At 67.7% G+C, this 57,257-nt stretch carries 50 protein-coding genes and 1 pseudogene (1 of these 51 running past the window's edge); 29 read left to right on the top strand and 22 right to left on the bottom strand.

The window, feature by feature from the left end:
- From J7U37_RS01700 to J7U37_RS01685, 4 genes are all read right to left on the bottom strand, one after another.
- Positions 1-282, bottom strand: the 5' end (the start) of a protein-coding gene (locus J7U37_RS01700; protein ID WP_247634624.1) for a DUF2252 domain-containing protein. 1,095 nt of this gene lie to the left of the window's left edge; the window shows 282 of its 1,377 coding nt (coding positions 1-282); it begins with the start codon at positions 280-282; its stop codon lies beyond the left edge, outside the window.
- Between the two features lie 69 nt (positions 283-351).
- Positions 352-1,950, bottom strand: coding sequence for a bifunctional phosphoribosylaminoimidazolecarboxamide formyltransferase/IMP cyclohydrolase (gene purH / locus J7U37_RS01695; protein WP_247634623.1), 1,599 nt, complete (start codon positions 1,948-1,950; stop codon positions 352-354).
- 79 nt (positions 1,951-2,029) lie between these two features.
- On the bottom strand, positions 2,030-3,811 hold the full coding sequence (locus J7U37_RS01690) for a heparinase II/III family protein (RefSeq protein ID WP_247634622.1): 1,782 nt from the start codon (positions 3,809-3,811) through the stop codon (positions 2,030-2,032).
- Between the two features lie 213 nt (positions 3,812-4,024).
- On the bottom strand, positions 4,025-4,879 hold the full coding sequence (locus J7U37_RS01685) for a tetratricopeptide repeat protein (RefSeq protein WP_247634621.1): 855 nt from the start codon (positions 4,877-4,879) through the stop codon (positions 4,025-4,027).
- A 137-nt stretch (positions 4,880-5,016) separates the two neighbouring features.
- On the opposite strand from J7U37_RS01685, the gene J7U37_RS01680 reads away from it, so the two are divergent.
- Entirely contained in the window at positions 5,017-6,474 is a 1,458-nt protein-coding gene (locus J7U37_RS01680; RefSeq protein WP_247634620.1) for a leucyl aminopeptidase family protein, read from the top strand.
- 7 nt (positions 6,475-6,481) lie between these two features.
- On the opposite strand, the gene J7U37_RS01675 is transcribed toward J7U37_RS01680, so the two are convergent.
- Complete coding sequence (locus J7U37_RS01675) at positions 6,482-7,450, bottom strand: EcsC family protein (protein ID WP_244476796.1); 969 nt, start codon at positions 7,448-7,450, stop codon at positions 6,482-6,484.
- A 19-nt stretch (positions 7,451-7,469) separates the two neighbouring features.
- Positions 7,470-8,918: an AmpG family muropeptide MFS transporter gene (locus J7U37_RS01670; protein WP_056185971.1), complete on the bottom strand. Its 1,449-nt coding sequence runs from the start codon at positions 8,916-8,918 to the stop codon at positions 7,470-7,472.
- Between the two features lie 316 nt (positions 8,919-9,234).
- Between J7U37_RS01670 and J7U37_RS01665 the strand changes: the two genes are divergently transcribed.
- Entirely contained in the window at positions 9,235-10,386 is a 1,152-nt protein-coding gene (locus J7U37_RS01665) for a PAS domain-containing protein (protein WP_056479721.1), read from the top strand.
- Positions 10,383-10,835 carry a response regulator gene (locus J7U37_RS01660; RefSeq protein ID WP_247634619.1) on the top strand — a complete coding sequence of 151 codons (453 nt, stop codon included), beginning with the start codon at positions 10,383-10,385 and terminating at the stop codon, positions 10,833-10,835. Before J7U37_RS01665 ends, J7U37_RS01660 begins: the two co-directional genes overlap by 4 nt.
- 8 nt (positions 10,836-10,843) lie before the next feature.
- On the opposite strand, the gene J7U37_RS01655 is transcribed toward J7U37_RS01660, so the two are convergent.
- Positions 10,844-11,356, bottom strand: coding sequence for a pilus assembly protein N-terminal domain-containing protein (locus tag J7U37_RS01655; RefSeq protein WP_056185979.1), 513 nt, complete (start codon positions 11,354-11,356; stop codon positions 10,844-10,846).
- Between the two features lie 409 nt (positions 11,357-11,765).
- Here J7U37_RS01655 and J7U37_RS01650 point away from each other — a divergent pair, with 409 nt between their 5' ends.
- The 10 genes from J7U37_RS01650 to J7U37_RS01605 all read left to right on the top strand — a co-directional run bounded on the left by J7U37_RS01650 (position 11,766) and on the right by J7U37_RS01605 (position 21,746).
- Entirely contained in the window at positions 11,766-11,936 is a 171-nt protein-coding gene (locus tag J7U37_RS01650) for a Flp family type IVb pilin (RefSeq protein ID WP_082503638.1), read from the top strand.
- A 236-nt stretch (positions 11,937-12,172) separates the two neighbouring features.
- Positions 12,173-12,679 (top strand): prepilin peptidase, encoded by a 507-nt coding sequence (locus tag J7U37_RS01645; protein ID WP_247634731.1) that lies wholly within the window; start codon positions 12,173-12,175, stop codon positions 12,677-12,679.
- Between the two features lie 122 nt (positions 12,680-12,801).
- Entirely contained in the window at positions 12,802-13,599 is a 798-nt protein-coding gene (gene cpaB, locus J7U37_RS01640) for a Flp pilus assembly protein CpaB (protein ID WP_247634618.1), read from the top strand.
- Between the two features lie 34 nt (positions 13,600-13,633).
- A complete protein-coding gene (locus J7U37_RS01635; RefSeq protein ID WP_056186589.1) occupies positions 13,634-15,124 on the top strand; it encodes a type II and III secretion system protein family protein in 1,491 nt (496 codons plus the stop codon).
- A gap of 104 nt (positions 15,125-15,228) precedes the next feature.
- Positions 15,229-15,963 carry a CpaD family pilus assembly protein gene (locus J7U37_RS01630; RefSeq protein ID WP_056185985.1) on the top strand — a complete coding sequence of 245 codons (735 nt, stop codon included), beginning with the start codon at positions 15,229-15,231 and terminating at the stop codon, positions 15,961-15,963.
- Between the two features lie 111 nt (positions 15,964-16,074).
- The gene (locus tag J7U37_RS01625; protein ID WP_247634617.1) at positions 16,075-17,319 is read left to right on the top strand and encodes an AAA family ATPase; all 1,245 of its coding nucleotides are present in this window, start codon (positions 16,075-16,077) and stop codon (positions 17,317-17,319) included.
- Positions 17,320-17,379: 60 nt separating this feature from the next.
- Complete coding sequence (locus J7U37_RS01620; RefSeq protein WP_056479708.1) at positions 17,380-18,834, top strand: CpaF family protein; 1,455 nt, start codon at positions 17,380-17,382, stop codon at positions 18,832-18,834.
- Positions 18,831-19,799, top strand: a complete 969-nt coding sequence (locus J7U37_RS01615) for a type II secretion system F family protein (RefSeq protein ID WP_056479705.1) — start codon at positions 18,831-18,833, stop codon at positions 19,797-19,799. Before J7U37_RS01620 ends, J7U37_RS01615 begins: the two co-directional genes overlap by 4 nt.
- 97 nt (positions 19,800-19,896) lie before the next feature.
- Positions 19,897-20,859, top strand: coding sequence for a type II secretion system F family protein (locus tag J7U37_RS01610; RefSeq protein ID WP_056479702.1), 963 nt, complete (start codon positions 19,897-19,899; stop codon positions 20,857-20,859).
- Between the two features lie 209 nt (positions 20,860-21,068).
- Positions 21,069-21,746 (top strand): metallophosphoesterase family protein, encoded by a 678-nt coding sequence (locus tag J7U37_RS01605; protein ID WP_056186000.1) that lies wholly within the window; start codon positions 21,069-21,071, stop codon positions 21,744-21,746.
- Between the two features lie 110 nt (positions 21,747-21,856).
- Here J7U37_RS01605 and J7U37_RS01600 read toward each other — a convergent pair whose 3' ends face one another.
- Entirely contained in the window at positions 21,857-23,146 is a 1,290-nt protein-coding gene (locus J7U37_RS01600) for a calcium-binding protein (protein ID WP_056186003.1), read from the bottom strand.
- Positions 23,147-23,708: 562 nt separating this feature from the next.
- Between J7U37_RS01600 and lexA the strand changes: the two genes are divergently transcribed.
- On the top strand, positions 23,709-24,461 hold the full coding sequence (lexA, locus tag J7U37_RS01595; RefSeq protein WP_056186006.1) for a transcriptional repressor LexA: 753 nt from the start codon (positions 23,709-23,711) through the stop codon (positions 24,459-24,461).
- On the opposite strand, the pseudogene J7U37_RS01590 reads toward lexA, so the two are convergent.
- Positions 24,455-25,882: pseudogene (locus J7U37_RS01590) on the bottom strand (ComEC/Rec2 family competence protein); the annotation flags it as partial. The gene lexA and the pseudogene J7U37_RS01590 overlap by 7 nt on opposite strands.
- A gap of 62 nt (positions 25,883-25,944) precedes the next feature.
- On the opposite strand from J7U37_RS01590, the gene J7U37_RS01585 reads away from it, so the two are divergent.
- From J7U37_RS01585 to J7U37_RS01575, 3 genes are all read left to right on the top strand, one after another.
- Positions 25,945-27,780 carry a recombinase family protein gene (locus J7U37_RS01585; protein WP_243911143.1) on the top strand — a complete coding sequence of 612 codons (1,836 nt, stop codon included), beginning with the start codon at positions 25,945-25,947 and terminating at the stop codon, positions 27,778-27,780.
- A 105-nt stretch (positions 27,781-27,885) separates the two neighbouring features.
- The gene (locus tag J7U37_RS01580) at positions 27,886-28,971 is read left to right on the top strand and encodes a hypothetical protein (protein WP_247634616.1); all 1,086 of its coding nucleotides are present in this window, start codon (positions 27,886-27,888) and stop codon (positions 28,969-28,971) included.
- A 78-nt stretch (positions 28,972-29,049) separates the two neighbouring features.
- On the top strand, positions 29,050-30,495 hold the full coding sequence (locus tag J7U37_RS01575) for an AAA family ATPase (RefSeq protein ID WP_247634615.1): 1,446 nt from the start codon (positions 29,050-29,052) through the stop codon (positions 30,493-30,495).
- A gap of 72 nt (positions 30,496-30,567) precedes the next feature.
- Here J7U37_RS01575 and J7U37_RS01570 read toward each other — a convergent pair whose 3' ends face one another.
- On the bottom strand, positions 30,568-31,308 hold the full coding sequence (locus J7U37_RS01570) for a DNA-binding protein (protein ID WP_243911141.1): 741 nt from the start codon (positions 31,306-31,308) through the stop codon (positions 30,568-30,570).
- 376 nt (positions 31,309-31,684) lie between these two features.
- Here J7U37_RS01570 and J7U37_RS01565 point away from each other — a divergent pair, with 376 nt between their 5' ends.
- From J7U37_RS01565 to J7U37_RS01545, 5 genes are all read left to right on the top strand, one after another.
- A complete protein-coding gene (locus J7U37_RS01565) occupies positions 31,685-32,509 on the top strand; it encodes a metallophosphoesterase (RefSeq protein WP_247634614.1) in 825 nt (274 codons plus the stop codon).
- A 204-nt stretch (positions 32,510-32,713) separates the two neighbouring features.
- Positions 32,714-34,651 carry an AAA family ATPase gene (locus tag J7U37_RS01560; protein WP_247634613.1) on the top strand — a complete coding sequence of 646 codons (1,938 nt, stop codon included), beginning with the start codon at positions 32,714-32,716 and terminating at the stop codon, positions 34,649-34,651.
- Positions 34,648-34,971: a hypothetical protein gene (locus J7U37_RS01555; protein WP_247634612.1), complete on the top strand. Its 324-nt coding sequence runs from the start codon at positions 34,648-34,650 to the stop codon at positions 34,969-34,971. The genes J7U37_RS01560 and J7U37_RS01555 overlap by 4 nt, the downstream gene beginning before the upstream one ends.
- 502 nt (positions 34,972-35,473) lie before the next feature.
- Complete coding sequence (locus J7U37_RS01550; protein ID WP_243911137.1) at positions 35,474-35,647, top strand: hypothetical protein; 174 nt, start codon at positions 35,474-35,476, stop codon at positions 35,645-35,647.
- A 158-nt stretch (positions 35,648-35,805) separates the two neighbouring features.
- Positions 35,806-37,353 carry a hypothetical protein gene (locus J7U37_RS01545; protein WP_247634611.1) on the top strand — a complete coding sequence of 516 codons (1,548 nt, stop codon included), beginning with the start codon at positions 35,806-35,808 and terminating at the stop codon, positions 37,351-37,353.
- A gap of 160 nt (positions 37,354-37,513) precedes the next feature.
- On the opposite strand, the gene J7U37_RS01540 is transcribed toward J7U37_RS01545, so the two are convergent.
- The 4 genes from J7U37_RS01540 to J7U37_RS01525 form a co-directional block, all read right to left on the bottom strand.
- Positions 37,514-38,926 (bottom strand): hypothetical protein, encoded by a 1,413-nt coding sequence (locus J7U37_RS01540; RefSeq protein WP_247634610.1) that lies wholly within the window; start codon positions 38,924-38,926, stop codon positions 37,514-37,516.
- Positions 38,923-39,909: a nucleoid-associated protein gene (locus tag J7U37_RS01535; RefSeq protein WP_243911134.1), complete on the bottom strand. Its 987-nt coding sequence runs from the start codon at positions 39,907-39,909 to the stop codon at positions 38,923-38,925. Before J7U37_RS01535 ends, J7U37_RS01540 begins: the two co-directional genes overlap by 4 nt.
- A 356-nt stretch (positions 39,910-40,265) precedes the next feature.
- A complete protein-coding gene (locus J7U37_RS01530) occupies positions 40,266-41,702 on the bottom strand; it encodes a YncE family protein (RefSeq protein ID WP_056217678.1) in 1,437 nt (478 codons plus the stop codon).
- Positions 41,699-42,154, bottom strand: a complete 456-nt coding sequence (locus tag J7U37_RS01525; protein ID WP_056160290.1) for a DUF305 domain-containing protein — start codon at positions 42,152-42,154, stop codon at positions 41,699-41,701. Before J7U37_RS01525 ends, J7U37_RS01530 begins: the two co-directional genes overlap by 4 nt.
- A gap of 182 nt (positions 42,155-42,336) precedes the next feature.
- Between J7U37_RS01525 and J7U37_RS01520 the strand changes: the two genes are divergently transcribed.
- The 5 genes from J7U37_RS01520 to J7U37_RS01500 are packed head-to-tail and all read left to right on the top strand — an operon-like array spanning position 42,337 to position 45,304.
- A complete protein-coding gene (locus tag J7U37_RS01520; RefSeq protein WP_056160287.1) occupies positions 42,337-42,720 on the top strand; it encodes a hypothetical protein in 384 nt (127 codons plus the stop codon).
- A gap of 13 nt (positions 42,721-42,733) precedes the next feature.
- Positions 42,734-43,243, top strand: a complete 510-nt coding sequence (locus J7U37_RS01515; RefSeq protein ID WP_056217681.1) for an RNA polymerase sigma factor — start codon at positions 42,734-42,736, stop codon at positions 43,241-43,243.
- Complete coding sequence (locus J7U37_RS01510; protein WP_056160280.1) at positions 43,240-44,049, top strand: anti-sigma factor; 810 nt, start codon at positions 43,240-43,242, stop codon at positions 44,047-44,049. Before J7U37_RS01515 ends, J7U37_RS01510 begins: the two co-directional genes overlap by 4 nt.
- On the top strand, positions 44,046-44,936 hold the full coding sequence (locus tag J7U37_RS01505) for a LysR family transcriptional regulator (RefSeq protein WP_056217684.1): 891 nt from the start codon (positions 44,046-44,048) through the stop codon (positions 44,934-44,936). Before J7U37_RS01510 ends, J7U37_RS01505 begins: the two co-directional genes overlap by 4 nt.
- Positions 44,933-45,304, top strand: a complete 372-nt coding sequence (locus J7U37_RS01500; RefSeq protein ID WP_056160273.1) for a DUF202 domain-containing protein — start codon at positions 44,933-44,935, stop codon at positions 45,302-45,304. The genes J7U37_RS01505 and J7U37_RS01500 overlap by 4 nt, the downstream gene beginning before the upstream one ends.
- 3 nt (positions 45,305-45,307) lie before the next feature.
- Here the strand turns inward: J7U37_RS01500 and J7U37_RS01495 are convergent, their stop codons facing one another.
- From J7U37_RS01495 to J7U37_RS01465, 7 genes are all read right to left on the bottom strand, one after another.
- On the bottom strand, positions 45,308-46,393 hold the full coding sequence (locus tag J7U37_RS01495) for a sulfite oxidase (protein WP_056160270.1): 1,086 nt from the start codon (positions 46,391-46,393) through the stop codon (positions 45,308-45,310).
- A 78-nt stretch (positions 46,394-46,471) separates the two neighbouring features.
- Positions 46,472-47,455 (bottom strand): beta-propeller fold lactonase family protein, encoded by a 984-nt coding sequence (locus tag J7U37_RS01490; protein WP_056160267.1) that lies wholly within the window; start codon positions 47,453-47,455, stop codon positions 46,472-46,474.
- A gap of 184 nt (positions 47,456-47,639) precedes the next feature.
- Positions 47,640-47,978: a cytochrome c gene (locus tag J7U37_RS01485; protein ID WP_056160265.1), complete on the bottom strand. Its 339-nt coding sequence runs from the start codon at positions 47,976-47,978 to the stop codon at positions 47,640-47,642.
- Between the two features lie 11 nt (positions 47,979-47,989).
- The gene (locus tag J7U37_RS01480) at positions 47,990-49,213 is read right to left on the bottom strand and encodes a molybdopterin-dependent oxidoreductase (RefSeq protein WP_056217685.1); all 1,224 of its coding nucleotides are present in this window, start codon (positions 49,211-49,213) and stop codon (positions 47,990-47,992) included.
- Between the two features lie 196 nt (positions 49,214-49,409).
- Positions 49,410-50,549, bottom strand: coding sequence for an adenylate/guanylate cyclase domain-containing protein (locus tag J7U37_RS01475; protein ID WP_056217688.1), 1,140 nt, complete (start codon positions 50,547-50,549; stop codon positions 49,410-49,412).
- 101 nt (positions 50,550-50,650) lie between these two features.
- The gene (locus J7U37_RS01470) at positions 50,651-51,748 is read right to left on the bottom strand and encodes a putative sulfate exporter family transporter (protein ID WP_200913232.1); all 1,098 of its coding nucleotides are present in this window, start codon (positions 51,746-51,748) and stop codon (positions 50,651-50,653) included.
- A 147-nt stretch (positions 51,749-51,895) separates the two neighbouring features.
- Positions 51,896-52,534, bottom strand: a complete 639-nt coding sequence (locus tag J7U37_RS01465) for a 2,3-bisphosphoglycerate-dependent phosphoglycerate mutase (protein WP_056278302.1) — start codon at positions 52,532-52,534, stop codon at positions 51,896-51,898.
- An 832-nt stretch (positions 52,535-53,366) separates the two neighbouring features.
- Between J7U37_RS01465 and J7U37_RS01460 the strand changes: the two genes are divergently transcribed.
- Entirely contained in the window at positions 53,367-54,293 is a 927-nt protein-coding gene (locus J7U37_RS01460) for a DUF6602 domain-containing protein (protein WP_243911132.1), read from the top strand.
- A 175-nt stretch (positions 54,294-54,468) separates the two neighbouring features.
- Here J7U37_RS01460 and J7U37_RS01455 read toward each other — a convergent pair whose 3' ends face one another.
- Positions 54,469-56,364: an AAA domain-containing protein gene (locus J7U37_RS01455; protein WP_247634609.1), complete on the bottom strand. Its 1,896-nt coding sequence runs from the start codon at positions 56,362-56,364 to the stop codon at positions 54,469-54,471.
- Positions 56,365-56,745: 381 nt separating this feature from the next.
- On the opposite strand from J7U37_RS01455, the gene J7U37_RS01450 reads away from it, so the two are divergent.
- The coding region (locus J7U37_RS01450; RefSeq protein ID WP_247634608.1) for a hypothetical protein at positions 56,746-57,257 on the top strand (512 nt) is incomplete at its 3' end.

Here is a 57,257-nt window from a genome sequence, read left to right as displayed (position 1 = left end):
GGCCTGGACCGGAATACCCGGGACCGGCACGCCCTCGAGATCGGCCGCCATCACGGCGGCCGCTCCCCGCAGGTACGCGAAGGCATTGTCCCGCATCCGTTCGTAGCGCAGGGGAATCAGGCTCGGCAGCCGACCGGCGTCGCCCGCCCGCAGCACCGCCAGCGGATCACGCTGCGGCGTCGGCTGCCACTGGCCGTGGGATTCCCGGGACACGTGCTCGCGCAGGCGCTTGCCGGCCGCGCGGCGCTCCTCGCGGCTGGACAGGATGGGCATGTGGGTCATGGGAGGCCTCGTCGATGCGGCGGGCGTGGGCGCCCGGCCGTGTTCCGGTGGCAGGTGCGCTGCCGATCGTCAGTGCCGGAAATGGCGGTGACCCGTGAAGACCATGGCGAGGCCGGCCTCGTCGGCGGCCTTGATCACGTCGGCGTCGCGCATCGAGCCGCCGGGCTGGATGATGGCCGTGGCGCCGGCCTCGGCCGCCGCGATCAGCCCGTCCGCGAAGGGAAAGAACGCGTCGGAGGCCACCACCGAACCCTTGGCTAGGCTCTCGGCGGCGCCGATGCGACTGGCGCCCTCGGCGGCCTTCCAGGCGGCGATGCGAGAGGAATCGACCCGCGACATCTGTCCGGCGCCGATGCCGACGGTGGCGCCGTCGCGCACGTACACGATGGCGTTCGACTTCACGTGCTTGGCGACCCGGTAGGCGAAGCGCAGGTCGGCATATTCCCGGTCGGTGGGTGCGCGCTTCGTGACCACCTGGAGCGGCATATCGTCGACCACGGCGGAATCACGCGCCTGGACGAGCAGCCCGCCCGAGACCGTCTTCACGGTCTCGCCGCCGCCGCGCGGGTCGGGCAGCCCATCGGCCAGCAGCAGGCGCAGGTTCTTCTTGGCGGCCACGATCGCGACCGCCTCCTCGGTCGCGTCCGGGGCGATGATCACCTCGGTGAAGATCTCGACGATCCTGCGGGCCGCGTCGGCGTCGAGCGTCCGGTTCAGGGCGACGATGCCGCCGAAGGCCGAGGTCGGATCGCAGGCGAGCGCGCGCTCGTAGGCTTCCAGGAGGCTGGCCCCCTCGGCCACGCCGCACGGATTGGCATGCTTGATGATCGCCACCGCCGCCGACCGCGCCGGTTCGAACTCGGCCACGCATTCGTAGGCCGCATCGGTGTCGTTGAGGTTGTTGTAGGACAGTTCCTTGCCCTGAAGCTGGCGGGCGGTGGCGACGCCGGGCCGGGCCGGGCCGGGCATGCGGTAGAAGGCGGCGCTCTGGTGCGGGTTCTCGCCGTAGCGCAGCGACTGGGCCAGGGTCCCGCCGAAGGCGCGGAAAACCGGCGTCGTCTCCGTCTCGATCTGGCTGCCGAGCCAATTGGCGATGGCGGCGTCGTAGGCGGCGGTCCGCGCATAGGCCTTCTGAGCGAGGCGGCGGCGGGTGCGCGCGCTCAAGGCGCCGCAATGCGCCGCGAGTTCGCCGAGAAGGTCGCCGTAATCGGCGACGTCGACCACGACCGCGACGTCGGCATGGTTCTTCGAGGCGGCGCGAATCATCGCCGGGCCGCCGATGTCGATGTTCTCGACGCAGGCGTCGTAGTCGGCGCCCTGCGCCACGGTGGCCTCGAAGGGGTAGAGATTGACCACCAGCAGGTCGATGGCGCGGATGCCGTGGGCGGCGAGCGCGGCCTGGTGTTCCGGGTTGTCGCGCACCGCCAGCAGTCCGCCATGGACGCCGGGATGAAGCGTCTTCACCCGCCCGTCCATCATCTCGGGAAAGCCGGTCAGTTCGGCGACTTCCGTGACGGGGAGTCCGGCCGCCCGCAGGGCCTTGTGGGTGCCGCCGGTCGAGACGAGTTCGATCCCGAGTCGGTCGAGGGCCGTGGCGAACGCGACGAGGCCGTCCTTGTCCGAGACGGAGAGAAGCGCGCGGGTAACCCGCACCTGATCGTGCGACATGGCATTTCGTCCGAGGCAATCGACGGTGGAACCTGCGCCGCGCCTACCACGGATTTGTGCGCTGCGGCCAGACGCCTCGTCAGCCTTCGCGGGCGGGCGCCCTGGCGAAGCCCCACCGGACCCGGGTGTCCTCCGTCACCGAGACATAGAGCACGATCTGGTCGGTGCGCCGTGCCCCGGTGAGACCGGCGAAGTAGACGCTCTCTTCCAGGGCGACCTGCGCGCCCTCGGCTCCGAAGTGCCAGATTTCGCCGATCGGCGAGGTGAGTTCGAGCCGGCCGTCGTCGAGGCCGCGGGCCGCGATGGCCGGGTGGAGATGGAAGCGCACCGCCACCTCCTGCGGCCGGTGCCGGGCCTTGCCTGACCGGGCCTTGCCTGACTGGGCCTTGCCAGACCGGGTTTTGCCGCGCCGGGTCGGCTGGGGCCGCACGAAGGCGTCCTCCCCGTCGAGCAGGTGGCCGTTGCTGGTCAGGCGCCAGCGCCGCTCGTGAATGATGCCGTGGTCGCCGGCATAGCCGTCGTGGCGGGCCGCCAGGATCGTGGCGCCGGGCTCGGTCGTCCGCTCCGCCTTCACGTCGCGGGGGCCGCGCAGGATCACCGGGCCGATGCGCCGCGAGAGCCAGGTCACGGCCCAGCGCTCGTACCAGGCCCCGCCCCCGACCAGAAAGCGGCAGGAGGAGGTGTCGGCCACCGTGGCGGTGGAATGGGCGGCGGTGCTGCGGGCGAGGCGGCGCAGTTCCGGGCCGCTCGCCGGCAGGCCGCAATTGACCACGATGCGCTGCGGGCCGCTCGACATCTCGAACGACAGGCAGCCGGCCCCGGCATTGATCGAATCGGGCAGCGGAGGCGGCGCGCCGACATCGGTCACGACCAGCACCCGCCCGCCTTCGAGGCGCTCGTAGCCGGAATTCGGCGCGTGCATCATCGGCTGGGCCAGGGCGCCGTCATAGACCAGGAGCGTGGCGAGGTGGTCGGCCGCCGTCGCGCCCATGCCGTTGAAGTGGCTGAGCGAGGCATCCGGGTGGCGCAGCAGGCGCAGCAGCGGCAGCATCCGGTCGATGGCGTGCAGCAGCGCCACCGGCGGGTCGACGCTGCGGGAGAGGAAGCTCTGGCGCAGGGGGAGCAGGTCCAGCAGCAGTTCCATCGCGAAGCGCGGGTCGCGGCTGCGATGGCCGCCGTCGCGCAGGATCTGCCGGTCGAGTTCGCGCACCAGGATGCGCGTGGCCCGGCGCAGGATCGGCTGGATGCCCTCGCAGCACAGGCCCGCGTAGCAGAGGGCGACGGCGGCCAGAAGCCGGGATTGCGGAGAGATGCCGCGGCGCAGATCGCCCTCGAGGTCGCGGGCGGCCTTGCCGAGGCTCTTGAGAAAAGCCTGGTAGAAGGCGTGGTCCGCACCCTCCAGGACGAGGGGCGACTGACACAGGAACGAGATCAGCCGCCGGGCCGCGACCGGGGTCTGACGGGCGAACGTCGCATCGCCGCGTCCGGCGATGAAATCGGCCACGAAGGCGCGGGCATTGGCCCGGGCCAAAGCGGTGTCGGCGGCCCTGAGGTGGCGCAGCCATCCGAAGCCGTAGAGGATGTCGGCCCATTCCGGCGAGGGCGGTGCGTAGTCGAAGGGCGAGCGGCCGCTGACCGAAAGCGAGCGACCGGCGAAGACGAAGAGGCCGGCATAGATGTCGTCGGCGAAGGTGGCGTCGCTGGTGCGCAGATCGTGCGGGGCGATGACCAATCCGGTCACGCGGGCGCGGCTGAGGATATCGGGTCGGCCGGTAAGGCGTGCATAGGTGTTGCGCACCGAGCCCGCGATTTCGCGTCCGATCAGCCGATAGAACCGCCAGCGATCAGCCCCCCAACGCACGCAGTCTCCTCTTTCAACGTAACGCCTACGAACCGGCGCCGCGCCGAGTCTTGTTCAGGTCGAGTCCGATCCAGGTCGGATCTTGCCGAGCCGGATCTTGTCGGTTCGGATCTTGCCGGCTTCTCTTCCGATCGAGTCCCGTCCGGTCCTGGCTAGGCCGTGGGCCTTAACCTTCGGTTAACCTCAAGTCACTGGCCCCGTCCATGCGAAGGCTCAATCGGTTGGGGTTTCCGCCAGCCGGCGGACGGGCTTCGCCGCGCGGGCATCGGCCGTCTTCAGGGCCTTCCAGCTGTTGGGCTGGGCCACGAAGGTGCGCAGGGCGGCGGTGTTGGCGGCGGCCTCGTCGGGCGAGAGGTCCTGGCGCGCCACGGCTTCCGCATCGGCGAACTTGCCTTGAAGGCCGAGCACCAAGGCGAGGTTCTGGCGAACCCGCACGTCGGCGCGCGGCTGGGCGGCGGCCCGCCGCAGGGTCGCTTCCGCCTGGGGCAGCTGACGGCCGAGCGCGTAGGAGAGCCCGAGATTGGACAGGATGACCGGGTCGTCCGGCTGGATCTTCAGGGCCGCCTCGTAGAAGGCCTGAGCGCGGGCGTTGTCGCCGAGCTGGTCGGCCACGGCGCCCTGCGCCGAGAGCACCCGCCAATCGGGCCGGGCGGGCGTATGGGCGTTCTGCAGGACGTCCGATGCCTCTTGGAAGCGGCCGACTTCCGAGAGGCTCTTGCCGTAGGCCGCCAGCACCGCGGTGTTCTTGGGGTTGCGCAGGGCCGCCTGCTGCAGCACCGCGACGGCCTGGGGCTTCTGGTCGGTGGCCCGCAGGGCCTGCGCGTAGCGCAGCGCGAGGCGCAGATCGTTCTGGTCTCCGGCGTATTTCTCGCCCAGGCTCTCGACCTCGCGGCGGCTGATCACCGCTGGGTTCTGCGCCCGGCCGAAGCCCGGCAGCGAGAGGCCCCCGATGGAGCCGGTGGTCTCGGGCGAGCGGGACTGGCATCCCGCCGCGAGGGCGGCCACCAGGACCGCCACGGCCAGCCGGGCCGGCCGGATGCGAGAGGACTTCAACAGCGGCGTGACCATGGCGCGCTCCGCGACGACCCCTCGGGTCTGGACGTGACCGGCGGAACGCTTCGCGCCGCCGTAGAGCCGGTGATAGAGCGTTAACCCTAACCCGCCGTTAATCCCCCGGCGGTCCGTTTCCTGCCTGTGCGAGAGCCATGAGCCAGACCCTGTCCCGCCTCGTCCGCGAGGCCGCCGATGCCGTGCCGATCACCTGCGTCACCCGGGAATCCTGGCCCGGGATCGAGGCGGCGCTCCCCGCCCCGCAGGCGGCCTATGCGCGCGCGACCGATTTCAGCCCGAAGGCCGGGTGCCTCGCCCTCCTCCCCGATGCGGAGGGTCGAGTGGCCGCGGTTCTCTTCGGCCTCGGTGACGATGCGGACCCACTTCTCGCAGGCAAGCTCCCCGGCCTCCTGCCCCCCGGCACCTACCGGTTCAGCCCGACGCAGAACTCCGTCGTGCAGGGCTCCGAGCTGCGTGGCTCCGACGTGCAGAACTCCGACGGGCAGGGCTCCGAGCTGCGTGGCTTCGACGTGCAGGGTGCGACCCTGGCCTGGCTGCTCGGGAGCTACCGCTTCGGACGCTACCGGGCTGCGGGTACCGAGCGCCCTGCCCTCGCGGTGTCCGAGAGCGTCGACGCCGAGGCGGTGACCCGCATCGCCGAGGCCGTGGCCCGTGGCCGCGACCTCGTGAACACTCCGGCCAACGACCTCGGCCCGGCCGAGATCGAGGCCGCGATCCGCGCCGTCGCGGACCGGCACGGCGCCGCCGTCACGGTGGTGACGGGAGAGGATCTGGCGCGGGACTTCCCCCTCGTGCACGTCGTCGGCGCCTCGTCGCCGCGCGCGCCGCGCCTGATCGACCTGACCTGGGGGCCGGTCGATGCGCCTCGGGTCACCCTGGTGGGCAAGGGCGTCGCCTTCGACACCGGCGGCCTCGACATCAAGCCGTCGAGCGCCATGCTGCTGATGAAGAAGGACATGGGCGGCAGTGCCGCCGCGCTCGCGGCCGCCGAGATGGTGATGGGGTCCGGGCTGAATCTGCGCCTTCGCCTGATCATCCCGGCCGTCGAGAATGCCGTGTCGGGAACCGCGTTTCGACCGGGGGACGTGATCCGCAGCCGCGCCGGCCTCACGGTCGAGATCGGCAACACCGACGCCGAGGGCCGCCTCATCCTGGCCGATGCGCTGGCGCTGGCCGATGCGGAGAAGCCCGACCTGCTGATCGACTTCGCGACCCTGACGGGGGCGGCCCGGACGGCGCTCGGCCCCGACCTGCCCGCCTTCTTCACCGAGGACGAGGCCCTGGCGCAATCCGTGGCCGAGGCTGGAGTGGCGGTGGCCGATCCGGTCTGGCGCCTGCCGCTGCACAAACCCTATGCGAGCCTGCTCGATTCCAAGATCGCGGACCTGAACAACGTGTCCGGCGGCCCCTTCGCCGGTGCGATCACCGCCGCTCTCTTCCTGCGCCGCTTCGCGCCCGCGACGCGGGCGCATGTCCATTTCGATCTCTACGGCTGGAATCCGTCGACCAAGCCGGGACGCCCGGAAGGGGGCGAGGTCCAGACGGCGCGTCTGGTCCACGCCCTGCTGGCGCGGCGCTACCCCCGGGCGTGAGCCGGGATCACACCCCCAGCATCGCCTTCTCCGACTCGTAGGCGGCGCGCACCGGAGCGGCTCCGTAGATCCGCTCCAGGCGCCGCACGGTGAAGTGGGCGCGGGCGGTGGACTGGAAATGATCCATGAAGGCGGCGTTCACGGCCGCGCCGCCGAAGGCCCCCAGGATGGGCACGGCCTGGGCCGCCACCTTCTGTGAGACGACGAGGCCGAAGCGCGCGGCGATCTGGGTCGAGAACCGGATCAGGGCCGGGGCCGCCTCGTCGAGCAGCGCCCGGTTGCCGGCGTAGCGGGCGGCTTCCACCATGGTCTTGGCGAGCGCGGCGCGGACCGCGAAGTAGCCGCTCTCGGTGAGCGCGCTTCCGGCGGCCTCGCGTCCGCCGAGGGCGAAGACCTGGACGCAGGCGAGCGCGTTTTCCGGGTCGCTCAGGTCCTCGCCCTCCTCCTGGGCGATCTGGGCGATCGACCGCAGCATCAGGGTGGTCGAGAGGGGCAGTTCCACCGCCAGGGTAGCGAGGCCGAAGGCGCCGCCGACCGCACCCGAGGCCGCCGCCATGGCCTTGTGGCCGAACGTGCTCGACGGAAGGTACTTGGCGAGACGCGTCACCGTGCGCATCGCGGCGGACGGCTCGGCGACCGGACCTTCGAGAAGGGCTTCGGCGCTCGCCGCCAGCGGACCCTCCCGGCCCGCCGCAACGGGCGCCGCAACGTGCGCCGGAAGCGTCGCCAGCGCGACCTTGAGGGAGGCCCGCATCGCACTCTCGGTCGCCTGCGACACCGCGTCGGTCACCGGTGCGGGCAGCGCCCGTCCGATGAAGTCGAGGGGCGCGCCGGCGATCCCCGAGAGGCGGGCGGCGAGGCCGGGTTTCTCCAGGGCCTCGACCGCCCGGCGCAGGGCTGCGCGGTCGGCGTCGCTGAGCGGCGGTGCGCCGGGGGCGATGGCGGGTGCGGTGGTGTTGTCGTCGACGAGTTTGATGTTGCTCACGTCTGCGGTCTCATCCGTGTGCCGGGCGGGGACGTTCGGGACGACCCGTCCCAGGTTGGTCGGTGCCGGTGGAAGCAAGCTCGGGGCCTCGGAGTTGGTTCCCGCCGATCTCGTCGCCGGCCGCGGCCTCCGGGCGGACGGGATCGCGAGCCGTGGCGGCCGCGGCGGCGGCTTTGCGCTCGCCGGCGCGACCGACGAGGAGGCATAGGATCACCACCGGAATGCCGACGGCGGCCGTGAAGGCGAAGAACACCGGGTAGCCGTAGGCCGAGACGATGAAACCGGAGCTTCCGGCGATGAGCTTGCCCGGCAGCGCGTAGAGCGAGGAGAACAGGGCGTATTGCGTTGCGGCGAAGCCCGGCGCGGTCAGGCTCGACATGTAGGCGATCAGCGCCATGCCGGCGAAGGAGCCGCAGAAATTGTCGATCGAGATCGCCGCCGTCAGGCGCCATACCTCGGGGCCGCCGAAGGAGAGCCACGAGAAGGCGAGGTTGGAGGCTGCGCCCAGGAAAGCCCCGACCACGAGGGTGGGAAACAGCCCGAACCGGGTCATCGCCCACCCGCCGACGAAGGCGCCGGCGATGCCGATCCAGATGCCGTAGAGCTTCGAGACGGCGCCGATCTCCACCAGACTGAACCCCACCTCCCGGTACAGGGGGCTCGCCATCACGCCGGAGATGAAGTCCGGCAGGCGATAGAAGGCGACGAGCAGCAGGACGGCCCACAGACTGGCGCCGAACCGGGTGTGCAGCTCCGTCAGCGGTTCGAGGACCGCGCCCCGGAAGGTCCAGACCTTGAGGGGAGCCGCCGTGGTCGTGACGGCGCGGTCGTAGGCCGGTGCCAGCAGGGCCGCGATCATGCCAACGCCCATCAGGGCCGCCATCGACAGGTAGGCCACGGGCCAGCCGTAGGCGCTGGCGATGAACAGGGCGCCGGCTCCGGCCGACATCAGGGCAAGGCGGTAGCCGAGGTTCGAGGTCGCGGCCATCACGCCCTGCAGGTCGGTGCCGGCGGCGTCGATGCGCCAGCCGTCGATCACCACGTCCTGCGTCGCGGCACAGAAGGCGACGAGGAATGCCCCGAGGCCGAGCAGCGCGAGGCTGGTGCCCGGATCGGCGAAGGCCATCAGCGTCAGCGCCAGGGCCACGGCACACTGACTCGCGATCATCCAGGCACGCCGCCGCCCGAGGGCGCGGCTCAGGACGGGAACGTCGAACCGGTCGATGATCGGCGCCCAGAAGAACTTCAGCGTGTAGGGAAGCGCCAGGTAGCTGAACAGGCCGATGGCCTTGATGTCCACGTTGGAATAGGCGAGCCGTGTCGAGAAGGTGCCGAGCACCAGCAGCAGCGGCAACCCCGAGGAGAAGCCCAGGGCCAGCATCAGCAGGATACGCGGGTCCTCGATGATGTCCTTCAGGCGAAGGCGGCTCCGAGCACCCCGCACGTCGCTTTGAGCCATGACATGGAACTCCTGAGGTCCGAACGGCTTGATGCCCGCATACTGAGCAGGCCTCGTCGCCGGCCCGATCGTCGGGCCGGCGACGAGGATGTCGGCCGTTTACGGCCGATTACCGTCCACAACATGCCTTCCGAATTCTTAACGCGAGGTCTCGCATCTTCCTGTTAGCGGTCTGCCAGCCCTCCGGGGGTTCAGCGATCCAGGTGTTGACGGCGGGGCATCCCGGCAGTTCAAGTCTGGGTTCGCCTCCGGAGGGACGTGCGACGGATCGGCGTCCAGGTCTACAACGGGTGTTTCGTCTTGGCTGAAGCCGATCATGACGCATAGGGAAACGCCGGTCACCAGGGCACGCGGTCTCGGAGTCAATGCGGGCGCGTTCGTGGCGGCCTTCACCGCGAGTCCGACGCCCATGGTCCTCACCGATCCGCGACAGGCGGATAATCCCATCGTCTGGGCGAACGACGCGTTCCTGGCCCTGACCGGGTACGAGTGGGACGAGATCGATGGCCGGAACTGCCGGATGCTGCAGGGGCCCGAAACCGATCCGCGCGCGATCAGGCGCTTGCGCGAGGCCGTGACGGCCGGTCGCCCGCTCGAGGTCGAACTCGTCAATTACCGCAAGGACGGGTCCTCGTTCTGGAACGGGATGACCGTCGCGCCGGTCCATGACGAGACCGGCCGGATCGTGCATTTCTATTCGGCCCAGGCCGACATGACCGGCAAGCACCGTCACGAAGTCGCGATGAGGGATGCCCACGACGAACTCGAGCGACGCGTCGGCGAGCAGACGGCAGACCTCAGGGCCGCGTTGGAACAGAAGACGGCGCTGCTCCACGAGGTCGACCATCGCGTCAAGAACAACCTCCAGGTGATCTCGTCGCTGATGCTGCTGAAGGCACGGCGCACGCCGCAGGGCGAAGCCCGCGACGCGCTGCAGGGGATGGCCGAGCGCATCGGCGCCCTGTCGACGGTCCACCGGATGCTCTACTCCACCGGCGACGTGACCAAGTTCGACCTTCGGGAATTCGCGGAGGATTTCGTCTCGGAACTCGTCGCCGGTCTCGACACCGACCGCACCGCCGTCAGTGCGGAGATCGACTCGATCGCGGTCTCGGCCGCCATGGCGGCGCCCCTCGCGCTGATGATGCACGAGCTTGCGACCAACGCCGTGCGTCACGCCTTTCCGGGTAGCCGGCCGGGTCGGATCACGATCACGGCGCAGCGCAGCGCGGGCGGCCTGCGCATGCTGATCGAAGACGATGGGATCGGCATGGCCAGTGGGACGCCCAATCCCGCCGGCTTCGGCCGGTCCCTGGTGGAGATGGTGGTGCGCCAGCTGCGCGGGGTGATTGCCTGGAGCGACGTGTCGCCCGGCACCCGTGTGGAGATCACCGTGCCCCTCGATGCCATCTCGCTGCAGAGCGTGATGTCCGATCGCGCCGCCGAGCCGGATTGGGCCTCCCGATGACCGATGTCCCCCTCCGAATCCTCGTCGTGGAGGACGAGGCGCTGATCGCCCTCGAACTCGAGTGCCTTCTCGACGATCTCGGTCATGTCATCGTCGGGGTGGCGGGGAGTTCGGTGGAGGCGATCGCGCTGGGGCAATCGACGGCGCCCGACGTGGCCTTCGTCGACATCCACCTCGTCGATGGCCCGACCGGAGTGGATGTCGCCCGGGCTCTCAGCGCCGATCCCCACACGACGGTGGTGTTCATGACGGCGAACGCCAAGCGCATTCCGGACGACTTCGCCGGCGCGGTCGGGGTGATCGCCAAGCCCTATTCGGAACGGGTGGTTGCCGGCGCTCTGCGCTATGTGGCCGACCGGCGCGCCGGCCTCAAGGCCACGGTCGAAGGGTTGGATGGGTTTCGCCTGGCGGCGCGCGAGGCGCTCGGTCGGCATCCGCTCATCCGCTGAGCGGCCGCCTACCGGCTTCCGGCTGCGGCCGCGCCCGTGGCCATGTTGCGGCGCGACTCGGCCTGACTGCTGACTTCCCCGTAGAACTTGGTGGCGTCCCCGAGCTGGATCGAGGGCTGACAGTTCGGGGTGCAGGAATAGGATTCGCGCTCCAGACCCCGCTGCACCGTGATCACGGAGGCCTGCGGCGCCTGAACGCTGATCGTGGATTCGGCCAGCATGGTCCCGGCGGCATCGAGGGCGATCAGGTTGGTGCTGCCGAAGCTCTTGCCGGTCAGGATGAGGACGCCGTTCTTCTGGAGTGCCACGTCGGCGACCATCGGGTTCCCGACGATCACCATCTGGGTCTTCTCCGGAAGACGCATGACCTTGGCGTTGTCGACCGAGACTGCCACCACGGTCGGAACCGCGACCGCGTCCTGGGCTCGGGCGTCGCCGCAGACGAAGATCCCGTAAGCCGCGACCAGTAGCGCGGTGATGCACCGGACAGGGATCTGGGTGGGGTTCATGGACAGCGGCATCGGATGCTCACTCGGACCTGATGGCACGACGCATGTCGTGATCGTTCTCCGCGTCCGAGGACGGACCCCATCGCCGCGAGTGAGCCGATATCAACCACGGACACGGTAAACAAACCCATAAATTACCGTTCGACAGCATCGTCGAAAACGCCGGGCGCCCAGGGTGAGTTTGTCTCGACTTGGTGAAGCATTGGCTGGATGTATTCGAGGTGCATTCCAACAAAGCGAATGTCGAAAGGCCACCCTATTGCCTTAAGGATTGTTTCACCATGGTGCGAACCGGCCAGCCGGGTGCCGGTTTCACCGGCCGATTTAACGCTATCGCAAGAGGGCCTGGGCATAGTGGGTCCGTGGCCGAGGATGACGCTGAGAGCGTGACCGGCACAGCTACTTCCAGGGGAACTTTGCCATGTCGTCCATCCTCAAGCGTTTCGCGGCCGACGAGTCCGGCGCCACCGCCATCGAGTACGGCCTGATCGCGTCGCTGATCGCCGTAGCGATCATCACCGTGCTGACCTCCGTCGGTACCAAGCTGACCACGACCCTGCAGAAGGTCGCGGACAACCTGAAGACCTCTTAATCGCCGAGCACAGGCCGGACGTGTCCGGCAGCGATAAGTCGCCGAACTCTTCAGAGATACCTGATATCCTGCACGCCGGTGGTTTCGAGGAGCATTGCGGACAACCCGCAATGCTCCTCGCTCCGTTGAGGAACGGCTAAGGGTTTCGGGGCCATGATCGTGCCGGGCCGGTCGATGCCGGAGGCCTCCGGCGATCCGTGCCGCGCCTCGATCGAACTGCCCGGGATGCCAACATGATGAACAGCATCGGTCTCCTCGTCGTCTTCCCGTTTCTGATGGCCTATGCCGCTGTCAGGGACCTGCTGACGATGCTGATCCCCAACACCGTCTCGATCGCCCTGGTCGTCGCTTTCGCGGCCTTCGCCATTTCCGGTGGATTGGGGTGGGACGTCGTCGCGTGGCACCTCGGCGCCGGATTAGCAGCGCTCGCGGTCACCTTCACGCTGTTTGCCCTGGGCTATATCGGCGGTGGCGATGCCAAGCTCGTCGCCGCCACGGCGCTGTGGATCGGCTTCGACCAGCTTGGCGACTATCTCATCATCGCGTCGCTGGCCGGGGGGGCCCTGACGCTGGGCCTGCTGGCGATCCGGGCGCATCCGCTTCCGTTTGCGGTCGCCCGGCTGCCTTTCGCGCTGCATCTGCACGACGCCAAAACCGGTGTCCCCTACGGCATCGCCCTGGCGCTGTCGGCCTTGATCGTGCTGCCCGATACCGCGATCTGGCTGCGGATGCTGCCGGCCTGATCGGTCCCAATAGGCCAAGCAAAAGGCTTAGCTGAAATTACCACTTGTTAACCGTAATTTGAGGAATGGCGGGCCATTCTCGACCAATACGGCGTCCTGCCGTTCCGGGGTCGAGTTCGGCGATGAAACCAGCCAGACTAGCCGTCCTTGCCATTGCCCTCCTGGCAGGTGGCGGAGCGGCATTGTTGATCAGTGGGGACGATCAACCGGCGGTGCAGCCGGCGGCCGTCGTTCCGCCGCCCGTCGTCGCCATGACCGACGTGCTCGTCGCGGCCGCCGAGCTTCCCATGGGCCAGAACATCCAGGCGCCCGACCTGCGCTGGCAGCCCTGGCCGAGCGAGGCCGTCACCGCGGGCTACATCACCCGCGAGAACGCCCCGAAGGGCATGGAGGAGATCGTCGGCTCCATCGCCCGGTCGAGTTTCCTCGCCGGCGAACCGATCCGGCCGCAGAAGCTCGCCCGCTCCGATGGCGGGTTCATGGCGGCGATCCTGCCGACCGGGATGCGCGCGGTGGCGATCAACATCGACACAGCGGGCAGCAACACCGCCGGCGGGTTCATCCTGCCGAACGATCACGTGGACATCATCCGGACCTATCGCGACGAGGATTCCGCGCGCGGGACCACCGACACGCAGTTATCCGAAACCCTGCTCCAGGATGTCCGCGTCCTCGCCATCGGGCAGGTGGTGCAGGAAAAGAACGGCAACACCGTCGTCACCGGCCAGACCGCGACCCTGGCGCTGACCCCGGGCCAGGCCGAGACCGTGACCCTGGCGCAGAAGGTCGGGCAATTGTCGCTGTCCCTCCGCAGCCTCGTGGATAGCGGCCGTTCCGCCGACGCGAACGTCGATGGACGCCCCGAGACGGCCCTGACCGTGGTGCGGTTCGGCGTCGCGAAGCAGCAGTCGCGACGCTGAGATCGGCGCCCGCACGATGATCGAGGAAGCGTCGATGACCCTCATTCCCCAGCCAGCCGCGGGCCGTTCCCGAATTCAGGCTGGAATCCTGGCCGGGCTTCTCGCCCTGTCGGTGCCGACGCCGAGCGTCGCTCAACCATCGGGCGGTCTGACGGCCGCCCCCGTTCTGGCGGTCGGCGGCAACGAGACGGCGACCTCGCGCCGGGTCGATCTTACCATGGGCCGCTCGCTGGTCGTCGACCTCCCGCGCGACGCCAAGGAGGTCTTCGTCGCCAATCCGAAGGTCGCCAACGCGGTCGTCCGCTCGACCCGCAAGGTGTTCATCATCGGGATGGAGAACGGCGCGACCTCGATCTTCATCATGGATGCCGAGGGCCGGCAGATCACCGCCCTCGACGTCACGGTCGCGCGCGACCTCAACGTCCTGCGTCAGACGCTGAACCAGAGCATCGCCGGAGGACGCTTCGATGTCCGGGCCGCGGGCGATTCGGTCGTCCTGACCGGCACGGTCAACTCGGCCTCGGAGGCGGCGCAGGCCCTCGACATCGCCAATGCCTTCGTGGGCATCTCGGGCACCGGACCGGCCGCCCGCGGGGCCGTCATCAACAACCTGACGATCCGCGGCAAGGATCAGGTGATGCTGCGCGTCACGGTGGTCGAGGTCTCGCGGACGGTGCTGAAGCAGTTCGGCGTCAACCTGAGCGGCGGATGGTCCGGTCTCAACCTCGCCAACACGACGCCCCTCGCCATCAATGGCGGCCAGTTCCCCAACGGCAACCTGCTGTCCGGCACGATCAACGGCGCCGGCGGCGCGAACCTGACCGCCACCCTGCGGGCCTTCGAGCAGGCCGGCGTCTCCCGCGTCCTGGCCGAGCCCACGCTGACGGCGATTTCCGGCGAATCCGCCACCTTCACCGCCGGCGGGCAGATCCCGGTGCCGTCCAACCTGAGCTGCACCACCATCGGGACCAGCACGATCCAGTCCTGCGTCCCCAGCCTGTCCTACAAGGACTACGGCGTCAGCCTGAACTTCACCCCCGTCGTCCTGGCGGAGAACAAGATCTCGGTGCGGGTCGGAACCCAGGTGACCGAGATCGACCAGCAGAACGCCCTGAACCTCAACTTCACCGGTACGACGACGGCGGTGCCGGGCTTCACCGTCCGCAAGTCGGAAACCACCATCGAGCTCGCCTCCGGCGCCACCATGATGACCGCCGGCCTGATCCAGCAGCGCAACAAGGCCGCGATCACCGGCCTGCCGGGCTTGGTCAACCTCCCCATCATCGGCGCCCTGTTCCGCTCGCGCGATTACCAGCGCCAGGAGACGGAACTGATGATCATGGTCACCCCCTACATCGCCAAGCCGATGGAGCCGCGCCAGATCGCCCGCCCGGATGACGGCTTCGTCGATGCGCAGGACGCGCAGGCGATCCTGCTCGGGCGCTTCAACCGGCTCTACGGCGTCGCGGGCGCGAAGCCGCTCGGCACCGCCTATCGCGGCCGCGTCGGCTTCATCACCGACTAGGCCCGCGCCGCACGGGCTCAGAGTCCCGCTTCGAGATCTTCTCAGAATCTCCGCGTCCGAAACCCACAGCGCCGCGGCCCCGGCATCAGCAGGACCCGACCCCGATGTCCCACTCGTCCCCCCGTACCCCGATGGCTCTCGCGGCGATCGCGGGTCTTGCCGCGCTGCTCGGAGCCTGCCGCGCCAATCCGGTGGCGACCACGGGCTCGCTCTATCCGGTCGATTACCGCGCCCGGCACCCCATCGCCCTCACCGAGGGGGTCCGCACCCTCGACGTCTTCGTCACCGGGACCGGCCATCTCGATCCGCGCCAGGCCGCCGACGTCGATGCGTTCCTGCTCGAGTTTCGGCGCTACGGCCGGGGGACTCTGGTGCTCGACCTGCCGGGCGGCATCGCCCCGGCCCAGGGGGCGGCGGTCGAGCGGACGGCCGCGGCCCTGCGCCGGATGGGCGCGGATGGCGGCGTCCCGGGCCGGCAGATCGTGATCTCCCACTACGCCGTGGCCAACCCGAACCTCGCCTCGCCCCTGCGTCTCAGCTTCCAGCGCATGGAGGCGAAGGTTGCCAGCCAATGCGGGACCTGGCCGCAGGATCTCGGCGTCGGCGATGCGCCCTTCAACGGACGCAACGAAACCTACTGGAATTTCGGGTGCGCCTCGCAGTCGAACTTCGCCGCCCAGGTGGCAGACCCCGTCGACCTCGTCCGGGCCCGGCCCGAGGGGCGCATCGACACCATCCGGCGGACCAACGACATCGGCAAGATCCGGGACGGCAAGGATCCGTCAATCGAATGGCGTCAGGATGGGAAGACCTCGGTCAAGTCGCAGGTCTCGCAATAACCGCAAGGGGCGGGTGGCCCGGCGCCGCCCTCCAAGTCACCCGCCACGTCGCTCATCACGTCATCCGCCTTGGCTCCCGCCTCTGCAGCAACCTGAACCGGAACCACCCTCATGACGGATCTGAACGAGACGTCCGAGCGCATCATCGCCCCCGTGCCCCGCATCACGATCCAGGCGTTCTGCGAGACGCAGGAGAGTGCGACCCTGGTCGAATCGGTCGGCTTGGACCGACGCATGAACAAGGCGCACATCAAGGTTCAGATGGGGGGCGGCGCCGCCGCCGTCGAAGCCTACCGCCACGCGCCGACGCCGAACGTCATCGTCATCGAAACCCAGGGCATGAAATCGCGCCCGCTCGAGTACCTCGATTCATTGGCGGAGGTCTGTGACGAGGGAACGAAGGTCGTGGTCATCGGCCACGTCAACGACGTGGCGCTCTATCGGCAGTTCATCCAGCGCGGCGTCAGCGAATACCTGATGGCGCCCGTGCGCCCGATCGACCTGATCCAGGCTATCTCGGACCTCTTCACCGCGCCGGGTGCCAAGCCGGTTGGGCGGACGGTCGCCGTCGTCGGCGCCAAGGGCGGCGTCGGCGTGTCCACCCTCGCCCACAACCTCGCCTGGACGATCGCCCGCGAGCAGGACACCGCCACCGTCATCGCCGATCTGGACATCGCCTTCGGCACGGCGAGCCTTAACTTCAACCAGGACCCGCCCCAGGGCATCGCCGAGGCGGTGTTCGCCCCGGACCGTCTCGATTCGATTCTTCTCGACCGCCTCCTCTCGAAGTGCAGCGACCGGCTGTCCCTGCTGGCAGCGCCGGCCACCCTCGACCGGACCACCGATCTGGGCGAGCCGGCGTTCGACCACCTGCTCGACCTTCTGCGGGCCGCGGTGCCGTGCGTCGTCCTCGACGTGCCGCATCAATGGACCGCCTGGTCGCGGCGCCTGATGATCAGCGCCGACGAGATCATCATCGTCGCCAGCCCGGAACTCGCGGCCCTGCGCAACACCAAGAACCTGCTCACCCTGCTTCAGCAGAACCGGCCGAACGACCGCAAGCCCCGGGTCATCCTCAACGGCGTCGGCGTTCCGAAGCGCCCGGAGATCGCCCTGGCGGAGTTCGCCAAGTCCCTCGATACGACGATCGGCGCCGCGATCCCGTTCGACGCGGCCCTCTTCGGAACGGCCGCGAATAACGGCCAGATGATCGGCGAGGTGCAGGCCGGCTCGAAGGCGGCGGAAATCTTCTCTTCCCTCGCCGCCTCGATCACCGGCCGGGCGGAGCTGAAGCGCGCGCGTCCGAACCTGTTCGAGCCCCTGCTGTCCCGGCTCGCCCGGCGCAAGGCCTCCTGATGCGCCATCTGTCGTCCAAGGACCCGATCCCCAAGGACCCGATACCCAGGAGCCCGCGCCATGTTCGGTAGACGATCGGGCAGCGCCGCGGTGCCGGCCCCGCGGCCGATGACGGACCTTGCGAAGGCGCCGGTCTCCCTGCCGATCCACGATGATTCGATTCTGCGCCCGAAAGCCGAGGCGCCCCGCCGGCCCGAGCCGGTGCAGATCCAGGAGACCGCGAAGTCGGAGGACTATTTCCGCACGAAGAGCATGATCTTCGGGGCGCTGATCGAGGCCATCGATCTGTCTCAGCTCTCGCGCCTGGATGCCGAATCGGCGCGCGAGGAAATCCGCGACATCGTCTCGGAGATCATCGGCCTCAAGAACATCGTCCTGTCGATCGCCGAGCAGGAAGAACTGCTCGACGATATCTGCAACGACGTGCTGGGCTATGGACCGCTCGAGCCGTTGCTGGCGCGCGACGACATCGCCGACATCATGGTCAACGGGGCGACCCGGGCCTTCATCGAAGTCGGCGGCAAGATCCAGCTCACCAACGTGCGCTTTCGCGACAACCAGCAGCTGATGAACATCTGTCAGCGGATCGTGAGTCAGGTCGGCCGCCGCGTCGACGAAGCCTCCCCGATCTGCGACGCGCGCCTCCCCGACGGGTCGCGCGTCAACATCATCGCGCCGCCGCTCGCCATCGACGGGCCGGTGCTGACGATCCGAAAGTTCAAGAAGGACAAGCTCACTCTCGATCAGCTCGTCTCCTTCGGGGCGATCTCGCCCGAGGGCGCCCGCATCCTGCAGATCATCGGGCGCGTCCGCTGCAACGTCGTGATCTCGGGCGGTACCGGCTCGGGCAAGACCACGCTGCTGAACTGCCTGACCCGCTACATCGACGCCGATGAGCGCATCATCACCTGTGAGGACGCGGCGGAGCTGCAATTGCAGCAGGCCCACGTCGTCCGCCTGGAAACCCGGCCGCCCAACATGGAGGGGTCGGGTCAGGTCACCATGCGCGATCTGGTCAAGAACTGCCTGCGCATGCGCCCCGAGCGGATCATCGTCGGCGAGGTCCGCGGACCGGAGGCCTTCGACCTCCTCCAGGCCATGAATACCGGCCATGACGGCTCGATGGGCACCCTGCACGCCAACTCGCCGCGCGAGGCCCTGGCGCGCATCGAATCGATGATCACCATGGGCGGGTTCAGCCTGCCGTCGCGAACTCTGCGCGAGATGATCTGCGGGTCCATCGACGTGATCGTGCAGGCGACCCGCCTGCGGGACGGCTCACGCCGGATCACCCACATCACCGAGGTGTTGGGCCTGGAGGGTGACGTCATCATCACCCAGGACCTCTTCCTGTACGACGTGCTGGGCGAGGACGCGAACGGCAAGCTGATCGGCCGCCATCGCTCCACCGGCATCGGCCGCCCGCGCTTCTGGGAGCGCGCGCGCTATTACGGTGAGGACGAGGCGCTGGCGGCCGCGCTGGACGCGGCCGGAGAGGGCGGGAGCGGATCGTGAACGCCAGCGGCCTCGCCCTCGCCTCCGGTCTCCTGGCCCTGACGGCCGGCGGACTGGCCTATGTCTTCGTGTCCCCCTACCTCTCGGGCGAGCGGCGCTCCGCCGAGCGGCGCCGGACCGTGAGCGTCGTCGCGGCCCCGGGCGCACGTGCGGCAACGGTCAGCCGGCGGGATCAGGTCGCGAAGAGCCTGAAGGAGGTCGAGGCCAAGCGCGAGGGCACCAAGGTGACCCTGGAGCTGAAGATCGCCCGCGCGGGCCTGTCCTGGTCCCGCAACCAGTATTACCTGATCTCGGCCGGGATCGCGCTCGTCTTCGGCGCGACCATCTTCATCATGACCGGCAACCCCCTGGCCGGTCTCGGCGCCGTGTTCGCCGGTGGCTTCGGTCTGCCGCTCTGGCTTCTGACCTTTCTGCGCAAGCGCCGGATCGCCGCCTTCATCAAGGAACTTCCGACCGCGATCGACATCATCACCCGCGGCGTGCGCGCCGGCATCCCGGTGGGCGACTGCTTCCGGATCATCTCGCGCGAGGCCGAGGAACCGATCCGCAGCGAGTTCCGGCAGGTGGTGGAATCCCAGACCCTCGGGGTCTCGCTCGGGGACGCCCTCCTGAAGATGTACGAGCGCGTGCCGGTCTCCGACGTGAACTTCTTCGCGATCGTGATCAGCATCCAGGCCAAGTCCGGCGGCAACCTCTCGGAGGCCCTGGCCAACCTGTCCCGCGTCCTGCGCGAGCGGAAGAAGATGGCCGGCAAGATCCAGGCGATGAGCATGGAGGCCAAGGCCTCCGGCGGCATCATCGCGGCCCTGCCCTTCATCGTGGCCACCCTGACCTACCTGTCGAGCCCGGACTACATCTCGCTGCTGTGGCGGACCGATATCGGCAAGCTCGCGCTGGTGGGCTCCGCGATCTGGATGTCGATCGGGGTCTTCACGATGAAGAAGATGATCAACTTCGACGTCTGATGAGGCCGCCGACCCGCTCTCTCCGCCGTCCGCGCTCTACGCGCGGGCTCCCCGCTCACCCCCATCCGCGCCCGGCGGCATCGTACGGAGACACCGCATGCTGGACCTGATCGCCGCCAAGGTCACCGAGCCGCGCTTCCTCGGCACGGTCCTGGCCGGCGTCGCCGCCGCGGCGACCGCCTTCGCGCTGCTCCAGCCGATGTTCGAGCCCGACCGCCTGGGCAAGCGCATGAAGCTGATCGGCGAGGAGCGGGAGGAGATTCGCCGCCGCGAACGCGAGCGGATGTCCTCGAAGGTCACCCTGCGGGTCGCGCCCAAAGCCTACATGAAGCGGGTGGTGGAGCGGTTCAGCCTCGATCGCTGGCTCGGGACCGAGACGGCCCGCAAGCAGCTGATGATGGCGGGCTACCGTTCGCCGGGCGCCGAAACCGCCTTCCTGTTCTTCCGCCTCGTGACGCCGGTCGTTCTGGCGGTGGTGGCGATCTTCTACCTGTTCGTGCTCGGGGTTCTGGACCAGCCCTTCGCGATCCGGGCGATGATCGTGATCGCGGTCCTTCTCTTCGGGATCAAGGCGCCGGAACTCTACCTTCTCAACGCGTCGAGCAAGCGCCAGACGGAAATTCGCTCGGCCTGGCCGGATGCGCTCGACCTCACGTTGATCTGCGTCGAATCCGGCATGTCGGTGGAGCACGCCTTTCGCCGCGTCAGCGCCGAGGTCTCCGGGCAGTCCATCGTTCTGGCCGAGGAACTCGCGGTGCTGACCGCCGAGCTGTCCTACCTTCCGGACCGGCGCATGGCCTTCGAGAACCTCGCCAGCCGCATCGGCCTCGACCAGATCAAGGCGGTCACGACGGCGCTGATCCAGGCCGAGCGCTACGGCACCCCGGTCGGCCAGGCCCTGCGCGTGCTGTCGCAGGAAAGCCGGGACATGCGCATGAACGAGGCCGAGAAGAAGGCGGCGGCCCTGCCGCCGAAGCTGACCGTGCCGATGATCCTGTTCTTCTTGCCCGTGCTCTTCGTCGTCATCCTAACGCCCGCCATGATCCAGGTCTTTCGCTGACCCACGCCGGAGCCCGATCCGACCCGTGCGCGGCCCTGACCCGGCATTCCCCGCTCACGGTGGCGGGTCAAACCCCTGAGGAGCCCCGACCGGGGGAGCGGTGCGGCGGCAGCCCGGGCGCGTCGAGGATTTTCGTGGCGCCGAATTCCTGCCATGCGGGTGCGATGCTCAGTCCAGCCACTCCGCACGCCCCGCGCCCCGACACCCCCATGAACGACCTGACTTACGCAATCGGCGACATTCACGGATGCGCCGATGCCCTGATGCGGCTGCTCGAACGGATCAACGCCCATCGGGGCGACCGCAGCGCCCGCATCGTCTGCCTCGGCGACTACGTCGATCGCGGCCCCGACAGCGCACGGGTCGTCGCGATGCTGAGCCACCTGCAGGCCTCGGCACCGAACGCCGTCGTCTGCCTCATGGGAAACCACGAGCGGATGATGATCGATGCGTATCGCGATGCGGCGGACGCGGCGGTCTGGCTCGCCAATGGCGGCGATGCCACGCTCCGCTCGTTCGGCGTCACGGAGCCGGACGCGCTTCCGTCGGAGGTGGTGCGCTGGATGGCGTCGCTCCCCACCTTCCACGAGGATGCCCTGCGCTACTACGTTCACGCCGGCTTCCGTCCGGGGCGCACCGGACCGGATCCCGATGTCGCCAACCACCTCTGGATTCGCCAGCCCTTTCTCGGCGCCGGTTTCGACTTCGGCAAGCACGTGGTCCATGGGCATACGCCGCAGCGGACCGGAATTCCCGATCAGAAGCGCTACCGGACCAATCTCGACACCGCCTGCGTCTATGGCCGGCAGCTCACGGCCGGCATCTTCGACCAAGGGCAGGCCGGCCCGATCGGGTTTCTCCACGTCGATCGCGACGGATCGGCCTGAGGTGACTGCGTCCGCGCCCCGCTTACCCCGGCCTGAAGGCCGCGACGAGGCCAGGAACGAAGAGCGAGGCTCGTTCGAGGCGGCCCGATGCAGGCCGCCGCGACATCGGATCAGGCGAACAGGAAGTCGTTCAGCGTCAGCAACGGGCCCAGGGCTCCACCCGCGCTGACCTGAAGCTGCCCCTGGGACCCGCCCGCGGCGTCGTGAACCTCGTAGACGCGCGCGTTGCCGGACGTTCCGATGAGGTCCAGGGTCGAGGCGACGGCGAACCCGCTGAACTGGATCACATCGCCGCCCGATTGCCCCGCGCCCTGGAAATCGACGATCAGGTCGCGAATGCCCTTCGTCTCCAGATCGCCGAAGGTGATGACGAAGGTGTCATCCCCGGCTCCGCCGGCAACCCGGTCGCCGCCGCGACCACCCATGATGAGATCGGCGCCGGCGCCACCGTTCAGGATATCGGTGCCGTCGCCACCTTCCAGAACGTCATCCCCCGCGTCGCCACGCAGGTTGTCGTCGCCGAGGCCGGCATAGAGCCGATCGGCGCCGGTGCCGCCCTCGAGAAGGTCATCGCCCTCGCCGCCATCGAGCCCGTCGGCGCCCGCACCCCCGAGAAGGGTGTCGTTGCCGACGCCGCCATAGAGCCAATCCTTGCCGGCCCCACCGTCGATGTGATCGTCGCCCCGTCCGCCCTCGACGTAATCGTCGCCACCGAAGGCCGAGAAGGTGTCGGATTTGCTGCCGAGCCAGATCTGGTCCTTGCGATCCGTTGCGATCGGAAGGCCCTTGTCCTGAAGGAGAGCGAGGTCGAGATCCGAGATCTGCGGGCGCCACCCCCAGGGCGAATAGGGGTCCATCAGATCTTCGACGCCCGAGACATGCGCCCGCGCATCGTCGAGCTTGGCAGGGCCACCCAGGACCGTGGTTGTATTCTCGTCGTAATACACCATCGATCCGTTTTCATACCAGGCCGGCTGGAAATCGATGAACCCGATGGCATGGGCGATCTCGTGCTGGAACAGCCCGAACGCGTCGATCTTGTTGGACGGGACACCGGCTTGTCCCTGCGGATCGAAGAAGAGATCGCCGAGCTTGTCCTGGCCCAGGGTGACCTTGCCGTCCGCCTCGCCTCCATTGCCATCCCAACCCTCGCGCGCTTCGAGGATCGGGGCGAAGGTCCATCCCTGGCCGTCCCAGGCATAGCTGGGACCGGCATTGGCCAGGACATTTCCGCCGGCGAAATTGCCCATCGCGATGGCGATCTCGATCACGGCGTCGCCCTGGATGTGTTTCGCCCAGCCATCCGCCGCGCCTTGCGCCGTCGCCAGGATGAGGTCTGCTTGGCCGCCAGCGGCATTGCGGGAACTTTCACTGTCCCAATACGCAATGATTTTCGACATGTTTGCTTGGCCTTGTCGTTGTTCTGGCGTTTTTCTATAAGGGTAATCTCTATCTATAGGCAGTAAAGGACACAACGACGGGGTTTTATCTTGGTTAAGGAGAGATGAGAGGCAAGGCTTGCAGTGTATGATGCTTCGTAACGCGAACCGTCCATCGCATCGCGCCGTGCCTTTGCGGAATGCGGCGAACGGCCGATCCGGGTGCGACAGAGTCGAGAAACGCGCGCCTTCCCGGTTCGCGCCTTCCCGGTTTGCGCCTTCCCGGTTCATGCCTGCCCGACGCGCACGAAACCTGAGCGCCGTCGATCGCGGGGCAAGGTCTGCGCTCTGGCGGCCTTTCCGCCCGATCCGGATATTGCCAGAGTTGCGTCCGGGTGCTCTGGTGACCGGTGACCAGACCAACCCTACCGGCCCTGAATTGGGATCGGGCGCGCGCCACCGCGCACGAATGTCGCCTTCTTTGAGGAACTCTTGCAGAACACTTGCGGAACGTTTAACGTGTTCGTGGTTTGTTTCTGTGGTCGTCCGCCGCAGCCAATGTCTCCAACGAAGAGTGTTCCGCATGTTGACGCGTAAGCAACTGGATTTGCTCCAGTTCATCCAGCTTCGGATGCGCGAGAGCGGCGTTCCCCCGTCCTTCGACGAAATGAAGGACGCCCTCGATCTGAAGTCGAAATCGGGCATCCACCGCCTGATCACGGCCTTGGAGGAGCGGGGCTTTCTGCGGCGTCTGCCGAACCGGGCCCGCGCCATCGAGGTGATCCGGATGCCCGAGAGCCTCGGCGGTCAATCCGCCTCGGCGCGGACCGCGCCTGCGGCGGAAGTCCGTCGCTTCACCCCGAGCGTGGTCGAGGGCGGCAAGGGCAAGGGCGTGCCGGCCGGCGCCTCCATCTCACGCCTACCGACCACCCAGGCGACCGACGAGAGCGGCCGGGCCGTGACGATCCCGGTGATGGGGCGGATCGCGGCCGGTACGCCGATCTCGGCCATCCAGGAGCAGAGCCATTCGGTGACGATGTCGCCGGACTTTCTCGCGGGTGGCGAGCACTATGCCCTGGAGGTGCGCGGCGATTCGATGATCGAGGCCGGCATTCTCGACGGCGATCTCGTGGTGATCCGCAAGCAGGACACGGCGAACACCGGGGACATCATCGTGGCCCTGATCGATGACGAGGAAGCGACCCTCAAGCGCCTGCGCCGACGGGGATCGTCCATCGCTCTCGAGGCCGCCAATCCGGCTTACGAGACCCGCGTGCTCGGCCCGGATCGGGTGCAGATTCAGGGGCGCCTCGTCAGTCTCGTGCGCCGTTACTGAGGCTCTTCTCCGGTCCCTTCGCCAATTCCTTCGCCCGGCCCTTCGCCGGGCGAACCCGGTGCGTCCTTTGCTCGCCCGATCGGCGCTGCCGGCACGATGTCCGGTGCGGCACGCGCCGGTGCGTCCGTGTTGGCAGGTGCCACGGGTCGCCAGGGAACGGCCTCTCCCGGGCGCCGCGTCGTAACGATGCGGGCGCCCTCGCGCGTGAGGCGCAAGGCCGCCGCGCCGTGTGCCGCCAGGAAGGTCCGGTCGAGGACGAACGCCGCGGCGCAGCCCGGCGGGGCCGATTGGCGGCTGATCAGGATGTCGGCCCGGGCGCAATCCTCCGGGAAAGCGCGCTTGTCGGTGACGAGGCCGACCCTGCGCCCATCCGGCAGGGTCAGGGTACAGCCGAGGCCATCGCACCGGGCGTCCGGAAAGGCCGGGACGGCGCCGGCCTTCCGGGCATCGCCATCCGCTTTCAGCCATTGTTCGAGCACGAAGGCCGGCGGACGCCCCAGAGTGGCGAGGTGTCCGCTGCGATCCCGGATCGCCGCCCCGGTGCCTTCCCGATCGACGTAGATGTCGAAGCGATCGGGCGACGCCGCGAAGACGATGCCGATCGCCGCCGGGATCAACCCGAGCCAACGCAGGGACGAGGCCGGAAGGGTGAGCAGGAGGAGGCCGGCCACCAGCAGCCCCAACGCCCCCGCCCCGAAGGCCGGCACCACCACGACGGCGTGTCCGAAGCCCGCGATCCAGGTCGAGATCGACAGCATTCCGCGCACCGCCAGACCCATCGCCCACCACACCGGCTGATCCAGGGCGAACGGATAGGCGAGGATGCCGAGCACCGCCGCGGGCATCACCGCCAGGGAGACCAGCGGGAGGGTGAGCGCATTGCCGACGAGGCCGAAGGGCTGCACCGTCTGGAAATGATAGGTCGCGAAGGGCGCGGTGGCGATTTGCGCCACGAGGGTCGTGGCCAGCGTTCCGACGATCGCCGCGATCAGGAACGCGACGGCGCGGGTGATGGGACCGGCGCCCTCGCGCCGGCCGCCCTGTCCGGCGATCAGCGGTGCGCAGGCGATGAGCCCGGCAACGGCGCCGAAGGACATCTGGAAGCTGGGGCCGAGGAGCCCGTCCGGTTCCCGCGCCAGGGCGATCAGCGCGGCGAGCGCGAGGTTGCGCATGCTGAGGGCCGGCCGATCGACCAGAATCGCGCCGAGCATCACCAGGGTCATGATCAGCGAGCGTTCGGCCGCGATGTCCCACCCGGAGAACACGCAATAGGCGGTGACCCCCACCATGGCGATGCCGGCGGCGATCTTCTTGATGGGCCAGTGCAGGGCGGTGAACGGCACGATCGCCAGCCCGGCCCGCACCAGCCAGAACACCACGCCGGCGGCCAGCACCATGTGGAGTCCGGAGATCGACACAACGTAGGTTTGACTAGGCCGGCTTTTGGCGTACGCAGGTTCGAACAGAAAGCCTGGACGTCGCCATGGGACATGAGACCGCCAAGAAGCCGCCGCCTCCGGCGCGGGCCTATTCCTACATCCGCCTGAGCTCGAAACGGCAGGCCAACCACGACGACCGCACGCGGTACCGGGACGGCTTTCGGCGGCAGGTCGAGATGCGTGAGGACTACCTCAGGGAGAACCCCCACCTCACGCTCGACGACACCCTGAAGCTGCACGACATCGGGGTCTCGGGCTACACCGGCGCGAACGCCGCCCGGGGCGGCCCCGGTAAGCTCGCGGCCTTCCAGAAGGCGGTGGACGACGGCCTCGTCCCCAAGGGGTCCTACCTGCTGATGGAGAGCCTCGACCGCTTCACGCGGACGCAGGTCACGACGGCGCAGATGATGCTGCTGGCTCTCGTGAACGCGGGGATCATCGTTGTCTCGCTCACCGACCGAATGGTCTACCGCAACGAGCCGGACGACCAGGCGAGCCAGGCCAACTTCATGTTCTCGGTCATGACCCTGATGCGGGGGCATGAGGAATCGAGGATGAAGTCGATCCGGCTCCAAAAGACCTGGGAGGAGAAGCGCAGGTCGATCGGCACCCGCAAGCTGACCAGGCGGGTCCCCGGGTGGCTCACCCTCGTCGACGACAAGTTCGTGGAGAATCCGAAGCGGGTCGCCGTGGTCAAGCGTATCATGGGCTGGCTCGCCGACGGCCACGGCCGCGACCGCATCGCCGAGTTCCTGAACAAGGATCCCGACAAGGACACCCACTGCTGGGGGACGGGCCATCAGTGGCACGGCGGCACGGTCCAGAAGGTGACCGACAACAGGGCGCTCATCGGCGAGTTCCAGCCGCACAAGCTCGCCTTCGAGGAGGTGAACGGCGTCCGGGTCTCCCGGCGCGTGCCGGTCGGGGAGCCCGTCCTCGACTACTACCCCCGGGTCATCGACGAGGAGCTCTGGGCCCGGGCCCGGGCGGTGGCGGACAAGCGCCGCATGGGCAAGGCACCCAACGCCGGCGGCCGGCAGGGCACCGTGATCTCCAACCTGTTCGGCATGGTCGCGACGTGCGCGACCTGCGGCAGGCTGATGAACTACCGGGATCGCGGGCCCCGGTCGACGCCGGTGCTGCGCTGCTCTGGGGAACGCTCGGGCAACTGCACGAACACCTATCGGATCCCCTACGACGATAACCAGAACGCCATCCTGAGCTGGCTCGTCACCCTCGACCTTTCCGGCGGCTCGAAGGGCGAGGCTGCACGCCTGGACGATCTCCTCCGCACCAAGGTCGCCATGCGGGCGGAGCTCAAGGAGCGCGGCTCGGCGATCGTCCGGAAATTCCGAGAGTTCATGGAATACGCCGACGAACCCTTGCGTGAGATCGCGGCCGAGCAAGCGAGGCTCGACCGGGAGATCGTCGATATCTCGGCGACGCTGACCGCCCTCAAGGCGACGAACGCCTTGGACGAGCGCGTCGAGGCCGTCGGCGAGCTCATCAGGCTCACCCGAAACAGGGCCGCCGCGACGACCGAGCCGGAGATCAAGGCCGCCGATGAGGAGAGCTTCATGGGCCGGACACGGATGCGCCAGATCATCCGTGACACCTTCATCGCGATGCGCTGCCACCCCGACGGGCGCATCGAGATCGACACCATCGACGGCGGTCGGCACCTGTTCCGCGACGGCTACTGGTGGAACGAGGAGTACAAGGGCTGGATCCCGTGGGCCGGGTCGATGTTCGGGATGGGCTACCGTGCGACCAGGGCCGAGCTCCGCCGGCGCGGCGCATGGCTCGCCGAGGCCGAGGCCGCGCACCCGCCGATGTACTGGCAGGACGTGGAGAGGGCGAAACGCACCGGCGCCGGCTAGACCGAGGATGATCGGCCCGCCGGATCGGAGGGAACGCACCGATGGCCATTAGCCCCGCATGCGAGCGCCTGCTAAGCTTCCGGCGGGTGCGGGGAACGGCTATCGATGGCTACGACCGGTTCGGTCTTCGGGATTATCCTGCAGTGGTCGCTCACCCGGCCGCACTGGCAACGGGATGCTCTGCGTAGGATCGTTGCTCACGGGACGCTCGACGCCGATGACCTTGGCGAGCTGGTGCTGCTCTGCAAGAAGGGCTGCGGCTCTCCCGGCCTCGCCATCGTCGCGGTTCCGTTGTCCGCGGAGCATGTCCCCGGGGCCGCGGCCGCCGGCGAGACGGTGGCGCTGACCGCGATCAGCGACGTCGTCGGCGTCAACAAGCTCGCGCCCGGACAGGAGCTCCCCTTCCAGGTCGACGGGATCACCGTGGTCTACGGCGACAACGGGGTGGGCAAGTCCGGGTACGCCCGCATCCTCAAGCGCGCATGCCGTTCGCGCTTCCCCGGCCGTATCCTCCCGAACGCCTTCGAGACCGCCGCCGCCGCCGGATCCGCCACGATCGGATGCACGGTCGGCGGATCGCCCGTACCTGCCTTGTGCTGGACCGATGCCGTATCGCCCCACCCTGCCCTCGCCTCGATCAGCGTCTTCGATCGCGAGTGCGGCGCGGTCCATGTGCGCGAGACGAACGAGGTCGCGTTCAGGCCGTTCGGGCTCGACATCCCGGACGAGCTCGCCGGGGCGTGCCAATCGTTGAGGACCGCATTGAGCGCAGAACAGGCGACGCTCGAACGAAGCCGGGACGAGGCCTTTGCCAAGCCGGCCTTCGGGGCGGCCACGGGCACCGGCCGCCTGCTCGGCGCGCTGGCACCGGACACGGACCTGGGGCCGTTGGAGCACCTCGCCGTCCTGTCCGACGACGAGCGTTCGCGGCTCCGCCGCCTCGACGCCGACCTCGCCCGTGAACCCGTCCGCGCATCGGCGGAGCAAAGGGAACTGGCGAAATCCTTGAGGCGGCTTGCCGAGGACGTCGGCAAGGTCATGTCCGCCACGGACGACGCCACCCTCGGGCGCCTGGCCACGCTTGCCGGGGAAGCGCGGGCTCAACGCGCCGCCGCCACGCTGGCCGCCGAGCGTGCCTTCGGCGGAACCGCCCTCCGCGGGGTCGGCGAGGCGACCTGGCGAGCCCTGTAGGATGCGGCACGCCACTACTCCGAGCACGTCGCCTACGTCGGTCACGGCTTCCCCCGTACGGACGCGGACGCACTGTGCGTGCTCTGCCACCAACCCGTCTCGGCGGAGGCAGGCGACCGGAAGGCGACGTTCGAGGACTTCGTGAAGGCCGACAGCGAGCGCCAGGCCCGTCTGACCGAGACGGCGTACCGGGACGCCGTCGGCAACCTCGCCGGCGTGTCGATCCGTATGTCGGCCTTCGCGCTCGGCCGACGGCTAGGCGTCATCCATCCGGAAGTCGCCGCCGTCCTGCGCCGCGGCCTGGCGACGGCTCGGCTGCGACGGTGGGCATGCCTGAAGGCGATCCGCGACGGGCGCACCATTCCGCTGCGCGAGGCGTCCGACGGCATCGTCCCCGCGTTGATGCGCGTCGCGGCCGATACCGAGGCCTACGCCGCCGAACTGCTGGCAGCGTCGGATCCGGCGGGCCGTGCCCGCCTGGCCGCCGAGCGCGACGAACTCCGGGATCGCGACCTGCTGGCGACGCTTCTGCCGAAGGCGCGGATCGAGGTGGAGCGTCTATCCGCGCTGGCGGTCATCAAGGCCTGCCTCGCCGAGACGGTGACCAACGCGATCACCGCCCTCGGCAACACCATCGCCGACAAGGTCATCACGCCGAAGGTCCGCGACCGTTTCCAGGAGGAGATCCAGAAGCTTGCCGCCCGGCGGGTCAGGGTCGACATCGTGCGTTCCGGGGGCAGGCTCGGGTCCCCGCACTATCAGGTACGCCTGTTCGCCAACGAAAAGGCCAAGGTCGGGGAGATCCTCAGCGAGGGCGAGCAGACCTGCGTGGCGCTGGCGGCCTTCCTCACGGAGCTCGCGACGGCCGCGCATGGCTCGACGCTGGTCTTCGACGATCCCGTGTCCTCGCTCGACCATCGGTGGCGCCGCAAGGTCGCCGAACGCCTCGTCGAGGAGGGCGGGATCCGTCAGATCATCGTCTTCACGCACGACCTCGTCTTCCTCAACGACCTCCACGTTCTCGCCGGGGAGGGACACGTGCCCATCAGCCTGGTCTCGCTCTCGCACACCTCCGCCGGGGCGGGCATCGTAAGCACGGGGCTGCCATGGGTCGGCGCCAAGGTCAGGGAGCGCCTCGACATTCTGGGGAAGGAGGCCAGGGCCGCCAGGATCCTGTACGATGCCCAGGAGGACGAGGAATACGGGATCGCGGTCTCGCGCATCTACAGCAAGTTGCGCAGCACCTGGGAGCGGGCGCTCGAAGAGGTCGCCTTCTGTGGGGTCATCCATCGCCATCGCGACTACATCGCCACGAAGGATCTCCTGAAGGTCACGACCCTGACCGCCGCCGACGTGCAGGCCTTCGCGGCGGGCTTCAAGCGGTGCTGCGACCAGACCGAATCCCACGATCCCTCACCTGGCCGCAACGCCGCGCCGCCGATACCGGACGATGTCATGAAGGCCGTGCAGGACCTCGGCGATTGGGTCGAACGTGTGCGGGAACAGCAGAAGGCCGTCGCCTGATCTTTCGGTCCTGCCCGGGACATCACCCGCGGCCTTCGGTTCGAGCCGGACCGGGATGTCGCCCTTCGACGCCTACGTCTCCCCGTGGGCCATCGCGGCAAGGTGCCGGGGCTCGCGCTGGTACGCACCGTCCTTGGTCCTGACGAAGAACTTTCCGTGATGGACACGTACGTCCATCTTCTTGCGCAGCGTATCCAGGTCCAATGGCTCGCGGTGAAGTCGCGCGCCGCGACGCGTCGATTGCCGCAATTTCGGGAGTATCTCCTCCGCCGTCGCGGTCCCCCGCGGCGGGATGAGCGCGAAGATCTCCCGCATGACGCGGTCCCAGTATTCCTCGGCCCGAATGTGATCGAGCCGTTTGCGCAAGCGTACGACCTCCGCCCCGAGCTTGGCATTCTCCTCCCGTAGCCGGACAACCTCTAAATCCTGGAGCTTGCCGGTCGCCCGGCGCTTCTCCAACTGGGCGCCCATTTCCATGAGGAGCCCGTCGGTGGCGATCCGCTCCTCTTCCACCCGCCTGCGATCGTCGTCGAGACGGGCCGTAGCCTCGACCATCGCGGCCGCCCACACCGCGCCGGCGAACGTCGTCAGGCCCGCCTGCATCGGCTCCGGCAAGACGCAGACGTCGAGCCGCGGCTTGTATTCCCGCTCCACCTTCCAGTTCCGCACGTGGAGGCAGACGGTCCCGCGGGCGAGGCCGGGGTTGCGCTGCTTGCCCCGCATCGCGCGGATGACCGCCTCGTTCGTGACCGTCTCGTCGCCCTTGGCGTGGATCCGGTCGCAGACCTTGTAGACCCACTCCTGCGGCGTCATCGCGAAACCCTCTCCGAACCGAGGGATAGTTTGACCGATCCATGGTTAAACGACGCTGAAAAAAGCAGGAACGGGAATTGGGAACGTTCCGCGTTCTCGATCCTCACGGAGTCTCCGTCCACGGGACGATCAGGGATTCCCGTTAACCATTCGTCAACCATGATCCGGGCCGCCGGCTTGACCGCGGGCCCGTCCACGCCCACCTGGGCTCCCATGACGAACATGCTCGCCCGTACCCGGATGAAAGCCCCGCAGGCCGCATAACGGCCTGCGCCCGTCGGCGCGCGTAACCAGGCCCCATGGGCCGACCGAGGCGAGTGCCCGGTCCTCGTCATCACCACGGCCCACAAGCCCTGTGGTCATCGGAGGCATGAAAATGCGCCTCTTCGTCTTCAGCGACCTACACCAAGAGATCCCGGCGAACGCATGGGACCCTGCCGCGAGCGTGGCGGCCGGTGGGTTCGACGCGGTCGTCATAGCCGGTGACGTCCACGTTCCGCTCGTGCGCTCGCTCGAATGGATCGGCGAACGTTTCCTCGGGGTGCCGGTCGTCTACGTGCCGGGGAACCATGACTTCTGGTGGGACCGCGGCGAGGATCGCTACACCCTGTCCGACCAGGTCCGCCTCGGCCGGGCCGCCGCCGATCGCCTCGGGATCCACCTGCTGATGGACGACGCCGTCACGATCGGGGACGTGCATTTCGTCGGGTGCACCCTCTGGACGGACTTCCGGCATGGCGCCTTCAGCCTGCTCCACGGGATGCGGTCGGCCGGCGGCCGCGACGGCATGAACGACTTTCGTAGGATCCGCACCGGGCCGAGCAGCCGGCACCGGATCGAGCCCGAGGACGTCCTCAGGCTGCACAGGGCGAGCCGGCCATTCCTGGCGGCCGCTGTCCCCCTCCCGCCCGAGCGGACCGTCGTCGTGACCCATCATGCGCCGAGCCCGATGAGCCTCGGTCCGCCGGGGCATCTCGACTGGTGCTACGCCTCGAACCTGGAGGAGGTCATCGCCGACCGGCGGCCTGCCCTGTGGGTGCATGGCCATGTCCATCGGCACTCGGATTACGTGCTCCACGAAACGCGCGTGGTCTGCAATCCGCGCGGGCACGTCGAGGAGGATACGGGCTTCGTGCCGGATCTCGTCATCGAGGTTCCCAAGGAACCCGACCCTTTCGACCCAACCACGTCAATCACCTAAGTATAATCGCCAATTATATAGTCTTGATCTGATCACACATTGATGCTATACAGCAATATCAAGCATTATTTGATCATAGCACCCAACCTTGAGGCTACCGTGAAACACATTGGCCAACCAAACATCCCACGAAACCACCGATCCATTCCGCGAGGATAGCCGGCCCCACGAGGCAACCGGCGTCCCCGCCCGTGCGAGGACGCCATGCCCTTCGATCCCCTCGAATTCCCCGACGACGCCTTCCTGCGCGAGCCGGAGGAGGAGCCCGACCCACTCCAATCGCCCCGCGACACCCTCGCATGGCTCCTGCTGTGCGAGACGCTCGGCGCGCTCGGCCGCCGCCGCGTGGCCGGTTCGCGATCGCTCGCCCTCGTCATCGAGGCCCCGTCCGAGGGCTACGTGGCACCCCTCCGGGACGCGGCATCGCGGCTGGCCGACTTCCATTTCCACTGCGTCAGGACCGGATCCGACCGGGTCAGGGACAAGCCCTCACACGACAATGTCCTCGTCAGCGAGAAGCTGGCGCGCGGGGGCCGCATCTGCGGCGTCTCCCAGGACCCGTCGCGCTACCTGCCGGCCGCCCTCATGGCCGCCGCCGACCTGCGCATCACCGTCGGGACACCGTCGAACGCCGTCCTCACCGAGGTCATCAGGCAGGCGACCGGCCGCCGTCCGCGCAACCTGCCGGCCGGCCTGGCCGCCGGAACGGATTTCGACACCCTCTGCGCCGCCATCCGCACGGGTTCGACGCCGCGCCAATGCGTTCGGCGGATCCAGGCGATCGGCTCGCAGGCCGGCGTCGACGCCGCCGTCTCCAAGGCCCCGATGCTGGAAGAAACGGTCGGCTACGGGGAAGCCCACCGCTGGGGCATGCGCCTCGTCGCCGACCTCGCGGCATGGCGCCAGGGCACCCTGCCCTTTGAAAGCATAGATCGCACGGTCGTACTCGCCTCGGACCCCGGTCTTGGTAAGACGACCTATGTTCGATCGCTTGCGCGTTCGACGGGACTTCCACTCATCGCTTCCAGCGTGAGTTCTTGGTTCGCAAGCGGTTCCGGATACCTGGATTCAATGATAAAGGAGTGCGATAGGGTCATCGCGCTCGCGGCTTCACAGTCTCCTGCGATACTTTTCCTAGATGAAATTGACGCTCTACCTTCAAGAAAGTCAGTGTCAGATAGGAATAGAGATTTTTGGACCCCTCTGATCAATCATATCCTCATGTCCATCGACTCCGCTATTTCCGGACCTGCGAATAAGCTTGTCGTCATCGCTGCGACGAACTTCGCGGAGCACCTCGATCCTGCCCTGGTCCGCCCGGGACGGTTCAACAGGATCCTCCGCATCGAGCGGCCGGACGCGGGCGTGATGGCGCGGATCCTCCGCCAGCACCTTGGCGACGACCTTCCCGGCGCCGACCTCTCGGGCGTCGCCGCGGTGATCGAGGGCGAGACCGGCGCCGTGGCGATGGGCCTCGTGACGACCGCGCGCGCCCGGGCGCGCGAGGCCGGGCGCGAGCTCCGGCTCGTCGACCTGATGGCCGAGGCGATCCCGACCGACGACCGGCCGGTCGAGGCCGTGCTCGCATGTGCGCTTCATGAGGCCGCCCACGCGGTCATCGCGCATCATTGTGGCGTCGGGATCGTCACGACGATCTCGTGCGTCCGGCAAGGCATGAGCGGGGGCCATACGCGGATCGACGAACCGAGGGGCATGCTGATGACCCGTGCCCGTCACGAGGCGATCGTGACGGCCCTGCTGGCCGGCCGGGCCGCCGAGGAACAGGCGGGGGTGGTGAGTTCGGGCGCCGGCGGCAGCGCCCGGTCCGACCTCGCCCGCGCGACGCGGGAGGTCGCCGCGCTGCATGTCTCGCTCGGCATGGCCGGACGGCTCTCGTACCGCGCCGATCCCGAGAACGTCTACACCCTGCTCTCGGTCGACGCATCGCTCTCGCGCGCCGTGGAGGCCGACCTTCAGCGCCTCTACGCCCACGCGCGGGATCTGGTCAGGACCCACTGGTCGACGATCACCGCGGTCGCCGACGCGGTGATGGAGGCCCGCACCATCGGCGGCGCCGCCTTCCGCGCCATCGTCGCCAGGGCCCATGCCGACCAAGCCGCCATCGAGGGAGCCAAGCCATGAACGACGAACTTCACCACCTGACGGAATTCGTGAACAGGGCGGTCGTGCTGCGCGACGAGCTCGGTAACGAGGCCTATCGCAGGGCGATGCGCCGGGCCCTTGTGGCCCTGGGCGACGCCGTGATCGACGAGGCCGAGCGCCTCGCGCAGCCTCTGGCCCTGCGCCACCACGGTACTGTCATCCCGTTCACCGGCCGCGTCAGGCCGTCCGCGGCCGTTCGCGAAAGGGTCGATTCCACCTGTCGGACGGTCGATTCGGGTCGGACTGCGTCGGAAACGACCGATCCGGAAGGCCTCAAACGGCGCCGATCATCGTATTGAGTCCCTAAAATATGCGGCAGGCTGTCGCAGCCTGCGCGCGGTCGCGGACCGCGAATCGGACCGGAATGGTTAATGGCCAATCGGCTCTCAACCCTTGGTTGTCGGTTTGACCTAGCTGGGAAGTCGTCGAAACGATGCCATGGCATCGACCCGTGCACACCCGACGCAAGAGCGCGACCTAAAGGAAAGAGGCGGTGGCAGGAAAGGATGGGCGCGCCGATCCTTGAAACGGTGTCCCGATCCTTCAAGGAGATCGTACTCATTCCTTGCGTCCACAGAGCGAAAAGCATGTCGGCGGACCTTCCCATCAGCCGGTCCCGAGCCCCATCGATCGGCGGGTCGGGAATGAGCCGCGGGGCGATCGCCGACGCAACCTGAAGCTACGTTTGGCAATGAGCCCAGGCATCGATACGAGGAGGAGGCGATGGGGACGAAGCCCACGCAACGGCAACGACGGGTTGTGGACCGACCCGAACCCGAACTCTGGAGGCCCGATGAACTCATGACCCTGGCGGAGGCGGCGGCGCTGTTCTGGCCCCATGGCCCGCTCGGCGTGTCCTCGCTCCGGACCGCGATCCGCGACGGCGTGCTGTCACCGGTGCGTGTCGCCGGGAAGCTCCTGGTCACCCCGGCCGCGATCGCGGCGATGAGCGCCGGAAAGCCGAAGGTCCCCTGAGGGGCACCGTCGGCCCACCCCGGCGTACGAAAGAAAAAACGCCCATCGACCGGCTGGTCGACGAGCGCTCTCTCTCAACGTGCCGATGGTCCCGGGCCGCATTCTTCGCGGGAGGTAGCCCGAGGCCTGAAGCCACATAACCACTGGGTTCTACAGTCATGTCCAACGCAAATCAAGGCCTCGGCCAGATCGTCTCCGAAAGCATCGTGCAGGCCCTCCTCCATGCCTCGCTCGCCACCGGCAGGCGCGGCCGCAAGACCAGCCCCCCGAGGATCTGGATCCGGGCGGACCGTCTGACCGACGGCGAGCCCACCTGCTACGCGGTCTTCCGCGGCAAGGCGCACAGCCTGGCGCTGCCCGCCTCGCAGGAGGTCGAGGCCCGGCAGTTCCTGTCGACCACGATCCTCGCCGTCGAGGCGCGCGCCAGGGGCCTCGTCGCGCCGCGCGACGTCCCCGTGCGCGTCATCCTCGAATGGTACCGCGACGACCAGCGATGCCTGTACCAGGCCAACCGGCACCGCAGGCGCGCCCACCGGACGATGGTCACCCGCACGACCACCCTCCTGCGGCGGCTCGGCCGCAAGGTCCTGGGCGATCTCGACGGTGTCGCCATCACCCGGTACATCGACGCCCGCATGAGGGACGCCCACGGGGCGTACTCCAAGACCAAGAAGGTCGCCCCGCGGGTGAGCCTGTCGACGGCGTGCGACGACATCGGCCACCTCCGCCGCGCCATCCAGGCCTACGTCGCTTTCTTCCAGATCCCCTGGATGCCCGCCATCAAGGTGCCCGCACACTTCACGCGGCGTGAGTTCCTGGTGGACCGGCACCTCTTCGCCAGGATCCTGGAGAGCTGCCGCGGCTACGTCTGGGACAAGGCCACGAACGGCTGGCTCATGGAGACGGTGGTCAATCCGACCACCGGCGAGGAGAGGCAGGTCCGCGTCAGGCGCAAGCCCGACACCGTCGCACACCGCCGCGCCGTGTCCCGCCTCGTGCGGATCGCGGTGTACAGCGGGACCCGGCATGGCGCGGCGCGCGCCCTCAAGTGGAAGCTGAACGCCCGGGGCGGCTGCATCGACGTCGAGCGGAACGCCATCCACCGCGCCGGCTACGGCGACGACCCGAACGGCGGCAAGCCCCAGCTCAGCTCGGCGATGCGAGGGCCGCTCCGTTCCTTCGCCTCGATCTGGGAGCGACGGGACCGGATCACCGGCGCGCAGCACGTGATCCACAAGCTCGACGGGTCACCCTTCCGCTCGCACCTGAGCGGGACCGTGCGGGAGGTGATGGCCGATGCCGGGGTCCCGGAAGCGTGCGTCCACAGCCTTCGGCACGCATCCATCACCTGGATGATGCACGACGGCTACGACGTCGCCACGGTCGCCGACATCATCGGCGTCAGCGAGAAGACCGTGTGGGCGGTGTACCGGCAGTGGAACATGCAGTCCCAGCAGCGTGCGGTCGGCGCCGGCCGCCTGCCGATCGCCAAGATCTGGACTGCGGTTCGTCTCGATCCCGCCGCCGACAACGATAGCGGCGCCGCCAACCAGGGCACCGAGAAGTCCTTCCGCCAGAAGGTCGCCGTCCTCCAGCGGGCACCGACCGGCCGTGCCGTCCGCAAGCCGTCGACCGACCGTGCCGCCCGCAAGCCGAAGAGCGTCCGGACCGTCCGCGGGCCGGCCCGTTACCGCAGGGCCCGCTGACCGCGGGCAACGGCCAAGGACCAGGACGCCGCCCCTCCCCCGGGGCGGCGTTTTCCGTTCGATCCCTGTCCTTCGTACCTGAACCTCGGCTCGCTGCGGGGATCGCGGAAGATGACGTCCGGCGACCATGCCACGATGATGTCCCCCTTCCGGGAATGGCCTAGCCGGACAGGCTCCCGAGACGTTCGATCAACGTCGCGGCCAAGTCCGGCTCCGCCACCGCGAACAGGTACCCCGCCGCCGCGACGTACATCGCTGCGACCACAGGCAACGCAATCCGGTAGACGCTCCGACCCTTGGCGATGGGTCGTTCTACCAGCCGTGCCCATTCCGCCTTCGAGACGAAGGCGTAGAGCTTCACGCGCCATTCCTTCCTGGCTTGGTCGGCCAGGCCGTTGAACCGCCAGTTCGAGAGCATGGTGATGCCGAGGCTCACGAGTAGCAGGACCGCTGTCGCCAACGTTACCCATCGCAACACCCCGGCCGTCGCGATCTGCGGGGCGGTCGGCGACTTCAACGCGAGGACGACGCCGGCGAGCGCGAGGTCACGCCAGAGCGAGGAGAGCAGGTCCCGCGTCGCGGACTGCGCCCGCCCCACCTCGTCCTGCAGGCTCTTGCGCAGGTCGCCGAGGGTCTTCAACGCCTCCTTGCTCTGGTCCTGAATGTGGAAGGCATAGGCCTCCTTCGCGCTCGTCAGGCTGGCCGTCAGGGCGGGCAGCAGGCCGGCTGGCCAGTGCATGCCTCCCCGCCAATCCATCGACAAGTGGTTGTTCAGGAACTGGAACCGGGCCTCGGCCTCGCGCTTCGAGGCGTACACCCATGTCGCCGCCTCGATGAGGGGCTCGAAGATCTTGGCCGGCCATTCCGGGTCGCCGTGCGGGCCGATCGGGATGGGTGCCGACCTCGGTCCCTTCAGGACCACCATTTCGGCCCCCTCCACGGTCCGGATCTCGTTCGGCAGCGTGTAGGGTAGCCGCTCCACCGCCGCGGCAAGCCAGGTCGCGAACACGCCCGAGGCCCCGAGCGGGGCGTCGCGCAGCAACCATGGCCCGATCTCGGAGGGCGTCCGTCGTTGCGTCAGGTCCCGCACGAGCTTGAGGGGACGCTCAGGGGCCTCGGCGTTCGCGGGCGGGGTCCGCGTGCCGCCCCATGGCGATACGGCGACGGTGAACGATGCAAACGCCTCGAACGGCACGCCGACCCATATGGCGACGGGGGCGGCGACCAAGGCGTCATTCAAGGAATCCCCAAATCCCTTCTCCGTCAGGAAGTAGCACCACTCGGCGCTCCGATCCTTGGTCAGCACGACCTGGAGCACGTCGTTCGCGAGGTCGTCGAAAGGTGTTTGAGCCGGGTCGAGCTGGCCGTAGACCTTGCCATAGACCTTCAGAGCACCGAACCCGCCCTCGGTCGCAAGCCGCGACACGGACGCCAGGCGAGCGAGCATGTCCGCGTCCGCGCACCGTGTGTCGGTCACGCGCCAGGTCGTCGCGTTCTCCGACGGCGACGCTCCGACGTGGGCCGTCAGTTCGCCCGCGAGCGTCGTGAAGGCCTCGATGAAGGCGACGGTCATTTCTGCACAATGGAGGTGGTCCGGATCGTGATCACGTAGGTGTCCCCGTCCTTCACCTTCTCGAACGTCTCCGCCGCCGCTTCCGGAACCGTGATCTCAATGCCTTCCGAAGTCCTGAACTTCTGGGGACCGGCGGCGGGCAGAGCATTCCGATCGAACCTGAAGGACTGCCCATCGAGGCGAACGGCAGCCAGCTGCTCAACGTAGGTCCCCCTGATCGCCTCCGTTCCATGGGCCCCGAACAGGTCGGCGAAGAGTTGGTCCTCGTCGAACTCGGGGCGCCGCAGGGCGATGCCGTCCAGCTTCTTCCGCCAGCCCGTCGCGATGTCCTCGGGGAGATCCCCAGCATGCGCCTGGATCGTCCTCAGCAAGGATTTCGACAAGGCCGTCGTCATCTCGGCCTCGCTCTGCATCCGGGTGACCTGGAGGAAATCCCGGAAGAAAACGGTGATGCCGGACCGCATGCTGTGGTCGATGACGACCAGTTCACCACCGGCCTCGTTCAGCTCGATCAGTGCCGACTTCTGCAGGGATTTCTTGTTCTCGGTCAGCGGTTTCGCCACCGCGGTCAGGATTGCGACGGCATCCTGTTCCACGACGCCCAGCACGCGGTCCCCATAGTCGTACTTGATCAGCGAGTAGAGCCGCCGGCCGTTCGTCACCAAGGACAGCACGATGAGGATGCCCTGCTTGTGCCGGTCGTCGTCATCGTGGAAGGCGGTCGCGAGCGCCTTCGACACCGCCACGAACTCGGCCGGATCGGCGTCGATGGTCCGAAGCCCCTCAAGGGTCGCCGAGCGCTCGTCGAAGGCGAAGCGGTTGCCCTTGAGGGTATCGATCACCCGCCCGACGAAGAACGGTTCGAAATCCCCGATTGGCACCTCGTCGAATAGGGTGGGGGCTGGCAGTCCATGATGAACGGCATGAAAGATGAAGTTCTCGACGCGTAGCGCCTCCCTCTCCGCGACCGTCAGAACCGGCATGCCCGAACCACCCCCCAATCCGGCCCGGCGTTTTATCCGCCAGCCAAGTTCCTTGTTTGTTCTATCATAGCAGGACGACGGAAGGTTTCCACCTACTACCGAGCTTTATTGATCGGCTACCTTGCATTCACGGGGGTAGTTCAATCGATATGATGCATAGGGTTCGGGCGATCGTTTGCCCCGTTCGCTAGTGGTGAAAATCCGACGGATGGAACCCATGCTTTGGGTCTCCTCCCGACCCTACTCGGTCATAGAAGCAAGCCAATGGAGGCCTTGAAAGCAGACGTTGCAGCTGGACGCGCGCTGCGAACGCATGCTCTCGGATTCCCGCTTCCCGCGCTCGTGAGGCCGCCCGTTCAATCCACAGTCTGCATCTGGACGACGCCGCCGAGTTCACCGGGCTTGCCCGAGACCACCACGAGGTAGCGCCGGCTCGCGCCGGCATCCGTGCGGGTGATCTGGCGGATCGGGCCGATCGCGTTGACGATGGCCGCGCCGGCCGGGTTGGTCATGAAGGCGGCGAGCGGCTCCAGGCCTGCGGCCCCCTTCGGATCGGCGGCCAGCGCCAGCACGAACGGCATCTTCGAGGGCAGTCCCGTTACCGCGGCCTGCAGCGTCTGCAACACGCCCTGGTCGAACAGGGTGACCTGCGTCGCCGGCTTGCCATCGGTACCCGCGAGCGTCAGCGCGCTGGTCTTGCCGGCTGCGCCCAGCGCTTGGAGGTTTTGCATTCCGTCGCCCTCCGGCACGGCGTTCGGGACGTAGGCGACGCCCTGCGGACCCTGCCCGATCGGCACCTCGGCGATCACCGTGTTCGACGCGGTGTCGATCACCGCCGCCTTGTCGGCGTTCTCCAGGCCGACATAGACGCGGCTGCCGTCGCCCGAGGGCCAGAGCCCGTGCGGTAGGGCGCCGGTCGGAATGGTGGCGACCTGGGTGAAGTCGTCGGTGCGAAACACCTTGACCTGGTTCAGGCCGCCGATCGTCACGTAGGCGAACTGGCCGGCCTTGGTCGAGACGATGTTGACGTGGTTGGTGATCGGCCCGGTCTCGATCGTCTTCAGCGGCGCGAATGGCGGCGTCGCAGAGAACACCTGGGTCCGGCCGACATCCTTGAGGGTGAACCACACCTGCTTGCCGTCCGGTGTTGCGGCGATGTCGGGGCAGAACGGGCTCTCCTGCTTCACGCGCCCGACGATGGAGTGGGTCTTCGTGTCGATCACCACCGTCTCGGGGCTGAAGCTGGAGCAGACATAGCCGTAGGCGCCGTCCGGCGAGAAGATCGTCATGCCGGGCCCGTTCGGCACGGTGATTCGGCGCGTCTCCTTGGCGGTCGCGGCATCGAGCACGGCGATGTAGTCCTCGCCGCGCACGCTCACCCAGACCTCTCGGCCGTCCGGCGTGAAGAAGGCCTCGTGCGGCGCGCGGCCGACATAGGCGGTGTGGCGGACCGTGTTGGTCGCCGTGTCGATGAAGCTCACGGAGTTCGAGCCGATCGAGACCGCGAGCAGCGTCCTGTGGTCGGGCGAGAAGCCCATGCCGTGGACGAGGAGCTGGCCGCGATAGAGCGGGCTCAGGTTCATCGGCGTCGGGTCGCCGAGCCGGATCACGCCGAGCAGGACGTTGGCGGCGGGATCGACCACCGAGACCGTGTTGGAGAACTGGTCCGACGTATAGAACCGGTCCCTGCCGCTGACCGGCACGTCCGGTGCAAAGGCTGCACCCGGGGCCTGCCCGGCGAGAGCCGAGCCGGAGAGCATCGCGAGCGCGAGGAGGGTGAGGGCGGTCTTCATCGGCAGATCTCCGAAGGCATCTCGGCGGCAGGGGCCGTGCCATGGTGGTGAAGGTGGGTGGCTGCGGCAGACGAATCCGGCGCGGGAGGGAGATCGGCGAGCGCCCGGCGCATCACCGCGATCTCCTGGCCCTGTTCGACGATGATCCCCTGCGCGAGGCGGCGCAGGACCGGATCCTTGCCGTAGAGCAGCTCTGCCTGGGCCATCGCGATCGCGCCCGCGTGGTGCGGGATCATCATCGCAGCGAAGTCGCGGTCCGGATCGCCCGAGGGCGGGACCATCATGTCGGCATGCATCCGCGTCATCGACTGCGCCATCATCGCGTCGAAGGACGCGGAGACGATGGCCGGCGGCTCGGCGGCGGCCAGCGTCGGGGGCATCATCATCCGGCCGCCGACGAGGCCGCCGGCCATCACGGCGGCCGTGAGCGCAAATCCCAGTGCTCCGCGCATGGGCCGTCCTCCTCGTTCGTTGTCGATGGGAGAGATGCCGGGGAAACGGCTTTATTCCCTGGCCGGGGACGAATTGGTGGCCCTGCCGATGTGATCGATCTTTTCCAAATGTCAGTGGAATAGACGCGCCCGTTCGGCATCTCTCCCGATGCGGTCATGGTAGACCGCCGGAGACCTCACTCATGCGCACCATGCTGATCCGCGCCGCCTTTGCGGCCTTCGCCTTCTCCGCCGTCGCCGCCCAGGCCGCTGCGCCTGCGATAACGGCCGAGACTGCCAAGGGGCCGGCGCTCGTCGATTCCAAGAGCATGACCCTCTACACCTTCGACAAGGACATGGGCGGCAAGTCGATGTGCAACGGCCCCTGCGCCGCCAACTGGCCGGCACTGATGGCCGCCTCCGGCTCGGCTGCTAGTGGCGACTGGACGATGGTGACGCGGGACGACGGCACGATGCAGTGGGCCCACAAGGGCAAGCCGCTCTACACCTTCGCCAAGGATACGAAGCCCGGCGACATCACCGGCGACGGATTCCTCAACGGTGCATGGCACATCGCCAAGCCCTAATCGGTAAAGCCTCGTGGACGAGATCGCCGCCCTCATCGAACCGCAGATCCCAGCGTTGCGGCGCTACGCAGTCGCACTGTTGCGGGACCGCGAAGCGGCGGACGACCTCGTCCAGGACACTTTGGAGCGGGCGTTGTCCGCCTGGTCCGGACGTCGCCGCGACGGCGACCTGCGAGCCTGGCTGTTCACGATCGAGCGCAACCTGTTCCTTGGCACTGTTCGACGCCGGGGCCGGCGCGGCATCGATGTCGGCGCTGAGGCTTTGGAGCAGGTGCCCGATCCGGGTGCCGACCCCGAGGCCGCTATGGGGGCACGCGACGTGCTCACCGGGCTCGACACCCTGCCCGAGGAGCAGCGCTCGGTGCTGCTCCTCGTCGCGGTCGAGGATCTGTCTTATGCCGAGGCGGCCCAGGTGCTCGGGGTACCGCTCGGCACGGTGATGTCGCGGTTGAGCCGGGCCCGGACGCGGATGCGCGGTTTTCTGGAAACTGGCCGGACCGGACTCTTGAGGAGGGTGAAATGAGCGGGGATCCGCGCCCGGTCGGCGAGGACGACCTCCACGGCCTGATCGACGGTCGTCTCGAACCGGAGCGGCAGGCGCTGGTCGAGGCATGGCTCAGGGGAAACCCCGCGCGGGCGGCGGAGGTCTCGGCGGATCGCGCCCTACGCGAGCGCTTGCGTGCCCGCCTCGCGCCGATCGCCGAGGAGGCGATTCCGGCGCGGCTCCGGGTGGCCAACATCCGCTCGCGACATCGCCCGATAACCTACCGCTGGCTTCCGGTCGCGGCTGCGGCCGTGCTCTGCCTCGCGGTCGGCGGCGCCGCCGGCTGGTTCGGCCATGCCGCGCGGCAGGTACCCACGGTCACGCTCGCGCGAACCGAGCCAGCGACCGACGACGCGGTGGCGGCCTTCCGCACCTACGTGGTCGAGGCGGTGCATCCGGTGGAGGTGCGCGCCGACGAGAAGCCGCACCTTGTTACGTGGCTCTCGAAGCGCCTCGGCCGGGCGGTGACCACCCCCGACCTTACGGCGTACGGCTTCCGCCTGATGGGCGGCCGGCTGCTGCCGGCGGGTTCCGAATCCGCCGCGATGCTGATGTACGATGACGACCACGGCACCCGGCTGACACTCTACAGCCGCGTAGGCGATGCGGATGGCCGCACGGTGTTCCGCTTCGCCCGCGAGGGCGACATCGCCGCCTTCTCCTGGGTCGATGGCGGCATGTCCTACGTCGTCACGGGTCGCACCGACGAGGCGCGGCTGTTGATCGTCGCGCAGTCGGTCGACGCGCAAGTCCGTGGACTGCCGGTTCCGCAGCGGCAACCATGACCCTCGACCAACTCCGCATCTTTGTGGCGGTGGCCGAGCGACAGCACGTGACGCGGGCCGCCGAAGCGCTGAACCTCGTCCAGTCGGCGGTCAGCACGGCGATCGCCAACATCGAGGGGCGACACGCCACCAAGCTCTTTCACCGGGTCGGCCGCGGGATCGAGCTGACTGAGGCGGGGCGCATATTTCTCGTCGAGGCCCGCGCCGTGCTCGCCCGGGCCGAGGCCGCCGAACTGGTGCTCGCCGACCTCAGCGGCCTGCGGCGCGGGACGCTGGCGCTCTACGCCAGCCAGACCATCGCCAGCGACTGGCTGCCTCGCCACCTCGTCGCCTTCCGCCGGGCCTACCCTGAGATCGCTATCCGGTTGGCGGTGGGCAACACCACCGACGCCGCCGACGCGGTGCGCGCCGGGCAGGCCGAACTCGGCTTCGTCGAGGGGGCGCTCGACGACCCGACGCTTGCGAGCACCACCATCGCGCAGGACCAACTGGTCCTCGTGGTCGCCCCTGGCCATGCCTTCGCCGGGGCGACCGACCTCGAACCCGAAAATCTCGCCGGGGCCGACTGGGTGCTGCGCGAGGCGGGATCGGGAACCCGCTCGGCCTTCGAGGCGGCCCTGGGTGCGGCCGGCCTCGCAGCCGCCCAGCTTCGGGTCACGCTCGAACTGCCCTCTAACGAGGCGGTGCGCGCCGCCGTCGAGGCCGGGGGCGGGGCCGCCGTCCTGTCCGAGACCGTGGTCGCCGCCGCGCTTCGGACCGGAACCCTGGTGCGGGCGGCGTTCGCCCTGCCGAGCCGGCCGTTCCGGGTGCTGCGCCACAAGGAGCGCTACCGCAGCCGGGCCGCCGACGCGTTGCTCGACCTGATCGCGACGGCGGATGCCGGATGAGCGATCCTGCGAAACCCGTGCACCCCGACGATCCCCGGGTGAGGCTCGCCGAGGACCGGACGGTTCTGGCAGCCGAGCGTACGTTCGTGGCGTGGCTTCGCACCGGGCTCGCCTTCCTCGGCGTCGGCCTGGCCGCGCAGCGCTTCCTGCGGGAGGTGCTGGCGGTCTGGCCGCTGAAGGTGCTGTCGCTCACGTTGATCGCCTGCGCGCTTGCCTCGTTCGCCGGCGCCGCATGGCGGGACCGGGCGATCCGGGCGCGTCTCGCCGATGCCGAGATCCCGATGATGCCGCGCATCCTCACCGTCGGGATCGTGGCCTTGCTGATCGCGATCTCGGGCCTTGCGGCCACCGCCCTGCTCTGGGCGTGACGGTCAGGCCACAGTGACCCGTACCCGGTGCCAGGCGGCGCTGAGGTAGCCCTTGTAGTTCCAGGTGTCGTCGGGCGCGGCCGGCTGGGTCTGGCCGGCGGAGTCCCAGGCCCGCACCGCGAGTTCGTGCTCGCCCGCGGTCAGCTCGCGGTCGATCTCCCAGAACGTCCAGGCGTAGGGCGCGTCGGCATCGCGGTCGATCCGGGCCTGCGCCCAGCTGCGGCCGCCATCCGTCGAGACGTCGACGCGGGCGACCGCGCGATCGCTGGCGATGGCGTAGCCGCGGATCGCGTGCCGGCCGGGCTTCAACGCTGCGCCGCGGGCGGGCTCGCAGATCGCGCTGTTGAGCGGCATCGCCTCGATGGTGATGCCGTGGGCGGGGTCCGCGGTCTCGGCGGTCACGTCGGGCGGAAACAGCTTGTAGTCGTCGGCCTGCATCGGGTTGTCGGAGGGGTGGTCCTGCACCGTGATGCGGGCGAGCCATTTCGGGCTGCGGATGCCGGCAAATCCCGGCACCACCACGCGCAACGGATAGCCGTGCTCGGGGGCGAGAGGCTCGCCGTTCATCGCGAAGGCGAGCAGCGTCTCGGGCGCCAGCGCCTTGGCGAGCGGGATCGAGGCGCCGAAGCGTATGTCCGACCCCGCGATACGGTCGTGGCTCTCGAAGGCGACGTGGCGCGGACTGCCCGCATCGATCCCGGCGGCGTGCAGGACGTCGGCGAGCCGCACCCCAGTCCATTCCGCGTTGCCGATGGCGCCGGCCGCCCACGGGTCGCCGGCGACCGGGGCCACCGCCAGCATGTCGGCCCGGCGGTTGCCGGCGCATTGCATCACCGCCGTGACGGTGACGTGCGCGAAGCGTGCCTTCAGATCGGCGACGGACAATTCGAGGGGCGTCGCGATCATCCCGTCGACAGTCAGGCGGTAGCCGTCGGCGTCGAGGTCCGGGATGTCGCCGTGGCTGCGGACGTAGAAGTCGGCCTGGTCGGTGAGGAAGGCCGCCCGCAGGCGATCGAGCGGCGGCTCGGCATTGTAGGGCGCCTCGCCGTGCACGATGAGGCGGTCCTTGCGCTGGAACAGGCCGAGCATGGGGTTTTTGTCCTGCGTTCGTGACGTATCGACGACGAGAACGCGCCGGGGGCGATAAGGCCCCCGGCGCGCGTCGCCTCAGGGCTTCATCGTCGAGACCACCGCGTTCTTCGCCCGGTCCACTACGGCGACGCTGAGGTCGCGGTTGAGGACGTAGGCATGGGCGTTGTCGGCCGAGAACGCGATCGCCTGGCGCGGCTCGTTCAGGCCGGTCACCGTGGCGACGACCTTGAGGGTGCCGGTGTCGATCACCGAGAGCGAGTTGTCCTTCAGGTTGCCCGAATAGACGAAGCGCCCGTCCGGGGTCAGTGCGGCGCCGTAGGGGTCCTTGCCCACTTCCACTTCGGAGGTGACCTTATGGGCGGCGACATCGACCACGCCGATGGTATTACGGCCGCTGTTGGCGGCAAAAAGCGTCTTGCCGTCCTTGGTGATCGAGATGGCGCGCAGCTTGTCGAACCCGGCGATCTCACCGGTGATCTTGTTGGTGGCGGTATCGACCAACGTGATCTTGTCGCCAAGGAAGTTCGTGACGAACACGGTCTTGCCGTCAGGCGACAGCTTCACGCCCTGGCGCGGCTGCGCGAAGCCGGGGATCACGGCCTCGGCGAGCATGGTCCTGGTGTCGAACACGGTCAGCGTGCTCGCGGCCTCGTTGTTGACGTAGAGCTTGGCCCCGTCGGCCGAGAGCACCGTGCCGAACGCGCCGGGGCCGGCGGCGAGAACGCCGGCTTCCTTGCCGGTGGCGGTCTCATAGACCGTGATCCGGCCGGTGCCACTGTCGGAGACGTAGAAGCGGGCGCCGTCCGGCGCGAAAACGATGTTGCGCGGCGTGACGAAGCCGTCGAGGCGGCGCAGCACCGTGCCCTTGGCGACGTCGTAGACGATGACGGCGCTCTCCTCGCTGTTCGACACAGCGGCGACGGTCCCAGCGGCGTTCAGCGCCAGGGCGTTGTTCTTGATCGCGCCGTCGAAGCCAGCGGCGGACCCGGGCTGGCCCTGGGCGAGGAGCAAGGCGGCTCCGGCGAGGAGGGCGCGGAGGCTGGTGCGGACGTGGGTCATGAAGCGTGTCTCTCTGGCATGCGCGCTCGTTCGGCGGCCGGGGCCTGCCGTGAGGGCTGGTTCTAATTCGGATTGCGTGATGCGAGACCGGTTTGGCCGTGCATCGCCCTGGGGAGATGCCGGAGGGCGCGGTCTATTCCCCGAGGCCGGCGAAAAAAACGCGGCGGCCTCGGGATTCGGGGGTTCAGGGCGTCGGCTTCAACGCCGTGAGGTAGTCGACGATGGTCTGCACGTCGGCCGGATCGACCGGCGCCTTGTAGACGTGAACCATCTTGTTCACGGTCTCGGTCCACTGCGCCTTCGTGAGCTTGGGCTGGGTCAGCACCATCCCGGCCGAGTGGCAGGCGAGGCAGTTGTTGTTGACCGCCTCGGCCCCCGGCCCGTCCGGGAAGATCCGGTCGGAAGTCGGGAATTCGATCGATTGCGAGGTGAAGCGCATCGGCTCGGGAGCCGAAGCGGCGAACGCCACCAGGGGAGACAGTATGAGGGCGGCGATGAGGGCCGCAGGGCGGATCGGGTTCATGGCTGTTCTCCTCAAGCGGCCTGGAAGGACACGGCCTCGATGCCGTTCTGCATGAAGCCGGCCCCGTTCCAGACCCGGTCCAGGGGCTGCGCGACGCCGTTGGTGTTGGTGCAGCGGACCCTGACCGTGTGGCTGCCGGCAGCCAATGCCGGCAAGCTGCCGTCGAAGCGGCGGAAGCTGTAGGGGCCTTCGTCCGCGCCGAGCTGCGCCGGGAACCACGTCGCGCCGCCGTCGCCTGAGAAGTCCACCGCCTTCACCCCGCAATCGCCGCCGAAGGCGATGCCGCGCAACGCCACCGGCGTTCCGGCCGCCACCTTGGCGCCATCGGTCAGGTTGGTGACGAACGAGCGCGGCACCATCCTGTTGATCGGCACCGTCTTGAAGCCGGTCTGACCGGGCTTGATGTTAGCGCCCGGCACGTCAGGAATGCGGTAAGCGGTCTTCATCCAGTACCCGTCGTCGGGCTTGTCCAGCACTTCGATGTCGGACAGCATCTTGACCCAGTAGGTCGAGTACCAGCCCGGCACCACGAGCCGGAGCGGGAAACCATTGAGCAGCGGCAATTGCTCGCCGTTCATCGCGTAGGCGATCATCACCTCACCATTGTTGGCGTGCTTGAGATCGAGCGACTTCTTGAAGTCGGGCGCGTCGTCGACCACCGGCTCGTCGAGGCCGTTGAAGCGCACCTGCACGGCACCGGCCTTCACCCCGGCCTTTTCGAGCACGTCCCTGAGGCGCACGCCGGTCCAGCGGGCGTTGCCCATCGAACCGTTTGCCCATTGCGCGCCGGTCACCCGCGGCTCGAACAACCCGCGCGAATTGCCCGAGCACTGGTTCACTGCGGCGATCTCGAAGCGCGGCAGGCCGGCGATGGCGTCGAGCGAGAGCGAGAGCTCCTTCTCGACATGGCCGTGGACCTTGAGCCGGAAGGTGCCGGCATCGACTTCGGTCGGGATCGAGGCCCAGTGCCAGCGGACGTAGAAGCGGTCGTTGGGGGTGAATACACCCTCGTCGAACACCGAGAACGGCGTCTCCAGTAGCGGCGGATGAGTGCGCTGGAGGATCATCTCGGCCTTGCCCGGAAAGGCCGTGGTCAGCGCCCGCTCGTCCGGGCCGCCGGGCAGCGGAAGCTTCACCGAGCCCGCCGCCCAGGCCGGTATGGCAGCGCCGAGGCTTCCGAGCCCTAGGCCACCCAGGACGAGGCGGCGGTTCATCGGTCTGTCCAGTCCGTGCATGGTCTCTCCCCTTGAAGGATGTCGGCGTCGATGCGTTCGAAGGCATCGGACCCGTGGCGATTCCTCGCGACCAGGGAGATGCTACGGGATACGATTTATTCCCACCAACGGTCTTTCGCGATACGAATGATCTCCAAACGCGATGATTTGAGAAGTTTCGATCTCCAATGGGACGATCAAGGACGCCGTCTCGGCGTCACGCCGCCGGCGCGCCGACGGGCGCGGTCCTGCGACACCCGAACAGGGCGTGACGCTCGGAAAAACCGCGCAAGGCGACGGTGCCGAGCGGTTCAAGGGCATGTGCCAACCCGTCGATGAAGGTGTCGGTGGCGATCAGCGGCGTGTTGTAGGTCTTGCACAGGCGCTCGACGCGGGCGAGCACGTTGAGATCGCGGCCGATCGCCGTGAAATCGACCCGGTCGCCGCCGCCGATATTGCCGTAGGCGACCTCCCCGACATGAAGTGCGACGCCGACCTCGAAGGCAGCCCTGTCACCGTTGCGCAGGGTCGCAAGCGCATCAAGCGCGGCCTCGGCGGCACGCAAGGCGGCACTGCGCGCCTCGGCCTCGTCGCGATCGGCATCGAACACGGCCAGTAGCCCGTCGCCGATGTACTTCAGCACCTCGCCGCCTTCCGCCTCGACGGCCGGCACGATGGCATCGAACATCCGGTTGAGGGCGGCCACGACACGGTCGGGGCTTTGCCGGTCGGACAGTTCGCCGAACCCGCGCAGGTCGGTCAGCATCATCGCGGCCCGCATCAAGCGTACGTCGCCGCGCCGCACCGTGCCGGTCAGGATTTGCCGCGCCGGGTCGCGTCCGACATAGGCGCTCAGCACCGCGCCTAGCATGTCGTCGAGCGCCTTGATCTCGAACAGCAGCGAGAACGGCTCGACCAGCGCCAGCAACGTGCAGATCTCGATCGGCGTGAAGCCGCCCGGTCTCGCCGTGGCCCAGGAGGCGGCGCCCATGCGTCCACGCGCGGCGCGCAGCGGCACGATGAGGTAGTCGGTTAGACCCTCGGTGCGAAGCTCGCCGAGCACGGGAAACGGCAGCGGCCCATCCCCGTCGAGACGGCATCGGAACGGGGTACGGGTCTCGACTACGCGCTCGACGGTGTTGCCGTGGAACGTCGGCGTACTCTCGATGCCGTGGCGGCGACGCAAGGCTAGGCTCGACGCTCCTGGATGCCAGACGCGCATTACCCAGCGGAACGACGGATGCAGGGTCGGCGCGTGGGTGGTGGCGCGGGCCAGTGGCAGGCCAAGCCCCGAGAGGCACGCACTGAACCCGTCGAGAAGGGCTGCCGCGTCCGCCGCTTCGCGACCCGGCCCCATCAACCATCCCGTCCCCTGCGCGACCGCCTCGGACGAAGATTGGGACGAACGTGTCACGGCAGTTCTTTCATCAAGGAGTTGGATCGATGCCATAGCGCGGATCAGACGAGGCCGAGCACGCGGATCAGGCCGAGGCTGACGGCGCCGAGGGCGAGGAGCGAGGCGACCACCGCGAGGGTCACCCGCGCCCCGGCCTTGGCGACGCTGCGCACGTCGACCCCGAGGCCGAGCGCCGCCATCGAGACCACGGTCAGCACGTTGGCGGTCTCCGACATCGGCGCGAGCGCAACCGGCGGGATCAGGCCCGTCGAGCGAAGGCCCGCGAGCGCAAGGAAGGCGAGGATGAACCACGGCACCAGGCGGTGGATCGCGAGGCCGCCGCGGGCCGGGCGGTCGCCCGCGGTGACGCCGGGGGCGGCCTCGTCGGTCTCCTCGCGCAGCCGGCTCGCGCCGAGCGAGAGCACCAGGACGATCGGGCCTAGCATCAGCACCCGGACGAGCTTCACCAGGGTTCCGACCTGGACGCTGAGCGCCGCGACCGGCGCGGTGGCGGCGAGCACCTGCGGCACGGCGTAGACGGTAAGGCCGGCGAGCACGCCGTACTGCATCGGCGACAGGCCGAGCAGCGGCACCAGCAGCGGCAGGCCGAGCACCACCAGCACGCCTAGCACCGCAGTGAAGGCAATGGAGGCGGCGACGTCCTCGCCGTCTGCGCCGATCACCGGTGCCGTGGCGGCGATCGCCGAGTTGCCGCAGATCGAGTTCCCGCAGGCCACGAGGATCGCCATGCGCGGATGCAGCCCGAGCGCTCGGCCGATGCCGTAACTCGACAGGATCGCGACCACGACGACGCCCGCGATGCCGAAAAGCAGACCCGGACCGGCGGCGAGGATCGTCGTGAGGCTGAGCGAGGCCCCGAGTAGAACGACCGCGATCTCCAGTACGGTCTTGGCCCCGAAGGCGATGCCGGGAAAGAAACGTTGCGACGGGGTCCAGGCGGTGCGGATCGCGCTCCCGAGCAGGATCGCCAGCACCAGGGCTTCGAGCCAGGCGCGACCGAACAGATGCGCCTCGACGGCCTCGAAGCCGACCGCTGCGGCGGTGACCGCCATACAGAGACCCAGTCCCGGAAGGATGGCTCTCGTGCCGGCCAAGGCACGCATTGACCGAGCGTGGGAGAAAAGTCTGGGCGCGGACATGGGTGGCTCCGATGTGATGCCGGAGAATCCCATGTTCTTTTCATTCACTCCAACGGAATGATTAGATGCTTCCCATCACTGAAATAGATGAAATAAGTGCCCCTTCGCAGATCACGGAGACCCATTGTGAGAGGCCGACAGGCGGATTCACCCGTCGATCCAGTGGGCCTTGATCGTCGTGTCCGCGGCAAGCTCATAGATCCTGACGGAGCCCGTCGCGAGTTCGAGGTGCTCGACCTCCGCCGGGCTGAGGTCTTCGAGCGCCATCACAAGGGCCCGCAGGCAATTGCCGTAGGCGACGACGAGCACGTCTCCGCCCATGACCGCCGGCTGGATGGTTCGGAGGTAGCATGGCACGATACGGGAGACGGTATCGCGCAGGCTCTCACCGTTCGGCGGCGCCTCTGCGTAGGAGCGGCGCCAGGTCTCGATCCGCTCCGCCCCCCAGCGCGCATCGGCGGCGATCTTGTCGAGCCCGCTGAGGTCCCCGTAGTCTCGCTCGTCGAGCGCGGCGAAGCTTTGGGGGACCAATCCGGGTTGCCCGAGCGCATCGAGGATAAGCCGGCCGCTCACGACGGCCCGCGTTAGCGTCGAGGTGAAGGCAGCGGAAAAGCGCCAGTTGCACTCTGCCAAACGCCGGCCGGCTGCCTCGGCTTCCCTCCGGCCCTGCTCGGTCAAGGGCGAGTCCAGCAATCCCGTGAACAGGCCGGATCGGTTGGCTACGCTCTGGCCATGCCGGACCAGCACGAGATGTCGCGTGACCGGGGCTTTGCAATCGTGAATCACCCTGTCTCCCGAGGCAGAGCACTTTCGTGCTGGTCGCATCGCCTCTGATGATGTCGGCATCCGACTTTAACGAACTTCGACCCTGCGATGGGTTGGACCGTCCATCCGGAGACGGCGGGTCATCCTAGGTCCGCTTATGAACGTCTTGCGACTGAAAGCAGCCAAGCTGCTTCCCACCCATCACGGACGTTCGTGGCGGGTCTCATCCGCTGGATTTGGACCACTCGACGTTGAAGTGCCATCACCTATCGGCTGCACGACCATCAAGGACGGTCATTGGCGATGCGATGATCACCGTTCTCCAATGGTGTGACCGGGGCTAGTCTGCTTTCGCACCGGGATGTCGGAAGTTGGAATTCGCGACCGCGGGATGACCGGACGTTTCGGAAAACGCCCTAAACATCAATGAGCCAAGGGAAATTTCCGGCCCTATCCCACGCGTTTCGGGGGTGCGAGGGTGCGCATTTAACTGTGCAACGACGCGGTTCTATTGCGTCCGACGATTTCAAAGACCATCCGGTGCTATCCCGTGCAGCCCCGTTTCACGACCGTAGCCAAACCGCAGTCGGCGAACGATACACTACCCTGATACCACACAGGGAATAGGCATCACGGTCGTGAAACTGCATGATCCGCTCAATACCTGTGCCGCCCCCCCCAACATCGCGCGGGGCATGGCCTTCTCACTCGACGTTATCTTCATCGGTACCACGCTGCTCGCAGCGCCGAATGACAACTCCACGACGCACTGCTAGCTTCGCTGTATGTGCTTCAGTCTGGGGCACCTAGGTGCTCTGTAACGCCTGATTTAGGCGCAACTGATGGTTTCGATGTGACGAGCAAGATTGCCAAGGCTGGACAGATCAAACGGTTCTACGAAATCGAGCAAGAAAGATTAATGCTCGACTTCGAAAAAATTACGCTTTTTACAGATCACCCAACTTCGCTCGGATCATTCCGCGAGCGTCGGCTAAGACAATTCCTCAAAGAATTTACACCTAAACAGCTTTCGGTCGAGTCTGGCTTCGTAAGTACATGGGCGCCGGAAACTGGACGTATTTCGGATAGCCAGAGCAAGCAGATCGATTGCTTGATATTTGACTCAAACAGAAGACAAGCCCTACTTCAGACGGACGATTTCGTAATTGTCGAGCCGGAAGCTATTTATGCTGCTGTGGAGGTAAAAAGTAGTCTCTCATTTTATCACGAAAAGTCGCCGACAGGAAAAGTAAATGAACAGTACCCGCTAAGTGAGTACGATGGTGGCGGCTACAGATGGGGAGGAACCTTTGTCGAAGCTTTGAGAAATATTATTTCCCTTTCAAATATCATGGGCCCAAACGGCGCGGGGGTATTCAAAGGAATATTTGCATATAGTTTAAATTTTGACTGGCGAAACGTCTATCATGCGTTCGATAACGACGAACTTCAAAGACAATTGCAAATTGAGCATATAGATCAATTGCCGCAGGCGATTTGTGTGCCCGGATCTCTCTTCATGTCTCTGTCGCCCCACGACCTTTTTGAGAGTGCGCCCCACCACGACGCTTCGACATCATTTCTTAATTATATCGGCACCACTGAAACTTCGCCTGCCTACCCACTCCAGTTTTTTACAACTTTTTACACGAACCAAGTAAACGTAAAACTGACGGGTCGTATGCCAGATGCGCACGGTCTATTCTCAGCAAATGACGCGACTGTAAAGATTTGGTCGCATCATTTTGACTTAAACTCTAGGGGATATGAGGATCAGTAAGGCACAATGGATATACAGAAATTTTCAAGAGCCCTGTATTAATCCGTTAATGATCACGCATTGTCGTATACAAACGTGTATACTTGTTGAAAATAATGGGCCTGGCTGTCATCCTTAATGGCCGATCAGCGTCAGATATTGACCGTCCTGCATACTTAAATACAGTGACATGCGCTCATTGAACCGCGTGAGGTCGCTCTGTCCTCAGTACGAGTACGCGTCTGATGCGGCCGCCCGCATCAAACTCGATCTCGTCTTCCTCGGAGACCCCAAGCAGCTTCGACCCCAACGGGGAGTTCACGGGAAGCCGGCCATTGGCGTCGTCGTGGTGCCCATGGGCCAGCGTGAAGGTCACGGTCTTATTGTCGTCGAGGTAGCGCAACACGACCCGATCCCCCGCCCTGACCCCTCCAGAAGACTGATCGTTCTTTTGGGCTCCAGGGCCCTCCCGCGACCCGTTTTCCGTGCGAGGTGCGGCGGCACCTTCGTTGATCGAGATGTTAAGCAGTGTGCTAACGGTCTCCCCTGACCGGGCCGCCGTTCGGTGCAGGGTGTAGCCGGACTGAAGTTCGGGTGCGCCGCCGGGCTCTATGCCTGCTCGTTCGAGCGTCTCGAAAAGGTCAAGCATGCAGCCATCCGGATCGAGAATGAAACTCGACGACCAGCAACGCCAGAACCGCCACCCGACACGTTCCAGGATGCGTTGCCGACGCATGTCGTCCGCCCAACGCTCCGGCCCGTGGTACCTGTCACCGTCGCATTCGACAGCGAGGCGCCGCCCGTTCGCGCCCTCGACGACGAGATCGATCCGATAGCCCAGCGCGCCGACCTGCGGGAGAACCCGGTAGCCGCGCCCAACGAGACGTCGGAGGACGTCCCGCTCAAAATCGGAATCGCAGAGTGCCTCTAAATCGCTGGTCCGGGCCTCGGCACCGGCCATCGGGTCGCGAAAGTGCCGTATCACCCGCGCCTTGAGGTCGTCCGGCTTCAGCTCGTCCTCCCGTACGGATCGCACCAGGACCAGCCGATCCCGGGCCCGGGACATCGCCACGTTGAACCGCTGCTCGAACTGGGTGGCGGTCTGGGACTGCTTACTGTCTGGATCCGCGATCATCGACAGGAAGACCACGTCGCGCTCGTTTCCCTGGAACGTGGCGCTGTCGCCGCAGGCGATGCGGTGGCGCCTCACGAGATCCTCGCCAAGTTCTTCCAGGAGCATCTTGTTGATGAGGGCAGCCTGCTTCGATCCGATGAGGGATACGATGCCGATCGTTCGCCAACGGTCCAGCGCCTCGATGCGAGCAAGGCTCGGGTCGTCGACGAGCTTGCGGATCTCCGCGACGATCACCTCGGCCTCGCGGGGGTTTTGCTTGTCGCCCTTACGGCGACCGTCCGGGACGTAGATGTCGATGAGCGGAGGATCGAGGCGCTCGTGTGCGGTCGGCACACGTAGGGGCACCAGGGGTTCAGGATAAAACTCCATGGAGAACCGGATGATCGGCTCGACGCAGCGGAAGTGCTCCCTCAGCATGACGAGCTTGTCCGGAAACATGACCTTCGCCAGGTCGTAGAGCGATGCCCCCGGCAGGAGCAGGGTCCTGAAGGGCTGGCTTTTGAGAAACCCGTGTTCCAGCCGGTCGATCTTGGCGTTCTCGATGAAGGCCGCGCTCGGGCTCACTTGCTTGTCGTCGCCGACCACGAGGATCTTCCGGCCACGTAACAGCGCTGGGAGTTCGCGTATGTCCGACTGCGAGGCCTCGTCCATGATCACCAAGTCGAACGAGCCGACCTCGCCGGGCAGCTGCTCGGCGACGCGCCACGCCGGCATGATCCAGCACGGGATCGCGGCATAGCACTGCGCCATGGCCAAGCGAGCGTCGCGACGATGGCGGCCGGCCCCCTTGCCGGTGCCCTTGCCGGTCTTGCGCAGGGCGGTGGCGAACATCATCAGGGCCGCGCGCACCGTCCCGGTCATCGAGCGACCAAGCTCGTAGAAGGTCCGCTCGCGGACGAGCCGTTCGAAGGTTTTCCGCACCTCGGCATCAAGCCGGACGCGCTCGTCGGCGAGCATCCTCAGCCTGTCCCGGTCATCGATCCGTCTCAAGTACGCGGCCGTCACTGCCCATTCCCAGGCCTCGCGCCAATCCCCCGGCAGCAGCGGGTCTACCGTGTCCTGGGCCGGTTCCCTGCGAAGGCGTGAGGCCCAGACCGGCGCACCGCCTTGGCGGATGACCGCGGTGATCGATCGGACCACCTCGAATTGCCCCCGGCCCTGACCCAGGTCGTCGATCTGCCGACGCAGGGCGGACCATAGGGACGAGATCTGGTCTGCCCCCACCCCCTGGCGTCCGACGGCCTCAGATAGGACGTCGCGGGCGAGCTGACCGATCTTTCCGGCTGTCTCGGGGAAAAGGGTCTGTAGCCGATCGATCTCGTTCCGCGATGCGGAGAGTTGTGCCGCAGCCGCGGCATTCCGGAAAGCTTTCTCGACGAGGTCGAGCCGTCGGCGATCGAGCCAGAGGTCGCGAACGGACCCGCCACCCGGGACGAGATCCGCGAACGCCTCGCCGAGGACGCGCGTCGCGCGCTCGGCCCCTACGATGATGGCGTCGAGCGTTCCGACAAGCTGGCCGAGTTCGCGGGCCGTGGCGACCGGGGGAGCGCCGATCTCGTCCGCCAGCGCCCGCCAGCGGATCGCGAGCGATGCGACAGCATCCCGCCACGCCAGATGGTCCCGGACGTGCGCCCAATCCCCGGGCCCGGCTGGAGGACGCCCCTGAACCCGAATGGCGTCGACGATCGGACGCAGCGACTTTTCGCGAAAAGCGAAGAACCCAAACACCGGTTCTTCCGCGGCCAGCCGGCGAACGATGCCGGCGATTTCCTGCGAAGCGGGCTCGAAGGCCTCGGGGAGCTCGACGGGAAGGCCGAGGTACCGCTCCCGTTCCAGGGCGATGGGCCGGG

It is taken from the genome of Methylobacterium sp. 37f (assembly GCF_023093475.1).
In the GTDB taxonomy this organism is placed as follows: domain Bacteria; phylum Pseudomonadota; class Alphaproteobacteria; order Rhizobiales; family Beijerinckiaceae; genus Methylobacterium.
The sequence above is the reverse complement of the archived record's forward strand: the minus strand, read 5'-3'. Positions and strand labels throughout refer to the sequence as shown.

What these genes read in the sequence shown, in the direction of transcription:
- purH (WP_247634623.1), bottom strand. Translation starts at nt 1,950, where the DNA reads ATGTCGCACGATCAGGTGCGGGTTACCCGCGCGCTTCTCTCCGTCTCG.
- J7U37_RS01685 (WP_247634621.1), bottom strand. Translation starts at nt 4,879, where the DNA reads ATGGTCACGCCGCTGTTGAAGTCCTCTCGCATCCGGCCGGCCCGGCTG.
- J7U37_RS01680 (WP_247634620.1), top strand. Translation starts at nt 5,017, where the DNA reads ATGAGCCAGACCCTGTCCCGCCTCGTCCGCGAGGCCGCCGATGCCGTG.
- J7U37_RS01670 (WP_056185971.1), bottom strand. Translation starts at nt 8,918, where the DNA reads ATGGCTCAAAGCGACGTGCGGGGTGCTCGGAGCCGCCTTCGCCTGAAG.
- J7U37_RS01665 (WP_056479721.1), top strand. Translation starts at nt 9,235, where the DNA reads ATGACGCATAGGGAAACGCCGGTCACCAGGGCACGCGGTCTCGGAGTC.
- J7U37_RS01660 (WP_247634619.1), top strand. Translation starts at nt 10,383, where the DNA reads ATGACCGATGTCCCCCTCCGAATCCTCGTCGTGGAGGACGAGGCGCTG.
- J7U37_RS01655 (WP_056185979.1), bottom strand. Translation starts at nt 11,356, where the DNA reads ATGCCGCTGTCCATGAACCCCACCCAGATCCCTGTCCGGTGCATCACC.
- J7U37_RS01650 (WP_082503638.1), top strand. Translation starts at nt 11,766, where the DNA reads ATGTCGTCCATCCTCAAGCGTTTCGCGGCCGACGAGTCCGGCGCCACC.
- J7U37_RS01645 (WP_247634731.1), top strand. Translation starts at nt 12,173, where the DNA reads ATGAACAGCATCGGTCTCCTCGTCGTCTTCCCGTTTCTGATGGCCTAT.
- cpaB (WP_247634618.1), top strand. Translation starts at nt 12,802, where the DNA reads ATGAAACCAGCCAGACTAGCCGTCCTTGCCATTGCCCTCCTGGCAGGT.
- J7U37_RS01635 (WP_056186589.1), top strand. Translation starts at nt 13,634, where the DNA reads ATGACCCTCATTCCCCAGCCAGCCGCGGGCCGTTCCCGAATTCAGGCT.
- J7U37_RS01630 (WP_056185985.1), top strand. Translation starts at nt 15,229, where the DNA reads ATGTCCCACTCGTCCCCCCGTACCCCGATGGCTCTCGCGGCGATCGCG.
- J7U37_RS01625 (WP_247634617.1), top strand. Translation starts at nt 16,075, where the DNA reads ATGACGGATCTGAACGAGACGTCCGAGCGCATCATCGCCCCCGTGCCC.
- J7U37_RS01620 (WP_056479708.1), top strand. Translation starts at nt 17,380, where the DNA reads ATGTTCGGTAGACGATCGGGCAGCGCCGCGGTGCCGGCCCCGCGGCCG.
- J7U37_RS01610 (WP_056479702.1), top strand. Translation starts at nt 19,897, where the DNA reads ATGCTGGACCTGATCGCCGCCAAGGTCACCGAGCCGCGCTTCCTCGGC.
- J7U37_RS01605 (WP_056186000.1), top strand. Translation starts at nt 21,069, where the DNA reads ATGAACGACCTGACTTACGCAATCGGCGACATTCACGGATGCGCCGAT.
- J7U37_RS01600 (WP_056186003.1), bottom strand. Translation starts at nt 23,146, where the DNA reads ATGTCGAAAATCATTGCGTATTGGGACAGTGAAAGTTCCCGCAATGCC.
- lexA (WP_056186006.1), top strand. Translation starts at nt 23,709, where the DNA reads ATGTTGACGCGTAAGCAACTGGATTTGCTCCAGTTCATCCAGCTTCGG.
- J7U37_RS01585 (WP_243911143.1), top strand. Translation starts at nt 25,945, where the DNA reads ATGGGACATGAGACCGCCAAGAAGCCGCCGCCTCCGGCGCGGGCCTAT.
- J7U37_RS01580 (WP_247634616.1), top strand. Translation starts at nt 27,886, where the DNA reads ATGGCTACGACCGGTTCGGTCTTCGGGATTATCCTGCAGTGGTCGCTC.
- J7U37_RS01570 (WP_243911141.1), bottom strand. Translation starts at nt 31,308, where the DNA reads ATGACGCCGCAGGAGTGGGTCTACAAGGTCTGCGACCGGATCCACGCC.
- J7U37_RS01565 (WP_247634614.1), top strand. Translation starts at nt 31,685, where the DNA reads ATGCGCCTCTTCGTCTTCAGCGACCTACACCAAGAGATCCCGGCGAAC.
- J7U37_RS01560 (WP_247634613.1), top strand. Translation starts at nt 32,714, where the DNA reads ATGCCCTTCGATCCCCTCGAATTCCCCGACGACGCCTTCCTGCGCGAG.
- J7U37_RS01555 (WP_247634612.1), top strand. Translation starts at nt 34,648, where the DNA reads ATGAACGACGAACTTCACCACCTGACGGAATTCGTGAACAGGGCGGTC.
- J7U37_RS01550 (WP_243911137.1), top strand. Translation starts at nt 35,474, where the DNA reads ATGACCCTGGCGGAGGCGGCGGCGCTGTTCTGGCCCCATGGCCCGCTC.
- J7U37_RS01545 (WP_247634611.1), top strand. Translation starts at nt 35,806, where the DNA reads ATGTCCAACGCAAATCAAGGCCTCGGCCAGATCGTCTCCGAAAGCATC.
- J7U37_RS01540 (WP_247634610.1), bottom strand. Translation starts at nt 38,926, where the DNA reads ATGACCGTCGCCTTCATCGAGGCCTTCACGACGCTCGCGGGCGAACTG.
- J7U37_RS01535 (WP_243911134.1), bottom strand. Translation starts at nt 39,909, where the DNA reads ATGCCGGTTCTGACGGTCGCGGAGAGGGAGGCGCTACGCGTCGAGAAC.
- J7U37_RS01530 (WP_056217678.1), bottom strand. Translation starts at nt 41,702, where the DNA reads ATGAAGACCGCCCTCACCCTCCTCGCGCTCGCGATGCTCTCCGGCTCG.
- J7U37_RS01525 (WP_056160290.1), bottom strand. Translation starts at nt 42,154, where the DNA reads ATGCGCGGAGCACTGGGATTTGCGCTCACGGCCGCCGTGATGGCCGGC.
- J7U37_RS01520 (WP_056160287.1), top strand. Translation starts at nt 42,337, where the DNA reads ATGCGCACCATGCTGATCCGCGCCGCCTTTGCGGCCTTCGCCTTCTCC.
- J7U37_RS01510 (WP_056160280.1), top strand. Translation starts at nt 43,240, where the DNA reads ATGAGCGGGGATCCGCGCCCGGTCGGCGAGGACGACCTCCACGGCCTG.
- J7U37_RS01505 (WP_056217684.1), top strand. Translation starts at nt 44,046, where the DNA reads ATGACCCTCGACCAACTCCGCATCTTTGTGGCGGTGGCCGAGCGACAG.
- J7U37_RS01500 (WP_056160273.1), top strand. Translation starts at nt 44,933, where the DNA reads ATGAGCGATCCTGCGAAACCCGTGCACCCCGACGATCCCCGGGTGAGG.
- J7U37_RS01495 (WP_056160270.1), bottom strand. Translation starts at nt 46,393, where the DNA reads ATGCTCGGCCTGTTCCAGCGCAAGGACCGCCTCATCGTGCACGGCGAG.
- J7U37_RS01490 (WP_056160267.1), bottom strand. Translation starts at nt 47,455, where the DNA reads ATGACCCACGTCCGCACCAGCCTCCGCGCCCTCCTCGCCGGAGCCGCC.
- J7U37_RS01485 (WP_056160265.1), bottom strand. Translation starts at nt 47,978, where the DNA reads ATGAACCCGATCCGCCCTGCGGCCCTCATCGCCGCCCTCATACTGTCT.
- J7U37_RS01480 (WP_056217685.1), bottom strand. Translation starts at nt 49,213, where the DNA reads ATGCACGGACTGGACAGACCGATGAACCGCCGCCTCGTCCTGGGTGGC.
- J7U37_RS01475 (WP_056217688.1), bottom strand. Translation starts at nt 50,549, where the DNA reads ATGGGGCCGGGTCGCGAAGCGGCGGACGCGGCAGCCCTTCTCGACGGG.
- J7U37_RS01470 (WP_200913232.1), bottom strand. Translation starts at nt 51,748, where the DNA reads ATGTCCGCGCCCAGACTTTTCTCCCACGCTCGGTCAATGCGTGCCTTG.
- J7U37_RS01455 (WP_247634609.1), bottom strand. Translation starts at nt 56,364, where the DNA reads ATGCTCGCCGACGAGCGCGTCCGGCTTGATGCCGAGGTGCGGAAAACC.